The 57,671-nt window shown below is 41.4% G+C and carries 52 protein-coding genes, 4 tRNA genes and 1 pseudogene (2 of these 57 only partly in view); 34 read left to right on the forward strand and 23 right to left on the reverse strand.

Annotation, left to right across the window (positions count from 1 at the left end; genetic code table 11):
• From HUS62_RS22880 to speB, 5 genes and pseudogenes are all read left to right on the forward strand, one after another.
• Positions 1-181: pseudogene (locus tag HUS62_RS22880) on the forward strand (transposase); the annotation flags it as partial.
• Positions 182-614: 433 nt separating this feature from the next.
• Positions 615-1,076, forward strand: a complete 462-nt coding sequence (locus tag HUS62_RS07290) for a GNAT family N-acetyltransferase (RefSeq protein ID WP_063527385.1) — start codon at positions 615-617, stop codon at positions 1,074-1,076.
• Positions 1,077-1,148: 72 nt separating this feature from the next.
• Positions 1,149-1,583 carry a hypothetical protein gene (locus HUS62_RS07295; RefSeq protein ID WP_175079021.1) on the forward strand — a complete coding sequence of 145 codons (435 nt, stop codon included), beginning with the start codon at positions 1,149-1,151 and terminating at the stop codon, positions 1,581-1,583.
• A gap of 291 nt (positions 1,584-1,874) precedes the next feature.
• Positions 1,875-3,788 carry a biosynthetic arginine decarboxylase gene (gene speA / locus HUS62_RS07300; protein WP_175079022.1) on the forward strand — a complete coding sequence of 638 codons (1,914 nt, stop codon included), beginning with the start codon at positions 1,875-1,877 and terminating at the stop codon, positions 3,786-3,788.
• A 3-nt stretch (positions 3,789-3,791) separates the two neighbouring features.
• Positions 3,792-4,715: an agmatinase gene (gene speB / locus HUS62_RS07305; RefSeq protein WP_175079023.1), complete on the forward strand. Its 924-nt coding sequence runs from the start codon at positions 3,792-3,794 to the stop codon at positions 4,713-4,715.
• A 56-nt stretch (positions 4,716-4,771) separates the two neighbouring features.
• On the opposite strand, the gene HUS62_RS07310 is transcribed toward speB, so the two are convergent.
• Positions 4,772-6,358 carry a LysM peptidoglycan-binding domain-containing protein gene (locus HUS62_RS07310; RefSeq protein ID WP_054561800.1) on the reverse strand — a complete coding sequence of 529 codons (1,587 nt, stop codon included), beginning with the start codon at positions 6,356-6,358 and terminating at the stop codon, positions 4,772-4,774.
• A 147-nt stretch (positions 6,359-6,505) separates the two neighbouring features.
• Positions 6,506-7,279 carry a hydroxyacylglutathione hydrolase gene (gene gloB, locus HUS62_RS07315; protein WP_175079024.1) on the reverse strand — a complete coding sequence of 258 codons (774 nt, stop codon included), beginning with the start codon at positions 7,277-7,279 and terminating at the stop codon, positions 6,506-6,508.
• 53 nt (positions 7,280-7,332) lie between these two features.
• Between gloB and HUS62_RS07320 the strand changes: the two genes are divergently transcribed.
• Complete coding sequence (locus HUS62_RS07320; protein WP_054551627.1) at positions 7,333-8,091, forward strand: class I SAM-dependent methyltransferase; 759 nt, start codon at positions 7,333-7,335, stop codon at positions 8,089-8,091.
• On the opposite strand, the gene HUS62_RS07325 is transcribed toward HUS62_RS07320, so the two are convergent.
• Complete coding sequence (locus HUS62_RS07325) at positions 8,062-8,925, reverse strand: MBL fold metallo-hydrolase (protein WP_175079025.1); 864 nt, start codon at positions 8,923-8,925, stop codon at positions 8,062-8,064. The genes HUS62_RS07320 and HUS62_RS07325 overlap by 30 nt on opposite strands.
• A 90-nt stretch (positions 8,926-9,015) precedes the next feature.
• Positions 9,016-9,483, reverse strand: coding sequence for a ribonuclease HI (gene rnhA / locus HUS62_RS07330; RefSeq protein ID WP_175079026.1), 468 nt, complete (start codon positions 9,481-9,483; stop codon positions 9,016-9,018).
• Positions 9,484-9,551: 68 nt separating this feature from the next.
• Here rnhA and dnaQ point away from each other — a divergent pair, with 68 nt between their 5' ends.
• The 7 genes from dnaQ (at position 9,552) to HUS62_RS07365 (ending at position 13,136) form a co-directional block, all read left to right on the forward strand.
• Positions 9,552-10,262, forward strand: a complete 711-nt coding sequence (gene dnaQ, locus HUS62_RS07335; RefSeq protein ID WP_054561795.1) for a DNA polymerase III subunit epsilon — start codon at positions 9,552-9,554, stop codon at positions 10,260-10,262.
• A gap of 9 nt (positions 10,263-10,271) precedes the next feature.
• Positions 10,272-11,645: a TIGR03503 family protein gene (locus HUS62_RS07340; RefSeq protein WP_175079027.1), complete on the forward strand. Its 1,374-nt coding sequence runs from the start codon at positions 10,272-10,274 to the stop codon at positions 11,643-11,645.
• A 98-nt stretch (positions 11,646-11,743) separates the two neighbouring features.
• Positions 11,744-11,820: transfer RNA gene (locus HUS62_RS07345), tRNA-Asp, on the forward strand.
• A 27-nt stretch (positions 11,821-11,847) separates the two neighbouring features.
• Positions 11,848-11,924 (forward strand) — tRNA-Asp (locus HUS62_RS07350).
• Between the two features lie 27 nt (positions 11,925-11,951).
• Positions 11,952-12,028 (forward strand) — tRNA-Asp (locus HUS62_RS07355).
• Positions 12,029-12,078: 50 nt separating this feature from the next.
• A tRNA-Asp gene (locus HUS62_RS07360) sits at positions 12,079-12,155 on the forward strand.
• A 258-nt stretch (positions 12,156-12,413) separates the two neighbouring features.
• Positions 12,414-13,136, forward strand: coding sequence for a helix-turn-helix domain-containing protein (locus HUS62_RS07365; protein WP_175079028.1), 723 nt, complete (start codon positions 12,414-12,416; stop codon positions 13,134-13,136).
• Positions 13,137-13,159: 23 nt separating this feature from the next.
• Here the strand turns inward: HUS62_RS07365 and HUS62_RS07370 are convergent, their stop codons facing one another.
• Entirely contained in the window at positions 13,160-13,624 is a 465-nt protein-coding gene (locus HUS62_RS07370; protein ID WP_175079029.1) for a sel1 repeat family protein, read from the reverse strand.
• Between the two features lie 121 nt (positions 13,625-13,745).
• On the opposite strand from HUS62_RS07370, the gene HUS62_RS07375 reads away from it, so the two are divergent.
• Positions 13,746-15,038 (forward strand): NCS2 family permease, encoded by a 1,293-nt coding sequence (locus tag HUS62_RS07375; RefSeq protein WP_175079030.1) that lies wholly within the window; start codon positions 13,746-13,748, stop codon positions 15,036-15,038.
• A 26-nt stretch (positions 15,039-15,064) separates the two neighbouring features.
• Here HUS62_RS07375 and HUS62_RS07380 read toward each other — a convergent pair whose 3' ends face one another.
• The gene (locus tag HUS62_RS07380; RefSeq protein ID WP_130167058.1) at positions 15,065-15,823 is read right to left on the reverse strand and encodes a hypothetical protein; all 759 of its coding nucleotides are present in this window, start codon (positions 15,821-15,823) and stop codon (positions 15,065-15,067) included.
• Between the two features lie 297 nt (positions 15,824-16,120).
• Here HUS62_RS07380 and cysB point away from each other — a divergent pair, with 297 nt between their 5' ends.
• The gene (cysB, locus tag HUS62_RS07385; RefSeq protein WP_054551618.1) at positions 16,121-17,098 is read left to right on the forward strand and encodes an HTH-type transcriptional regulator CysB; all 978 of its coding nucleotides are present in this window, start codon (positions 16,121-16,123) and stop codon (positions 17,096-17,098) included.
• Positions 17,099-17,153: 55 nt separating this feature from the next.
• Here the strand turns inward: cysB and HUS62_RS07390 are convergent, their stop codons facing one another.
• The 3 genes from HUS62_RS07390 to pabB all read right to left on the reverse strand — a co-directional run bounded on the left by HUS62_RS07390 (position 17,154) and on the right by pabB (position 20,571).
• Complete coding sequence (locus HUS62_RS07390; RefSeq protein WP_062566218.1) at positions 17,154-18,530, reverse strand: L-serine ammonia-lyase; 1,377 nt, start codon at positions 18,528-18,530, stop codon at positions 17,154-17,156.
• A gap of 101 nt (positions 18,531-18,631) precedes the next feature.
• On the reverse strand, positions 18,632-19,210 hold the full coding sequence (locus tag HUS62_RS07395) for a CoA pyrophosphatase (RefSeq protein WP_175079031.1): 579 nt from the start codon (positions 19,208-19,210) through the stop codon (positions 18,632-18,634).
• A gap of 17 nt (positions 19,211-19,227) precedes the next feature.
• Complete coding sequence (pabB, locus tag HUS62_RS07400) at positions 19,228-20,571, reverse strand: aminodeoxychorismate synthase component I (protein WP_175079032.1); 1,344 nt, start codon at positions 20,569-20,571, stop codon at positions 19,228-19,230.
• Positions 20,572-20,752: 181 nt separating this feature from the next.
• Between pabB and HUS62_RS07405 the strand changes: the two genes are divergently transcribed.
• The 6 genes from HUS62_RS07405 to HUS62_RS07430 all read left to right on the forward strand — a co-directional run bounded on the left by HUS62_RS07405 (position 20,753) and on the right by HUS62_RS07430 (position 31,754).
• The gene (locus HUS62_RS07405) at positions 20,753-22,279 is read left to right on the forward strand and encodes a fumarate hydratase (protein WP_054551614.1); all 1,527 of its coding nucleotides are present in this window, start codon (positions 20,753-20,755) and stop codon (positions 22,277-22,279) included.
• A gap of 399 nt (positions 22,280-22,678) precedes the next feature.
• Positions 22,679-23,719, forward strand: a complete 1,041-nt coding sequence (locus tag HUS62_RS07410) for a Glu/Leu/Phe/Val dehydrogenase (RefSeq protein ID WP_055021514.1) — start codon at positions 22,679-22,681, stop codon at positions 23,717-23,719.
• A gap of 133 nt (positions 23,720-23,852) precedes the next feature.
• Entirely contained in the window at positions 23,853-24,509 is a 657-nt protein-coding gene (locus tag HUS62_RS07415) for a CatA-like O-acetyltransferase (protein WP_220094985.1), read from the forward strand.
• Positions 24,510-24,640: 131 nt separating this feature from the next.
• On the forward strand, positions 24,641-27,547 hold the full coding sequence (locus HUS62_RS07420; RefSeq protein WP_175079033.1) for a ligand-binding sensor domain-containing diguanylate cyclase: 2,907 nt from the start codon (positions 24,641-24,643) through the stop codon (positions 27,545-27,547).
• A gap of 90 nt (positions 27,548-27,637) precedes the next feature.
• Positions 27,638-28,462, forward strand: coding sequence for a M90 family metallopeptidase (locus tag HUS62_RS07425; protein WP_175079034.1), 825 nt, complete (start codon positions 27,638-27,640; stop codon positions 28,460-28,462).
• Between the two features lie 106 nt (positions 28,463-28,568).
• Entirely contained in the window at positions 28,569-31,754 is a 3,186-nt protein-coding gene (locus HUS62_RS07430; protein ID WP_175079035.1) for an amidohydrolase family protein, read from the forward strand.
• A gap of 347 nt (positions 31,755-32,101) precedes the next feature.
• Here HUS62_RS07430 and HUS62_RS07435 read toward each other — a convergent pair whose 3' ends face one another.
• Entirely contained in the window at positions 32,102-32,479 is a 378-nt protein-coding gene (locus tag HUS62_RS07435; protein WP_054561783.1) for a hypothetical protein, read from the reverse strand.
• Between the two features lie 150 nt (positions 32,480-32,629).
• On the opposite strand from HUS62_RS07435, the gene HUS62_RS07440 reads away from it, so the two are divergent.
• Entirely contained in the window at positions 32,630-33,382 is a 753-nt protein-coding gene (locus HUS62_RS07440) for a Nif3-like dinuclear metal center hexameric protein (protein WP_058585284.1), read from the forward strand.
• A gap of 4 nt (positions 33,383-33,386) precedes the next feature.
• Here HUS62_RS07440 and HUS62_RS07445 read toward each other — a convergent pair whose 3' ends face one another.
• Together HUS62_RS07445 and HUS62_RS07450 are read right to left on the reverse strand one after the other, a co-directional pair.
• A complete protein-coding gene (locus HUS62_RS07445) occupies positions 33,387-34,151 on the reverse strand; it encodes a YdcF family protein (RefSeq protein WP_175079036.1) in 765 nt (254 codons plus the stop codon).
• 317 nt (positions 34,152-34,468) lie between these two features.
• Positions 34,469-35,356 carry a LysR substrate-binding domain-containing protein gene (locus HUS62_RS07450; RefSeq protein WP_054551603.1) on the reverse strand — a complete coding sequence of 296 codons (888 nt, stop codon included), beginning with the start codon at positions 35,354-35,356 and terminating at the stop codon, positions 34,469-34,471.
• 357 nt (positions 35,357-35,713) lie between these two features.
• Between HUS62_RS07450 and HUS62_RS07455 the strand changes: the two genes are divergently transcribed.
• From HUS62_RS07455 to HUS62_RS07460, 3 genes are read left to right on the forward strand one after another with little or no spacing between them, the layout of a single operon-like run.
• Positions 35,714-36,067, forward strand: a complete 354-nt coding sequence (locus tag HUS62_RS07455; protein WP_175079037.1) for a hypothetical protein — start codon at positions 35,714-35,716, stop codon at positions 36,065-36,067.
• Positions 36,068-36,069: 2 nt separating this feature from the next.
• Positions 36,070-36,291, forward strand: coding sequence for a hypothetical protein (locus HUS62_RS22885; protein ID WP_220094986.1), 222 nt, complete (start codon positions 36,070-36,072; stop codon positions 36,289-36,291).
• A complete protein-coding gene (locus HUS62_RS07460; RefSeq protein ID WP_220094987.1) occupies positions 36,288-36,866 on the forward strand; it encodes an alpha/beta hydrolase in 579 nt (192 codons plus the stop codon). The genes HUS62_RS22885 and HUS62_RS07460 overlap by 4 nt, the downstream gene beginning before the upstream one ends.
• Here the strand turns inward: HUS62_RS07460 and HUS62_RS07465 are convergent.
• The 3 genes from HUS62_RS07465 to HUS62_RS07475 form a co-directional block, all read right to left on the reverse strand.
• Positions 36,863-37,342: a YchJ family protein gene (locus HUS62_RS07465; RefSeq protein ID WP_175079038.1), complete on the reverse strand. Its 480-nt coding sequence runs from the start codon at positions 37,340-37,342 to the stop codon at positions 36,863-36,865. The two genes, HUS62_RS07460 and HUS62_RS07465, sit on opposite strands and share 4 nt — an antisense overlap.
• A gap of 40 nt (positions 37,343-37,382) precedes the next feature.
• Complete coding sequence (locus HUS62_RS07470) at positions 37,383-37,820, reverse strand: SulA-like leucine-rich domain-containing protein (protein WP_054551944.1); 438 nt, start codon at positions 37,818-37,820, stop codon at positions 37,383-37,385.
• Between the two features lie 302 nt (positions 37,821-38,122).
• Positions 38,123-40,048 carry a S9 family peptidase gene (locus HUS62_RS07475; protein WP_175079039.1) on the reverse strand — a complete coding sequence of 642 codons (1,926 nt, stop codon included), beginning with the start codon at positions 40,046-40,048 and terminating at the stop codon, positions 38,123-38,125.
• 149 nt (positions 40,049-40,197) lie between these two features.
• Between HUS62_RS07475 and HUS62_RS07480 the strand changes: the two genes are divergently transcribed.
• Positions 40,198-40,788 carry an ATP-binding cassette domain-containing protein gene (locus tag HUS62_RS07480; protein ID WP_175079040.1) on the forward strand — a complete coding sequence of 197 codons (591 nt, stop codon included), beginning with the start codon at positions 40,198-40,200 and terminating at the stop codon, positions 40,786-40,788.
• The gene (locus HUS62_RS07485) at positions 40,785-41,879 is read left to right on the forward strand and encodes a DUF6136 family protein (protein WP_220094988.1); all 1,095 of its coding nucleotides are present in this window, start codon (positions 40,785-40,787) and stop codon (positions 41,877-41,879) included. Before HUS62_RS07480 ends, HUS62_RS07485 begins: the two co-directional genes overlap by 4 nt.
• Here the strand turns inward: HUS62_RS07485 and fadE are convergent.
• Positions 41,876-44,332: an acyl-CoA dehydrogenase FadE gene (gene fadE, locus HUS62_RS07490; protein ID WP_175079042.1), complete on the reverse strand. Its 2,457-nt coding sequence runs from the start codon at positions 44,330-44,332 to the stop codon at positions 41,876-41,878. The two genes, HUS62_RS07485 and fadE, sit on opposite strands and share 4 nt — an antisense overlap.
• A 336-nt stretch (positions 44,333-44,668) precedes the next feature.
• On the opposite strand from fadE, the gene HUS62_RS07495 reads away from it, so the two are divergent.
• Entirely contained in the window at positions 44,669-45,433 is a 765-nt protein-coding gene (locus HUS62_RS07495; RefSeq protein WP_054561775.1) for a class II glutamine amidotransferase, read from the forward strand.
• Positions 45,434-45,448: 15 nt separating this feature from the next.
• Here the strand turns inward: HUS62_RS07495 and HUS62_RS07500 are convergent, their stop codons facing one another.
• The 5 genes from HUS62_RS07500 to cmoA form a co-directional block, all read right to left on the reverse strand.
• Entirely contained in the window at positions 45,449-46,255 is an 807-nt protein-coding gene (locus HUS62_RS07500) for a DUF3108 domain-containing protein (protein ID WP_175079043.1), read from the reverse strand.
• Entirely contained in the window at positions 46,200-46,847 is a 648-nt protein-coding gene (gene purN / locus HUS62_RS07505) for a phosphoribosylglycinamide formyltransferase (RefSeq protein ID WP_175079044.1), read from the reverse strand. The genes HUS62_RS07500 and purN overlap by 56 nt, the downstream gene beginning before the upstream one ends.
• Positions 46,847-47,899, reverse strand: a complete 1,053-nt coding sequence (purM, locus tag HUS62_RS07510; protein WP_175079045.1) for a phosphoribosylformylglycinamidine cyclo-ligase — start codon at positions 47,897-47,899, stop codon at positions 46,847-46,849. The genes purN and purM overlap by 1 nt, the downstream gene beginning before the upstream one ends.
• A 200-nt stretch (positions 47,900-48,099) precedes the next feature.
• Positions 48,100-49,068 carry a tRNA 5-methoxyuridine(34)/uridine 5-oxyacetic acid(34) synthase CmoB gene (cmoB, locus tag HUS62_RS07515; RefSeq protein ID WP_054551592.1) on the reverse strand — a complete coding sequence of 323 codons (969 nt, stop codon included), beginning with the start codon at positions 49,066-49,068 and terminating at the stop codon, positions 48,100-48,102.
• 27 nt (positions 49,069-49,095) lie between these two features.
• Entirely contained in the window at positions 49,096-49,821 is a 726-nt protein-coding gene (gene cmoA / locus HUS62_RS07520; protein ID WP_058585302.1) for a carboxy-S-adenosyl-L-methionine synthase CmoA, read from the reverse strand.
• A gap of 118 nt (positions 49,822-49,939) precedes the next feature.
• Between cmoA and HUS62_RS07525 the strand changes: the two genes are divergently transcribed.
• The 3 genes from HUS62_RS07525 to HUS62_RS07535 all read left to right on the forward strand — a co-directional run bounded on the left by HUS62_RS07525 (position 49,940) and on the right by HUS62_RS07535 (position 53,882).
• Positions 49,940-50,620 (forward strand): DUF3334 family protein, encoded by a 681-nt coding sequence (locus HUS62_RS07525; RefSeq protein WP_054561772.1) that lies wholly within the window; start codon positions 49,940-49,942, stop codon positions 50,618-50,620.
• A 252-nt stretch (positions 50,621-50,872) separates the two neighbouring features.
• Positions 50,873-52,759, forward strand: a complete 1,887-nt coding sequence (locus HUS62_RS07530) for a GGDEF domain-containing protein (RefSeq protein ID WP_175079046.1) — start codon at positions 50,873-50,875, stop codon at positions 52,757-52,759.
• A gap of 106 nt (positions 52,760-52,865) precedes the next feature.
• A complete protein-coding gene (locus HUS62_RS07535) occupies positions 52,866-53,882 on the forward strand; it encodes a DUF5924 family protein (RefSeq protein ID WP_175079047.1) in 1,017 nt (338 codons plus the stop codon).
• Positions 53,883-53,994: 112 nt separating this feature from the next.
• On the opposite strand, the gene HUS62_RS07540 is transcribed toward HUS62_RS07535, so the two are convergent.
• Entirely contained in the window at positions 53,995-54,489 is a 495-nt protein-coding gene (locus tag HUS62_RS07540) for a M48 family metallopeptidase (protein WP_175079048.1), read from the reverse strand.
• Between the two features lie 22 nt (positions 54,490-54,511).
• On the reverse strand, positions 54,512-55,360 hold the full coding sequence (locus HUS62_RS07545) for a DUF72 domain-containing protein (protein ID WP_175079049.1): 849 nt from the start codon (positions 55,358-55,360) through the stop codon (positions 54,512-54,514).
• A 227-nt stretch (positions 55,361-55,587) separates the two neighbouring features.
• Here HUS62_RS07545 and aspS point away from each other — a divergent pair, with 227 nt between their 5' ends.
• Positions 55,588-57,357, forward strand: a complete 1,770-nt coding sequence (gene aspS / locus HUS62_RS07550; protein ID WP_175079050.1) for an aspartate--tRNA ligase — start codon at positions 55,588-55,590, stop codon at positions 57,355-57,357.
• Between the two features lie 109 nt (positions 57,358-57,466).
• On the forward strand, positions 57,467-57,671 hold the 5' portion of the coding sequence (locus tag HUS62_RS07555; protein WP_058585269.1) for a hypothetical protein. The gene runs 2 nt beyond the window's last position; the window shows 205 of its 207 coding nt (coding positions 1-205); it begins with the start codon at positions 57,467-57,469; only part of the stop codon is in view: it crosses the right edge, with 1 base visible at position 57,671.
• Positions 57,670-57,671, forward strand: partial view of a pentapeptide repeat-containing protein gene (locus tag HUS62_RS07560; RefSeq protein WP_282658457.1) — a 2-nt sliver only. 589 nt of this gene lie beyond the right edge of the window; a 2-nt sliver of its 591-nt coding sequence is all that appears in the window; only part of the start codon is in view: it crosses the right edge, with 2 bases visible at positions 57,670-57,671; the stop codon falls past the right edge of the window. Before HUS62_RS07555 ends, HUS62_RS07560 begins: the two co-directional genes overlap by 4 nt.

A 57,671-nucleotide genomic window follows, 5' to 3' on the forward strand; every position in this document is an offset into this window, starting at 1 on the left:
ACCTCCTATTCTTGAAAGGCTGAATTTCGAACCGGAAAAATGGTTAACACTAACAACTCAATTTGAAAACTTATTTCATGGAGCTGTAGGTCGAGTAGATGCAATTGAAAATTATTGTAGTAAAACTGCTCGCAGGCGACGAAGTAACTGTACTAATAGTCGATTATTGTTTGCTAGCTAATTTCTATGTGATTTTTGTAAGGTGGATTTAAGTTCACCGCTTTAGTATGCCTAGAGTTTCTCATACATATTGAAATAGGTCCTAAAATTTAAGAATAAATCAGTACTTTCTAAATAAGTGGTTCTGCAAAGTTATTTTCAACTGAAACTAAGATGAATTTCATTTCAACTCTAAGGCTTTTATTTTTAAGTGACTGTCTTGTTAAAATTTGTCAGCAGAAAGCATTAATCCTAAATAGGGTGGTGTAGGTTGGACTTTAATTTTTATCAACTGGGCGTTTTTTCAGTTACAAACCGTTGAACTAAGCGATAGTATGGCGGTCTGAACAGTACCTATAAAAATGAATATTGAAAACAACAGTAGAGGATCAGACTAATATCCGATATTATTGTTAACATCATTAACAAAACCGACATATAAAAATGGGAGTTTTATGCAGTTAGTCGATTTAAATCCACATGATCCTGAAGTAGTAAACGTGTTTTCTGATATAGACCGACTCATAAACTCATTATACCCTGTTGCTACCGCCCAATCTTTAAGTGTTGAAGAGTTAGCTGAGCCTAATGTATATGCTATAGGCTTAAGAAATGAAGATGGTATCGTTGCATGTGGCGCAATTGTGATGCAAGAAGGCAACCCTCCATACGGTGAAATCCGCCGTTTATATGTAAAACCAAGTTACCGTGGTAAAGGTTTGTCACGTCGAATTATGCAAATATTATTGCATCACGCCGGTGAGCAGCAAATTCCACTAATTCGATTAGAAACAGGTCCTAAGCAAACAGAATCTATTAGCCTATACGAAAACTTAGGTTTCAATCGTTGTGGTCCGTTTGGTAACTACAGTGAAAATCCACAAAGTTTATTTATGGAGTTAGGGCTTAACCAGTAATTTAAGTGTTAGCCATGTTTTAGTGAGGTCACCTTAATTTATAAATACTCCTTAGAAATCATGTGCTTTACTATGGTTTCACTGGTGGCTGCTTGCGGTGAAAAACCGAAGCTATCTAATTTTACTCAAAATAAGCTACCAGACCTTACTATTGGTGCCCACAGGTTCTACTTAAACTCATGTCATTCCCTCACAGGTGTCTTCAATCATGATGGCACCATAAAAACAAAAGTAATTCTCACATTTCCCACTCGTCCTCTAAGTGTTTGCACTGATAAACAATCACAACTGAATTTTGATGGTACTTATCTGACTGTAAAAATTTGCCGCACTGCTTTTGGCGCTGGTGGCTGTGGGGTTGAAAAGTATCGCACTAAAGATTTCGAGAATTGGCAAGAGTATATTGGTATTACGTGGAATGATGAAGAGCAATATGAAGCGTGGAGGCGCTTAGGGTCAAACTCTTCTAAAGCTGATGAAATCACAAAAGTAGTGCCTGTCCACTGAAATGAAGATTGCTTTTACTAACATATATTTTTCTAACGCATACTTTTAAAGTGGCTGTCCATTATAAAATTACTCATTTGCCATTTCGAGTGCCTGTCCATTTAAAAGAGTTTATAGGTTCACAGCTATTTCAAATCCTATTTCAATGGGTGTCTATAAATCTGTTTTTCACATCAAAAATCACTCGTTACGAGTAAAAATTCTTGTTGGACTTGAATCACTATTTTTCTTTTAATGCGCGGCAACAACCCTTGCCGATTTCGGCACTACTAAAATAAAAGAGAAAGATAGATGAAAGAAACAACATCACTAGAACAAGCTCGCACGAGTTACAATGTTCGTCATTGGAGCCAAGGTTTCTTTGGTATTAATGATCAAGGTGATGTGTATGTTGCGCCAAAGGCCCATGCCCCAGAGCAAACCATTGCACTAATCGATATCGCACAGCAATTACAAGATAAAGGCTTAAGCTTGCCTGCGTTGGTTCGTTTTCCACAAATTTTACATCATCGTGTACATAGCTTGTGTCAGGCATTTAACACGGCGATTGAAAATTATGGTTACCCAAAAGACTATTTACTTGTTTACCCAATTAAAGTAAACCAACAGCGCGAAGTTGTTGAAGAAATCGTTGCAAGCCAAGCTGATATTGAAAAGAAGCAATTGGGCCTAGAAGCGGGCAGTAAACCTGAGCTATTAACTGTATTAGCGATGGCTGAAAAAACCAGTGCTGTCATTGTGTGTAATGGCTACAAAGACCAAGAATACATTCGTTTAGCACTGATTGGTGAAAAGCTAGGTCACAAGGTTTACATTGTTCTTGAAAAACTGTCTGAGCTAGACATGGTGCTTAGCCAAGCTAAAGAGTTAAACGTAAAGCCGCGTATTGGTATTCGCGTACGTTTAGCGTCGCAAGGTAAGGGCAAGTGGCAAGCAAGTGGTGGCGAAAAATCAAAATTTGGTTTGTCGGCATCGCAAGTACTCAGTGTGGTTAATCGCTTAAAAGCGTCTGATCAACCTGATCTGATCCAACTTGTACACTTTCACTTAGGCTCGCAAATGGCAAACATCCGCGATGTTCGCTTAGGTGTGAGTGAAGCTGCGCGTTTTTACTGTGAGTTACGCAAGTTAGGTGCACAAATTGATTGCTTAGATGTGGGTGGCGGTTTAGCGGTAGATTATGACGGTACTCGTAGCCAGTCACATAACTCAATGAACTACAGCCTAAGTGAATACGCTAATAACATCGTATATACCATTGGTGATACCTGTAAGTTATATGAGCAGCCAATGCCACGCATTATTTCTGAGTCAGGTCGTGCGTTAACAGCGCACCATGCTGTATTGATCTCGAATGTTATCGGCACCGAAAGCTATGTACCAGAAGACATTCAAGCGCCAGCCGCTGATGCACCACTTTTATTAAAAAACATGTGGACATCATGGCAACAGTTAAGTGATGACAATGACGACCGTGCATTAATCGAAATCTATCACGATAGCCAAGGCGATTTAGCCGAAGCACATAATCAATTTGCACTTGGTTTGTTAGATTTAACAGAGCGAGCATGGGCGGAGCAAGTTAACTTACGTGTATGTTATGAACTTAACAAACATATGGATAACAAAAATCGTTTTCATCGCCCGATTATTGATGAATTAAATGCGCGTTTAGCAGATAAGTTTTTTGTGAACTTTTCATTATTCCAGTCATTACCGGATGCATGGGGTATTGACCAAGTGTTTCCTGTTCTACCATTAAGTGGTTTAACAGAAGCACCACAAAAACGCGCCGTGTTACTTGATATTACGTGCGATTCAGATGGTGCTATGGAGCATTATGTAGACGGTCAAGGTATTGAAAGCACATTACCTGTGCCAGCATTTAGCGAAGAAAAACCTTACTTAATGGGCTTTTTCTTAGTGGGTGCTTATCAGGAGATTTTAGGTGATATGCACAACTTATTTGGCGACACACACAGTGCAATTATAAAAATGGATGAGCAAGGTCAGGCGCAAATCACTGAAGTTAACGAAGGTGATACCGTTGCAGACATGATGCGTTACGTACATTTAGATGTAGAAAGCTTCCAGCAATCTTACGCCCAGCTGGTGGCTGCTAAATTGCCAGAAACTGAGCAGCAAAGCGTTTTAGATGAGCTGCAAACTGGCTTAAATGGTTACACTTATTTAGAAGAGTTATAAGCAATGTCGACATTGTTTGACCACACAGATCATTCATTGTACTCAAACGGCATGACGTTTTTACGTCAGCCGATGGTGCAAAACATCACTGCAATCGATGCCGATGTAGTGGTGTTAGGTTTACCCTTTGATTTGGCGACCTCAGGTCGCCCAGGTGCACGTTTAGGCCCTGACGCAATTCGTCGTGCCTCAGTGCACCTGGCATGGGAAGAAACCAAGTACCCGTGGACTTTTCCGTTGTTTGAGCGTTTAAAATTAGCTGATGCGGGTGATTTTACTTACCCAGTAGGCGACCCAGAATATTTTACCGCGCAGTTAGAGTTAGCGGCTGAGCAAATTCTTCGCCAAGGTAAAACATTATTGGGTTTAGGTGGCGACCACTTTGTGACTTTGCCATTACTACGTGCTCACGCTAAGCAGCACGGTAAAATGGCATTAGTGCATTTTGATGCCCACACAGATACTTACAGCAATGGTTCGCGCTATGATCACGGCACCATGTTTTATCATGCGCCGATGGAAGGGCTTATTGATGTTGATCACAGTATTCAAATTGGTATTCGTACTGACTTTGATCAGAGCAAGCATGAGTTTGCGGTGATTGATGCAATGGCAGCCAATGATTTGCCAGCGCAAGATATCGCAGAGCAAATCAAAGCACGTGTTGGTGACTTACCTGTGTATCTAACCTTTGATATTGATTGCCTTGATCCAGCATTTGCTCCAGGGACAGGCACTCCAGTGTGTGGTGGCTTTACCAGCGATAAAGTACTCAAAGTACTTCGTGCATTGAAAGGCATTAATATGGTCGGTATGGATGTGGTTGAAGTGTCGCCATCTTATGACCAAAGTGAATTAACGGCGATTGCCGCAGCGACCATTGCCAATGAGTTATTACACTTATGGGCTTTGAGGCATAAATACTAAATGAGAGAGACAAAGAGCGCCATTAGGCGCTCTTTTTTTGATATTAGATGAAGCAATTAAGCGCTTCTAACATCAACCTTTAATTTAAGCTTTTGCCCAGGTTGAATGTATTTTTGCCCAGCTAATGAGTTCCATTTAATAATATCTTCTACAGACACATTAAACTTAGCAGCAATGCGCGCTAACGAGTCACCACGACGAACTTTATAGGTAATGGTGCGCTCTTTGATTTGTGTAGCAGCAAGTTGTGACTTTTCCTGTTTATACACAGTTAGCTTTTGACCAACACGCAGTACCGCGTCTTTTTTCAGCTTATTCCATGTTGCAAGTTCAGCTATGGTGACATCGTACTCACGGCTGATATCCCATAGTGTATCGCCACTGGCCACTTTATGACTAAGTTTTTTACGTGTTGCTTTATTCGCTGCCATACGCACTGATTTTGGTAAATGCTGGCTATTAATCTCCCCATCGCTCAGTGGCACAAGTAATTGCTGACCAACACGAATAGTATTCGATGAAAGCTTATTCAGGGTTTTAATCGCGTTTGTGCTTGTTGAAAACTTCTTCGCAATCACAGATAAACTGTCACCGCGTGCTACCACATATTGCTGCCAGCGTAGGCGGTCTTTTTGCTCTGTTTTAGCTAGCTTGTCAGTAAACGCTTCAACTTTATCAGACGGTAATAATAAAAAGTGTGGGCCGTTTGGATCCGTCGCCCAGCGATTGAAGCCAGGGTTCAAACGATAAAGCTCTGTTAAGCTAATACCTGCCATGTCAGCGGCAAGTGCTAAGTCAATTTGACTTCCTACATTAACTGCTTCAACGACTTGAGCATTAATTATTGGCTGCCACTTAACACCAAATTCGTCACTACGCTTTACTAGATCAGACAGCGCTAACAGCTTAGGTACGTAGGCAGTGGTCTCTCTTGGTAAATCAAGTGACCAAAAATCCGTTGGTAAATGCTTTTTACGGTTCTTTTTAATGGCACGCAGTAAACGACCTTCACCTGAGTTATAGGCTGCAATGGCATTTAGCCAATCGCCTTCTAAGGTTTTGTGTAAATATGATAAGTAATCTAGCGCTGCACGGGTCGATTGCACAATGTCACGGCGACCGTCATACCACCAGTTCTGTTTTAAATCGAAACGCTCACCAGTTTGTGGCATAAATTGCCAGATGCCAGAAGCACTGCGATGTGAATAACCAAATGGGTCAAACGCACTTTCTACAATAGGTAAAAGCGCAATTTCGATTGGCATTTGACGCTTTTCGACTTCTTCTACAATAAAGTATAGGTAAGGCTCAGCGCGTTTAGAGATACGATCTAAATAGGCCTGATGACGTGCATAATAGTTACGTTCAGCAACAACTGGGCGGTTTTGTGGCACATCAATCGAAAGCTGATAGCGAATACGCTCCCATACATCATCAAATACAGGAGGCGGCTCATCAATATCGGTTAATTGTTGATATTGAGCGTTAATCATCAATGCATCATTGATATCGCTCGGACTTGCGCCGTCTAATTGTTGCTCAACATTATTGCTTGCAACATCTGTACTTGCTGAATCAGAAGCTGTTAATTGACAGCCACTTAAAATCAGCGCAAGTGATAAAACTAAAGGAGACTTATACATATATACCCATACATCAGGTAAAAAAACTCGGCGAATATTACCTGCTCTGAGAACATATTGCCACTTTATGACCAGTTTATGTCAGCTTATTATTGCAAGATGCTGATCTAAATATACAAAATTGTAACTACCGGCGTTTACGTTTTTTTAAAAGTTATCTTTCCAGGCTCTGAGACCTGCAAAGCGTTGCCAAGGTTCATTCAGATCCAAATTAATTTTTAGCTCATCAGGCAGCTCATCAGTGATTGTTGCTATATTGCTACGTAAAAATGGATTTATTTGTTTTTCCACGCCTAATTGAGTTGGTAAACTTATTTCGTCTTTGGCGCGCAGAGTATCAACTTCATCACTGTAGCTGAGTAAGTACTCATTGTTTGGTTCAACGGCTTTTGCGAAGGCTAAGTTGGCTTGCGTGTATTCATGGGTGCAGTAGATTTTACACTCATCTGGCAGGGCTCTTAGTTTACATAACGAGTGCCACATTTGTTCTGCGCTGCCTTCGAATAATCGTCCGCAGCCAGCACTGAATAAGGTGTCGCCAGTAAAACTTAATTCGTCGTTAATGTAACAAATATGGTCTAGGGTATGACCAGGTGTCGCAAGCACGGTAAAGGTGTAATCATACACAGTGACTTTATCCGCTTCTGATACGCCATGAGTAATACCTTTAAAAGGGCTATGTCTTGGCCCATAAACAGGAATATCACGAAATTCCTTAACCAGTGCACCAACGCCATCGGTATGATCATAATGGTGGTGAGTAATCAAAATACCGCTAAGTGTTAAGTTATGTTCGCTCAGATAGTTTAAAACTGGCTCTGCTTGACCGGGGTCGACGACCCAGGCTGTTTGCTCAGCTTCACTGCTGATGCACCAAATGTAATTATCAGAAAAGGCTTTAATTGCTTTAACTTGCACCATGTTTAATTGCTCTATAAAGTGACAGTTAACACACAGTATAACGAGCTCAGAAAATGAAACCAGCCCTTAGTTTTCAAGAAGGTCCTAAGCCATACACTTGGCAGCAGTTCCCTCATGGTGACTATTTACGTGCTGAAATTGAACGTAAGCTAACGCCATGGCTGCCACGCATGTTTGGCTATCACATGCTCAAACTTGGGAATTTAAGTGGCGAGCTGGCAACCAGTGAAAGTCCTATTAAGCACCAAGTTTGTGTCGCAGAGCAGGGGCTTTTTACTGGTGTTATTGCTGATGTCGATGAGCTGCCTTTTTATGAGCACAGTGTTGATGCCTGCATATTATCGCATTGCTTAGAATATCATTCTGATCCACACCACATCTTACGTGAAGCACATCGTACTTTAATTCCCGGTGGCTATCTGGTGATCACGGGCTTTAACCCGTTTAGCTTGTGTGGCTTGGCGCAGCTTTTACCTTTTAGTCGCCAAAAGTTACCTTGGACAGGGCGCTTTTTTACGCCATCACGAGTAAAAGACTGGTTGAATCTATTAGGCTTTGAGATTATTTCGGACGAGCGATTTATTCATTCATCGCTTGCAAGAGGCAACCGTTTGTCGCGTTTTGCAGCATGGCGGAGTTTTGGTCAACAATATTTAAAGCCAATGGGTAGTGTGTATATGCTGGTGGCTCGAAAACGTGTGGCCCCGCTGACACCAATTAAACCTAAATGGCATGCAAGGCCGCAATTTTCGCCGGTAAAAGGAGCAGGGCTCAGGCAAACATCAAAGCAGCACTGTGAGCGGGATAGCTAAATAGTGTTGTTGCGTGTCTGTTTTACTTGGATACTGACCTGCACGAATATTTAATTGAATAGAAGGGTGCAACAGCTTTGGTACTGCCAAGGTTGCATCGCGGCCTTCCCGAGTCGCAATAAAGCTTTGTTTATCCCCTTTTAAATGAATGTTTTGCTCACGCTGCTCTTTCACTGTGGTTTTGTTCGCAAGAGGGCGGCCATCTGGTTGATAGTCATGACACATCCAAAGTACGGTATCGTCAGGAAAAGCTAAAATTCGCTGTAGTGAGTCATATAACTCACCGGCACTGCCTCCTGGGAAATCACAGCGGGCTGTGCCACTGTCTGGCATAAAGAAGGTGTCACCAACAAATACATTGCCATCAATGTGAAAACACACGCTGTCAGGGGTATGGCCCGGTGTGGCAATCACATCTACTGTGTAATCACCTAACGGAAATTGTGCTTTATCAGCAAATAAAGCATCAAAAGGTTCACCATTACATGGCATATCAAGATTATAAAGTTGGCTAAAGTGTTGTTGCACTTGTGTGATCCCTTCACCCGTGCCGAGTTTACAAGGGTGTGTGTCTTGTAATTGCTGCTTTATGTAACTTGCTGCAGTGATATGGTCAGCATGGGCATGAGTTTCAAGGAGCCATTGTAGTGTCAGCTGCTCAGTCTTTATATAGTTGATGATCTCATTGGCGGTGGTAAAACTTAACTCACCACTTGGCATATCAAAATCAGCTGGCGCATCAATCAGCAAGCACTGTTTAGTGTTTTCGCAACTGACTAAGTAACAGAGGGTGGCACTTTGTTGATGAAAAAAAGAGTGAATGCGCAGAGCCATAATGAATCCTTTATATTTCTTTATAGCCAAATCTTATAACATATAACAAAAATATAAAACGGCCTGCGCCAAGTTTATTTCAAGGGGCTTTTAATTATCGTCGTAACCTGTGTCTTCAAGTAATTGATCGCTGCCAGCTGCTTCGCGGGCAAGATCGTCAACAATCTCATTGTATTTATTGCCGCTATGGCCTTTTACCCAACGCCACTCTACCTCGTGTTGTTGGCAGGCAGCATCGAGTCGTTTCCATAAATCGACATTCTTAACTGGTTTTTTAGCAGCGGTTTTCCAGCCGCGCTTTTTCCAATTTTCAACCCATGACTCAATGCCTTGTTTCACATATTGGCTATCGGTCGTCAGAATGACGTGACAAGAGCGGGTGAGGGTTTCTAGTGCAACGATAGCTGCGAGCATTTCCATCCGATTATTTGTTGTTAGGGTGTAGCCTTGACTTAACTGCTTTTCGTGGCCGTTGTATCGCATCACGATGCCATACCCTCCAGGCCCTGGATTTCCTAAACATGATCCATCGGTGTAAATCTCTACGGTTTTCTGCACTGTTTTACCTTGATATTGTGTACAATAAAGTGAATATAGAAAGATACCAGAGTCAGGCTTAAGACGATATGGCACATAGACAAATAGTTTTAGATACAGAAACCACGGGTATTGACCCAAAGCAAGGCCACCGCATTATTGAAATCGGTTGTGTTGAACTTGTAAATCGCCGTCTTACTGGCAACAACTTTCATGTGTATATCAATCCACAACGTGAAATAGAAGAAGAAGCAATAGACGTTCACGGTATCACCAATGAATTTTTGCGTGATAAACCCCTGTACCATCAAATTGCCCATGAGTTTTTAGAGTATATTCGTGGCGCTGAGCTTGTTATTCATAACGCAGCGTTCGATATCGGCCACATGGATAATGAGTTTGCATTGTTAAATCAAGGTTTTCCGAATACTGCCGATGTATGTACTGTACTTGATACTTTAAAAATGGCGCGTGACTTGCACCCAGGTCAAAAGAATAACCTTGATGCACTTTGCCGTCGTTACGATATTGATAACTCAAAGCGTACGTTACACGGCGCTTTACTGGATTCTGAGATCTTAGCCGATGTTTACCTGTCGATGACGGGTGGGCAAGTAAAGCTGAATCTTAATCAAAATAAAGATGAAGGCTCAACTCAACAAGCTGGTGGTATTCGCCGACTAAGTGCTGATAGAGCACCGCTTGTGGTATTAAGAGCAACAGAACAAGAGCACGCCGCTCACGAAGAGCGTTTAGACTTGGTTGCAAAGGGTGGCCAATGCCTGTGGCGTGCAGAATAAGGTAATAAAATGAGAAAACAACTACTAGCAGGATTAGTGTGTTTAATTCCCTTAGCGGGATTTGCCAACGAGCAAGATAAAATAACCCCATTAGAACGTGATGGGGTGCAAAATGAAATTCCCCTGCTAGAGAACCGTTTTCGTATTGACCATAAAGTCGATAAAGTAACCTTACTTTTCTTTCGTAAACGCGGTGCTCCTGCCGTTGTTTTAGTACGCCCTGACGGCACTAAGTATTACGCTACTGACTCAGTAAACAATGATGACCTCGACTGGCATGATGAACTGAGCTATGACCTGATCACCATTAGCAACCCTATGCCTGGCCCTTGGCAAGTGGTCGGCAGTATCTTGCCAGATAGCCGTATTATGGTGCTAGGTGAAATAGAGCTTAATGTTGATCCACTCCCGCCTATGCTGTTTCGTGGTGAAACAGTAAAGCTGACTGGCCGTGTATTAAATGATGGTGAACCAATAGAAGTTGGTCAGTTTCGCGATGTGATAAGTTTGCACGTTGATTTTGTCAGCACTAATAATAGTGATTACGCAAACTTTGGTGCGGGCACGCAAAGTGTTACTGACTTTAGAGATGATGGCCGCGGCTTTGATGAGCGTCCGCTTGATGGTGTGTTTACCGGTGAGTTTAAGCTGATATTCCCGGCAGGAGAGTGGCAACCAGAGCTATATATAGAAACGCCTATATTAAAGCGTACCGTGGTGCAAAAACCGATAGTCGTGCATGAGCCGCCTTTTGATTATGAAGTAGCGCTTGCTGAGCAAGATGAAGATGACCACATTTTAACGATCACCTTAAATCCTGAAATCGTCAAACCTGAAACCGTGCTCATTCAGGGGAAAATCTATTATCCGAATAATGAAGAGCAAATGTTCTCAATTGATGCGGATAAATCACAAATGCGCGAACTTGCAATTAAAAATTATGACTGGGGTAGATACAGTGTTGAGCTCTCTGTATTTGGTAGCAACATAAATGACCGTGAATTTATGGCGACGTTACCGACTTATAAATTTGAAATTGAGCGACCAATTGAAGCTGTACCAGAAATTGTTCGCCCAGAAATTGATTTAGAAGCGCAAGCAGAGCAACAACGAATTCTTGAAGAAGAACAAAAAGCGTCCACCATGCTCATGGTGACCTTAATTGTTGTTGGAAATTTAACCGTCCTTTTATTAGGTTGGCTGGCAATTAGAATTTTTGTTCAGAAGAAACCGCTGAAATTTAAAATTTCTTTACCGTTTTTAAAGAAAAAAAATCAAACCGAAAATGATGAGCAAGCAACGAATGAAAATGAAGTTGGCAAAAATGGCTCAAAAAATGACAAATCAGGTGAAATTTTAAACCTTTCGATGTCAGATGACTAAAAAACCTGTAAAAATACAAAAAACCCCTTGACGAACCAGAGGGTGATTCGTATTATTCACGCCGCTGTCAGGGGAGACTCAGTCAGCAACGAAAATGTGGAGTGGTAGTTCAGTTGGTTAGAATACCGGCCTGTCACGCCGGGGGTCGCGGGTTCGAGTCCCGTCCACTCCGCCAATTTTCGACAATTTGTAAGTGTGCGCTGGAGTGGTAGTTCAGTTGGTTAGAATACCGGCCTGTCACGCCGGGGGTCGCGGGTTCGAGTCCCGTCCACTCCGCCACTTAAGTAATAACAATGATATCTTTGCGGAGTGGTAGTTCAGTTGGTTAGAATACCGGCCTGTCACGCCGGGGGTCGCGGGTTCGAGTCCCGTCCACTCCGCCATTTGATATCATAAACAAATTAAGTGCATTACCCCATGCACATACCACTGCGGAGTGGTAGTTCAGTTGGTTAGAATACCGGCCTGTCACGCCGGGGGTCGCGGGTTCGAGTCCCGTCCACTCCGCCATTTGTTTTCCTCAAACAAATGATTAAATAAGTCTTTACATTACACCTTATTTTTTACTTATACTGACAACGTATCTCGTATCTCGTATCTCGTATCTCGTATCTCGTATCTCGTATCTCGTATCTCGTATCTCGTATCTCGTATCTCGTATCTTTCATCCTACCTTGCTAATATTCTTCATTATTCCTATTTATTCAGCTTCTTATATCTGCATGAATAGCAAAGAATGGCGGCTCCACAACAAAAAGGAAATGCGTTATGAGTACATTCGGAACACAACTAAGACACTATCGCAGTGAGCTAAAACTGAGCCAACCAGAATTTGCAGAGCAAGTTGGAATAGAACAAAGTTACCTTTCAAAACTTGAGAACGATAAATCAGTGCCTTCAAATGACACATTTCGTTCAATATTAACGGCGCTCAATCTAACAATTTGCGACTTTATGGAGCCATTAAAATATTCTGTAGATAAAGCTCGGTTGATTAATGTGCCTGACATTGAAGCTTGGTATAAGCAACAAAGTAATAAGCAATTCATTAAACAGCGTTCACTCGTCTATATTGCCATACTGTTAAGTGCGCTAGGCTGTGCCATGTTTTATTTAGGGCACCAAGAAAAGCTATTCAATACAAAGTTCTATGAGTACAAATCATATGGTGTAGTGAAAGATAATGAACCAGATGGCATTTTTCATGATTGGCGTACGCTACTCGTAGAACAAAGCCGCGAGAAAATAGATGCTAAACGTCGAGAAATGATCAGAAGGCATGATTTTAAATTTATTATTTCAGCGGACTATAAAGGTATTTCGTTTGTAGAACCTGGCGAGCAAGGCAGGCGTTTATATAGCCTTACTTCAAAAACACCTATTATCAAGCCCCATAAAGGCCATGTGTGGCTTGAGTTTATAGGTATCTTATTGTTTGTAGTTGGTGCAGGTCTCATCACATTTGAGAGTAAACTGACAAGACAGCATTAATGAGTTGTAGAACCTGACGCGTGTTAGCTGGCGTCAGGATCACGAGGAATTAAATGTGCAAATTGCTGCTGGTGGATTTGTTCATATAGGGTAGCTGCATAGCTTTGCGCATCATGTAATCTGCGCGTACTGATGTGTTTTCTAAGATCATCAAGTGCAGCCGTTGCAGGTTCATAACCTTGGCTACTTGCCAGACTTAACCATACCGCGCCATGAAAAACACTGTGCGGTACACCTTGCCCTTTGATGAAAAACAGCCCCATATAAAATTGCGCCCTATGGTTACCTGCCATAGCTGCTAAGCGCATCCATTTTGCAGCAAGGGGAGGCTGTTCATTTTTTAAATAATACAAAGCTTTGTTTAGTACGTTTTCAACAGATTGACTACTTTTATCTGGCGCCGACCCTTTATCGGGTTGGGTAATAAAGGCAAGTACATTATCAAGCTGTTGCTCTAAATCTAAGCCTACTGGCGAATTATCAGACATAGTTTAGTTATTTTCTTGAAATAAAAGACCTTATTAGTTTAGAACATTGCAAGGTAAAATGTCCTCTTATTGAGATAAAATATGATAAAATTAGCCAATTAATCTCAACTTAAAGTTCAACATGTTCGAAAGACTTTTCAAAATCACTGAAAACAACACCTCTGTGCGCCGCGAGACTATTGCTGGCATCACAACATTCATTACCATGGTTTACATTGTATTTGTTAACCCTGCCATGCTAGCAGAAGCGGGAATGGATCAAGGTGCGGCATTCGTAGCAACCTGTATTGCTGCTGCAATTGGCTGTTTTATTATGGGTTTATGGGCAAACTACCCATTAGCACTGGCTCCGGGTATGGGCTTAAACGCCTTCTTCACTTATGGTGTTGTTTTGGGCATGGGCTACACTTGGCAAGCTGCATTAGGTGCAGTTTTTATGTCTGGCTGTATCTTCTTATTCTTAAGCCTATTTAAGGTGAGAGAGTGGATCATTGATGCTATTCCTCTGGTGTTAAAACGTGCCATTGCCACAGGTATCGGTGCTTTCTTAGCCCTTATTGCACTGAAAAACGCCGGTATTATCGTAGCAAGCCCTGCAACCTTAGTGCAGTTAGGCGATATCACAGCCCCAGGCCCACTACTTGCGATTTTTAGCTTCTTTGTTATTGCAGCACTGTTATACCGCGATATGAAAAGCGGCGTACTTATCAGTATTTTATTAGTAACCGCAATTGCCCTTGGTTTAGACCTTGTGGAGTATCAAGGAATTATTTCAATGCCGCCTTCAATTGCACCAACCTTTATGCAATTGGATTTTGCAGCAGCATTCGAAATCTCAATGCTAACAGTGGTTTTTGCGTTCTTATTTGTTGATTTGTTTGATACTTCAGGCACTTTAGTTGCTGTAACGCAAAAAGCAGGTATTGCTGATGAACAAGGTAAAATGCCTCGTTTAGGTCGCGCACTAAGTGCCGACAGTACAGCTACTATTGCAGGCTCAATGCTTGGTACGTCAACAACAACGTCTTATATTGAATCAGTTGCAGGTGTGTCTGTGGGCGGCCGTACAGGTCTTACCGCTGTGGTTGTAGGTATTTGTTTCTTGTTAATGATGTTCTTTGCACCACTTGCTAGCATGATCCCAGCTTATGCAACGGCAGGTGCAATTTTATATGTTGCTGTGTTAATGATGCAAAATTTAAAGCTTGTAAATTGGGATGATATGACAGATGCCATTCCAGTGAGCGTTGTATTATTGATGACGCCGTTAACTTTCTCGATTGCGCACGGTATCGCCCTTGGTTTTATCTCGTATACTGCCGTGAAGTTGGTATGTGGTAAAAAAGATGAAATCAGTATTAGTGTGTGGGTATTAACAGCGCTGTTTATTGTTAAGTTTGCGTTTTTATCTTAATTTGCACAAAGCAAAGAAAAAGTGGTTTACCACTTTTTCTTTGGTGCGAATAATACGTCTAAATCGTCCTGCTCTTGTTCTGCTTTCTTCTTTAGTGACGTTGCATTTGATGCTTTCAACTCAGAGCTAATCGTTTCTAAATAGCCTTCAACTTCTTGTCTTTTCGAGTTTACATATTCATCGCTATAGCTAACTGAGGTCAGTGTTGCTAGAGCTTTTTCAAAATACTGTCTGGCAGAGCCCACCATATTTGCTGAGCGAGCTGAAATCCCGCGCTTAATTTGGCTTTCTACATTGATTCTTAACTGCAATTTTTCAAGGCGTTTATCTTCAGCAACAAATACTTGGCTATCTACTTTGCCTTTACCATGCTCTGAGCGAAGTACTGCTCGTAATTTCTTTATACCTTGAATTAGAGCTATTAATTGTTTGTCGTTATCTGGTAGTGCTAATGCATCGCTATTATTTGCTTCGATAGGAGAGGCTAAACGCTCTTTAGATTCTTTTAGTCTGTTTTTTAATTCTTTTGAACTTGGAGAAAGCTCAACCATTGAAACAAGTGCATCATAAATACGGCGCTGAATAATACGCAGAATATTTTCAGACATGGGGATATTGGCACTGTTAAGCAGTACATCTTCTGCTTCTTCAATGATTTTTTTCTGTTTTGTAAGCTCTTTACGGCGCTCTGCTTCTTGTTTTTCTTTATGTTGTTGCACAGCACTGACCCATAATGCGATCACGATTAATGCAACAATGAGCATGATGATGATAGAAACAATCATTACTAAATCTCAGTTTTAACTATCTAATTTTTTTATCTTACCTTAAAAAGATTAGATCTGAACAGTTTTGCGGTAGTTATCTCGAATAAACTTATTACGATTACTACTTTATAATGAGTATAGCGCTAAACTAGCACCTTTATTGAATATTTTGCGAGTAAACACGGCTACCGAGCAGTAATTTAATGTGTTAGCCTTAGAAACAATCGATATAAATGTATAGCGCGATGAAATATCGCTTGGCATTGCGCTTTTCAGCCTTTATAAATAAACAATAACAACGTTTACAATGCAGCCATGAAACTACAACAACTCAGATATATAGTCGAAGTCCAAAATCATAAACTGAATGTCTCTGCGACAGCCGAAAGTTTATTTACCTCGCAACCGGGGATCTCAAAACAAGTTCGTATGCTTGAAGACGAACTGGGTGTACAGATCTTTGGCCGTAGTGGCAAACACCTTACCCATGTAACCAGTGCCGGTAACGAAATTATTAATATTTCACGAGAAATACTGTCGAAAGTTGAAGGTATTAAAGCGGTTGCCAATGAGCATACCTTGCCTGATCAAGGTAAACTTAACATTGCGACCACTCATACTCAGGCTCGTTACGCATTACCGAATGTTATTCAAGGCTTTATGAAAAAGTACCCAGCAGTGTCTTTACACATGCATCAGGGTACGCCACAGCAAATTTCCGATGCGGCAGCACGCGGTGATGCTGATTTTGCCATTGCGACTGAGGCGCTGCATTTATATTCTGATTTAGTTATGTTGCCGTGCTATCACTGGAATCGTAGTATTGTTGTGGCAAAAACACACCCGCTTGCGCAAAAGGCCGATAATTTAACGGTTGCCGATGTGGCTAAATACCCACTTATTACTTATGTGTTTGGTTTTACTGGTCGTTCTGAGTTAGATAAAGCTTTCAATGCACATGGACTTGAGCCGCATATTGTTTTTACTGCAACAGATGCTGATGTAATCAAAACTTATGTTCGTTTAGGTCTAGGTGTAGGTGTTGTTGCGTCAATGGCGATTGATCAAATAACCGATACTGATTTAGTCTGTATTGATGCAAGCCACTTATTTGAAGCGAGCACCACTAAAATTGGTTTTAGAAAGGGCAGCTTTTTACGCAGCTACATGTATGATTTTATTGAGCGTTTTGCACCGCACTTAACGAAAGAACTGGTTGAGCGAGCAAGCTTATTACGTAACCAAGAAGATGTTGATAAGCTCTTCGAAAACATTGAGCTACCAGTAAAATAGAGATAATAAAGCCGCTTTAAAGCGGCTTTTTATTATGCAGAAAACGTGCTGTAAATTAACACTCGATGATATTAACCGCTAAGCCACCGCGAGCGGTTTCTTTGTATTTTGTTTTCATATCATTACCTGTGTCGAGCATGGTTTTAATAACCTTATCAAGGGTCACTTTTTGCTCGCCAGAACCACGCATTGCAAGGCGTGACGCATTAATTGCTTTAATTGAGCCCATCGCATTACGTTCAATACACGGTACTTGCACAAGGCCGCCAACCGGGTCACAGGTTAAGCCTAGGTTGTGCTCCATGCCGATTTCAGCAGCGTTTTCAACCTGTACTACATTACCACCCATGATTTCAGTTAGTGCACCCGCTGCCATTGAGCAAGCAACGCCCACTTCACCTTGGCAACCTACTTCAGCACCCGAAATAGACGCGTTCTTTTTATATAAAATACCAATTGCTGCCGCCGTTAATAAGTATCGTGTTGCGATATCACGGTCTACTTCTTTAATGAAAGTGTGATAATACATTAATACCGCTGGCAAAATTCCTGCAGCACCATTGGTTGGTGCGGTAACAACACGGCCGCCGGCAGCGTTCTCTTCGTTTACTGCAAGGGCAAATAAATCAACCCAATCCATAGCACGTAATGGGTCGTTGTTTACCTCAATATTTAATTTAAGGTGTAAACTAGGGGCGCGACGCTTTACTTTTAATCCGCCTGGTAAGATACCTTCTGTCCGCATACCACGTTCAATACAGGCCTTCATTACTTGCCAAATATTAAACAGCTCATCTTTGATGTCTTTTTCGCTGCGCAGAGTTTTTTCGTTGTGCATCATAAGCGTTGATACACTGAACCCTGATTCACGGCATAGCTCTAACAACTCTTTTGCCGTGTTAAACGGATAAGGTGCTGGGTTTTCTTCGCGGATTTCGAGTGCTTTTTGTTTTTCGTTCTCGAACTCATCATCACTGACGATAAAGCCGCCACCGATTGAGTAATACACTTTACTGAATAACTTTTCGCCATTTTGGCTGGCAATGATTTCCATTGCATTTGAATGTTTTGGTAATGTTTTACGACGATGAAATACAATCGCACCTTGCTTCGGAAAGTTGGCTTTATGGCTTTGGTTTAAATAAATAACCTGTTCTTTTTCGATTTTTGCGAGGATATCGTCGACTAAATCAGCATCAATGGTTTCTGGATCATAACCGGCAAGGCCTAAGATCACAGCTTTACCAGAGCCATGGCCAATACCTGTTTGACCGAGTGAGCCAAATAGCTCAACTTTAATATCGGTGACGTTTGCAAGTAAGTTTTTTTCTTCTAATTCGTTTACAAATAAACGCGAAGCGCGCATTGGGCCAACAGTGTGAGATGACGATGGGCCAATACCAATACTAAACATATCGAATGCACTGATCATAATTTGCTACTCATTTTTCTATTAACGGCATACTACCTGCCTTTGAACGGTGCCACATGATAACGTTTAAACGTGCCTGTGTAACCCTAAAAGCAGGATAATTAAACTGGTAGGGCGAGCTGTTTTATAAAGTTATTAATTATGCTCGCTGTTGCTCCCCAAAGCAGTCCGTGGGGGGTCATCAAACCTTGCAAAGTAATGGTTTTGCCATTTCTCTGAAAGGGGAGGGGTTGCCAATTTTGTTGATTACTTAAATAAGATAAGGGCAGTAAAAAGCTGGCAGCAACTTCGTTGGGATCTGCTTGCCACGTTGTGCCTTCACTAAGCACACACACAAAAGGCTCAATAGTGAAACCGGTTAGGGTCGCGTACTGATGTAATTTACCGTGGACAGTCACTTGGTGTGTCGCAATGTTAAGCTCTTCATTAAGCTCTCGAAGAGCGGTGTGCAGCAAAGTATCATCTTGTTCTTCATGCTTGCCACCCGGTAAGCAAATCTCCCCCGGGTGATGAAGTAAATAACTAGGTCGCTTGCACAGCAACAAATGCGCTTTGTCGTTAACATCAAGCAGAGGTAACATTACAGCACTGGCTCGCTTTTCGGCATTAAAGCGAATGGTAGCTGGGCGCTCTGTGGTTTGACTTAAACTAAAACGGGCAATTATTTGCTGACTATTCAAGGTAGTTACTTCAACGTTTACTTTAATAAAGGCAGTATTTTATTTACTTTATCGTAAGTTTCTTGGTACTCCAAGTCGACCTTTGAATCAGCCACAATACCACCGCCAGCCCAGCAATAGATTGCACCTTTGTGGCACACTAAAGTACGAATTGTGATACTGGTATCCATGTTGCCACAGGCACTCAAATAGCCAATTGAGCCGCAGTACACACTACGGCGATGTGGTTCGAGTTCTTCAATAATTTCCATAGCGCGAATTTTCGGTGCTCCGGTAATTGAACCACCCGGGAAAGCGGCATGAATTTGGTCAACGGCATCTTTGCCATCCGCTAATTCTGCGCGCACAGTACTTACTAAATGATGTACAGCCGGAAAGCTTTCAATGGCAAATAACGAGGGGACGGTGACACTACCTGGACGAGCCACTTTGCCTAAATCGTTGCGCAGCAGATCAACAATCATGACATTTTCTGCGCGGTCTTTTTCTGATTGCTGTAAACGAGTTGCTTGCGCTTGGTCTTGTTCAGAGTCAGCCAAACGAGGGAGCGTTCCTTTAATTGGCTTGGTTTCTATTTGGCCCTGATTAATCGAAATAAAACGCTCTGGTGAAATAGATAAAATAGCGCCATCAGGGTGATTTATATAGCTTGAAAATGGTGCTTTATTAGCTTCTCGAAGTTGTTTATATGCTTGCCATGTTGAACCTGAAAATTCAGCTTTAAAACGCTGTGCAAGGTTGATCTGGTAGCAGTCACCACTTTTTAAATAAGCTTGAATTTTCTCGAACTTTTCGCTGTAGCTGGCTTGACTCATGTTTGATTGCCAGTCGCTTTGTAGCGCGAACTCTGCACTTGTTGGTGTTTCGTTTAGCTGCTGCTGATATAGCGCTAAGCGATTATGATTTGGCTGACAGACGTAAAACCAGCTTTGCTGTTGCTTATCATAAATAAGCGCATCTGGATAAAGGCCTACAGCCATTTGCGGCATGTTAATGTCGTTTTCGGCAGTACTTGGCATGCTTTCAATCACACGACCTAAGTCATAACCAAAATAGCCAAGCCAACCACCTGTAAAAGGGAGGTTATTAGGGTTAGCTGTGTGATTAAATTCCTGAAGGCCTTTTTTCATCAAGCTAAAACAATCACTTGATTGCGTCTTGCCGTCGACAAAGCATGTATTTTCACGCACTTCTAATTGCATTAATGGTGCAATAGCAATGATATCGAAGCGGCTATTCACATGCTCGCTATTGGCTGAATCGAGCAACACAGCATGGGGCAAATGAGCAAAATGACTAAATAGCGCGATGCAATCACCACTTAAATCTAATTTAATGCACAAATTTTCATCGTTTATCATCTACATTGCCCTGAATAACTAGCCCGAAACGGGCGAGGAGGGTATCATAAGTTAAATTTGATTGGCAGCGTTATGATTTCCTTTATAGTGATGCCATGACTAACCCGTAGAGTAAATCTTCGTCACCGGTTTACTCAGGATCACGTACAGCGCTACGCGATAAAAACTTAAGGAACCCGTAATGAGTACAATTCGTCAGCAAGACTTCATTGATAGCATTGAAGATGCATTGCAATACATTTCTTTTTATCACCCTCTCGATTTCGTACAAGCCTTAGAAAAAGCTTACAACAAAGAGCAAAGCAAAGCGGCAAAAGATGCCATTGCGCAAATTTTAATTAACTCTCGTATGTCTGCTGAAGGTAAACGTCCACTGTGCCAAGATACAGGTATCATTACTTGTTTCGTAAAAGTAGGTATGGATGTTAAGTGGGATAAAACAGACATGACTGTTCAGCAAATGGTTGATGAAGGTACACGTCGCGCATACTTAAACCCAGATAACCCATTACGTGCATCAATAGTTGCAGACCCTGCTGGTACGCGTAAAAACACCAAAGACAATACTCCATCAGTTGTTCATATCGACTTAGTGCCAGGCGCTGAAGTAGAAGTAATGGTGGCAGCGAAGGGCGGCGGCTCAGAAAATAAAACGAAAATGGTTATGCTTAACCCATCTGATGATGTGGCTGCATGGGTTGAAAAAACATTACCAACAATGGGTGCGGGCTGGTGTCCACCTGGCATGCTAGGTATAGGTATTGGTGGTACTGCAGAAAAAGCTGCGGTACTTGCTAAAGAATCATTAATGGATCCGGTTGATATTCACGAGCTGATTGAGCGCGGCGCAGAAACAACTGAAGAAAAAATGCGTATCGATATCTTCGAACGTGCTAATAAATTAGGTATTGGTGCACAAGGCCTAGGTGGTTTAACAACCGTGGTTGATGTGAAAGTTAAAACGGCACCGACTCACGCAGCATCAAAACCAGTGGTTATGATCCCGAACTGTGCGGCAACTCGTCACGTTCACTTCACATTAGATGGTTCAGGCCCAGCTGATCTTAAAGCGCCTAAACTTGAAGATTGGCCAGAAGTTACGTTTGAAGTAGGCGAAGGTACACGTCGTGTTGATTTAAACACACTGACAAAAGAAGACACGCAAGAATGGAAGATGGGCGAAACGGTTCTTCTATCTGGTACTATCTTAACGGGCCGTGATGCCGCACATAAACGTTTACAAGATATGATCCAATCAGGTGAAGGTTTACCTGAAGGCGTTGATTTTGATAACAAGTTTATCTACTACGTTGGCCCTGTAGATGCAGTGGGTGATGAAGCGGTAGGTCCTGCTGGCCCTACAACTGCAACGCGTATGGATAAATTCACTGATATGATGTTAGAAAAAACGGGCATCATCGGTATGATTGGTAAAGCAGAGCGTGGTCCTGCTACAGTTGAATCAATCAAAAACAATAAATCTATCTACTTAATGGCAGTAGGTGGTGCAGCATACCTTGTATCTAAAGCAATCAAGAAAGCACGTGTTGTTGCGTTCGAAGATTTAGGTATGGAAGCAATCTACGAGTTTGAAGTAGAAGATATGCCAGTAACGGTTGCTGTTGATAGTGAAGGCGCCAATGCGCATACGCAAGGCCCTGCTATTTGGAAAGCAAAAATCGAAGAACTTGATGGCAAATTAAAGTAACCATCTTGCAACTCTCTTGAAAAACGGCGCACCTGCGCCGTTTTTTTTCAGCTCTGACCAGTCTCAGCTATTTCTCTAACATCTCTTTAAAAGCCGATTTTACTTGGCTTTATCGGCACATTTTTCTTGTCACTTTTTCTTTACGCTATACTTTACCTTTACGTTCACGTAATAAAGTTAGTAATGTTAATATTTTGTTTTGAATTAACAATGCTTAATGCGTACATTGATTGGTATATTTTTTCCATAAAGCGTTAGTTTTTGAGTTGTTATTTCGGCCTGAGAACTTTGCTTAGTTTTATCATCTCATTTAGTGGCAAGGGAGCAAACGAAGTGATAAAGTCTCGGCACTTTCAGCGCTCACACCCCTTAGGGTAAAAAATTTCGGAGTATTTAACTGTGGCTGTATTTAATAAAGTCGACTTTGATAACCACGAGCAAGTGGTGTTTTGTTCAGATAAAGAATCAGGCCTAAAAGCTATTATCGCGGTACACAATACCAAGTTAGGTCCAGCGGTTGGTGGTTGCAGAATGTGGGACTACACAACTGATGAAGATGCTGTTACTGATGCACTTCGTTTATCAAAAGGTATGACCTACAAAAATGCTGTGGCACGTTTACCATTTGGTGGCGGTAAGTCAGTGATCATCGGTAATGCTAAAGAAATTAAATCAGAGCAACTTTTCCGTGCATTTGGTCGTCAGTTAGAGCGTTTAAGCGGTAGCTACTATTCAGCTGAAGATGTAAACATCACATGTGATGATGTGGCTATCATGAATAAAGAAACTAACTATGTATTAGGCCTTGAAGGTAAAAGTGGTAACCCTTCACCGTTCACAGCATATGGTACATTCTTAGGTATTAAAGCGGCTTTACAACATCAACGAGGTCATCAAGATCTTGCTGGTATCAAAGTAGCCGTGCAAGGTTTAGGTGCAGTAGCATATGGCCTTTGTAAACACCTACATGAAGCGGGCGCAACATTATTTGTAACAGATATCAACGAACAAGCTGTTGAGCGTGTTGTAAATGACTTCAATGCAACGGCTGTGGGTATTGATGAAATCTACGACTTAGATGTTGATGTGTATGCACCATGTGCACTTGGCGCAACGGTAAATGACACGACTATCCCGCGTTTAAAAGCAACAATTATTGCAGGTTGTGCGAATAACCAATTAGCAGAGTCTCGTCACGGTGAGATCATCCGCGAAAAAGGTATCTTATACGCACCAGATTACGTAATTAACGCAGGTGGTATTATCAACGTTTATTACGAAACTGCACCAGAAGGTTATAGTGCAGAAGCATCAACGAAGCACGTTGAAGGCATTTTTGATACGCTAACAGAAATCTTTGCTCGCTCTGAAAAAGAGCAGAAGTCGACGCATTTAATTGCCGATGAACTAGCATTAGAAATCATCGAAAACGGCTTATAATTTAGTAAATCGATAAATTTACAGGTAAAAAGGTGCGCAAGTCGCACCTTTTTTGTCTCTGTTATTTATCGCATCAAGGTGACGAAGTCACGCAGGCTAGGTAAACTCGGTTTTTAAATCTCGAGGGCACCTAATGAAAACTCCATCTTGTGAAATCACACCTATCGATCTAGCTACTTGGCCTCGTAAGCAGCATTTCGCTTTTTTCAAAGAATTTTCTCTGCCATATTTTAATGTGTGTGTTTCGCTCGACATGGCAGCTCTTTACAACAAGTGCAAATCAGAACCGTATTCGTTCTTTCACAGCTATGTTTACCTAACACTTGAAGCATGTCATGACTATGCACCAATGCGCCAACGTATTATTGATTCGTTACCGGTACAACTGTCATCGGTAAGAGGCAGTGTGGTCGAGCTTGCAGAAGATGAAACATTTCGCTTTAGTTATTTTGAAAAACAAGCGTCGATGGCAGACTTTTCAAAACACGCGATTGCTGTGGGTAAAACAAGTAAAGCAAAACCGTTTTTCTCTGATGCATTTGCTGCAACAGAAGGGCAGCCTGATCTTATTCATATCTCAGTACTTCCATGGTTAAACTTTACCGGCTTCTCGCATGCTGTAAGTGAGGGGCATGGCCTTGGTATTCCTAAGTTTGTGTTTGGTCAGTATGACTCACAAACTGGCAAGATGCCGCTTTCAATTGATGTGCATCATGCTTTGATGGATGGCTTGCATGTGGCGCGATTTGTGAAAATACTGCAAGAAAAAATCACGAATTTTTGTAATTGATTGTTGCTAAATGTCATTAAAGTGAGTAAAAATTGCAACTAATGTAGTATTATCTGAAGTTAGGGATGACTTTGGCTTCACAGAGCTACATCACTGAATAGAACGATAATAAATATCAGGGTTTTAGTTTTATGGTGCGGGTAGTTAGTTGTATTTTTCTTTTATTGAGTTTCAGCGCTTTAGCTGATTCTGCACGCCTCTCTTTAAGTGATTACTTTACAGAGACTTGGAGCACTCGCGCCGGCCTTCCTCACAATAGCATTAATGGCGTAACGCAAACCAAAGATGGTTACATTTGGATAGCGACTTGGGAAGGGCTTGCTCGCTTTAATGGTCGCGAGTTTAAACTCTTTACTCGAACAGAAATTCCTGGCTTACCTGACTCAGGCCTACGCAGCCTGATTCCGATGGATAATGGTGATTTATATATCGTGGGTGCCCGTGGCGGTATTGCGCTTCGCTCACAAGGGGGATGGCGAGCATTACCAAGTTCATCAGCCATGGTTAACCATGCACTTGTTACTGAACAAGGTGAGCTATGGCTGGCACTTGAAGGGCAAGGCATTGTTTACCGCGCTTCTGAAACTGCTACTGAGCAAAAACTGCTTGATAAGCTAAGCGCATACCGTCTTTTACAAGACAAAACAGGCGTGATTTGGGCTGCGACTAGTGATGGCCTTTATCAAATAAAGAATAAGCAAGTCAGTAAGGTCAGTGAAAACTCTGGGCTCCCTAATGCCTCTGTGTTTACCTTATTACTAACGGAGTCAGGCACATTAATTGTCGGCACCGAAAAGGGCGCATGGCAAAAGAAAAACGATAAGTTTGTTGCTATTAATCCTGTCCTTAACAACGAATCAATTGCCAGCTTACTCGAAGATGCGCAGGGCGATTTGTGGTTTGGCACCATCAATAAAGGGGTGTTCAGACTCAGCAGTTTAGGCCTTGAAAACTTAGCCGCAGATGATGGCTTACCCAACAACCGTATTTTATCTTTACTGCAAGACCGCGAAAAAAGTATTTGGGTTGGCACGAATGCCGGATTATTTCGCTTGCGTGAAGCGCCATTTACAAACTGGAGTCAAAGCCGTGGGCTTGCATCTGACTATGTGCGTACCGTGTTATCGCATTCTGATGGCAGCTTATGGGTGGGCAGTAGTAATGGCTTAAATCGTATTGAAAATGGCAAGCTCACCACCCTTATTCAAGCTTATGAAAAAGATCCGCTATCCGTATTAAGTTTAACTGAAGATAAGCAGGGCGGAGTATGGGTTGGTACTTACACTGCCGGTTTAATGAAAGTGGTCAATGGGCAAATTTATCCCGTAAAAAACCGCAGTAATGGCCTGATCAGCAACGAAGTTCGCGCTGTGTTTTTTGATAAAGCGGATAACTTATGGATTGGCACCGCCGGTGGTTTAACCAAAATAGACCCTGCTGGGCAAACTGAATTATTCACCACCGAAGATGGCTTAATTGGTGATTTTATTATGGCCCTTGTTGAGGATGACCATGGCAGGTTATGGGTCGGCACGGGAGTGGGTGTGTCCATTTATGACCCAGCTACTAAGCAATTTAAAACTCTCGAGTTTCCAAAGCAGTTCAGTACTGAGTATGCATTCGGCTTTTACTTAGATGGCGATAAAATGTGGCTTGCAACCGATAGAGGCTTAGTTCGTTACAATCTCAGTACAGATAAAATGAGCTTGTTTGGTCGAGACCAAGGTTTACCGGTCGATAAGTTGTTCCAAGTGATTGAGCAAGGTGACTCATTATGGTTGACCAGTAACCGCGGTGTTATTCAGGTGAACAAAGCTCAGTTAGTTGCACTTTTAGATAACCCTGAAAAAGTTCAACCAATGAGTGTTTCGATGCAGCTTTATGATGAAGGCGATGGTATGCTAAGCGCGCAAGCAAATGGCGGTTCAAACCCTGCTGCTGTGCTTCATTCAGATGGTCAAGTATGGGTTGCAACAGCCAAAGGCGTCGCTATTGCGACACCAGAACGCTTAAAAGAAGCCAGTAAACGCCGTTTATCGACCGTTATTGAAAGCTTTGAAGTCGATGGCAAACCCATGACTTTACCTGTTGGTAATGAGGTTTTGAGTTTACCTGCTGGTGTTTCTCGTGTTTCGTTTAATTACGCTGGGCTAAGTTTTATCATGCCTGGGCGGTTAAATTACCAAACTCAACTAAGTGGTTACAATCAACAATGGGTAGACAGGGGGCGCTTGGTCATTACCGAGTACACCAATTTACCACCAGGTAAATATACCTTTAAAGTGCGTGCAGGTTACCCAAATAGTGACTGGCAAAATAATGAGCAAGTTCTGCGTTTTAAAATTGCCCCTTATTTTTGGCAAAAAACCAGCTTTAAGTTATTTGTCTTAGTTGCTGTGCTTTTTGCTGCTTATGCTATTTATAAATACCGCTTATATCACTATAAGCGCATCGAAATTGAGTTAACTGAAAAAGTTGAACAGCAAATGCATGATTTACAAACGCAAGCTGATGCTTTTGCTCATTTAGCGAATCATGACCAATTAACGCAGTTACCGAATAGACGCGCTTTCGATATGTGGCTGTCTGAAAACTTTAATCAGTTTCAGCGTGACAATAAAACGCTTAGTATTGCCATTATGGATATTGATCACTTCAAACTAATTAATGACAATTTCTCGCACTTAATTGGTGATAAAGTGATTTGTGAAATCGCACGCTTACTGCGTATGAATTTCCCTGATGAAGGTTATGCGGCGCGTTGGGGCGGTGAAGAATTTACCTTGTTGTTCCCATACAAAAATGCTGAAGAAGCCGCAAGATTGTGTGAAATTATCCGTTTAGAGATAGCGGGTTATGATTTCTCAGAATTAGCAGATAGTCTTTCTGTAACGGTAAGTTTTGGTGTAGCAGATAACGCGCAGGTTACTGACTATGACCGCTTGTTAGCACATGCCGACAACGCTTTATACAATGCAAAGAATAACGGTCGAAACCAAATTTTTATTTATAATCAAGGCTGTATTACGCTCGATTAATCAGCTTTAAAAATAAAAATGTGTGTAAACAATTGATCTTTTTTTGTTTGCACACATTAAAGTATCAAGATTGTATTTTAGGCGATAGTAATGCTTAACCTGGTTTTGATACTTTTTTTAATAATTTTTGTTGTGTGTTACTGGCGCTGGGACGATATCCGTAATCACTTTTGGCAGAAAAAATACCTTAATAATTCCCTCAATGTTCAGCAAAAAAATCTGCTGTTAAAATATATGCCTATCTACCGAAAGATGACGGATGCCGATCGTGAAAAGCTGGAGCGTCACATCGTTTGGTTTTTAAATGAAAAACGCTTTATTGGTTGTGATGGTCTTAAGCTTAATGATGCAATGAAGCTGATTGTAGCGGCAGATGCCTGTATTTTAGTGCTTAATAAACCGTGGCCATTGTATCGCAATGTAAAAGAGATCCTTTTATACCCAAGCGCGTATTATGCCCCGCAAACTTCTCGTGATAATGCTGGGCTTGTCAGTTATCACAATACCGTGCGTCAAGGTGAATCATGGCCGGGTGGAACCTTGGTATTGAGTTGGCATGATGTCCTTGAGGGGAACCGCTTACCAAGTGATGGTCATAATTTAGTATTTCATGAATTTGCCCATCAGCTCGACCAAGAAACCGGTAAAACCACGGGTACACCACTGCTTTCGAGTAACGAAGATTACCAAAAGTGGGCAAAAGTATTTAGCCGCGCGTTTAATCAACTCAAAACCCATTTAGCTTATGGCATGCCGCATGTTATTCATAGCTATGGCGCGACCAATGAGGCAGAGTTTTTTGCTGTTATCACCGAAACCTTCTTAGAAAAACCCGCTGAACTCAGGCAATTTGACCCAGAAATTTATCATTTACTGGTTGGCTTTTATCAGTTTGATCCGATTGCGTGGCATTAGTCGACTATTTACGTCTGTTTAACACGAATCACTGGAATCTTGCTATGCTATTTGGTGCAATCTTAAAAGTGTGCATATAAGCAAAACAATAAAAAGTGAGATTTCAATGAAGAAAATGCTTCATACAGCGCTCGCTGTATCTATTTCACTTGCTCTAACTGGGCAAGTGGCGGCAGCTGAGCAATCAAATGACGACAAGTGGCAGGTGGACGCACCAAAAGGCCAATTCCTAGACGCTAAAATTAGTGTTGAGCAGGGCACGTGGATGAACGTAGATATTAGCCCTGATGGTAAAACAGTGGTGTTTGACCTACTCGGCGATATTTATACCATGCCAATGTCAGGTGGCACAGCAACGCAATTAACCAGTGATATTGCATGGCAAATGCAACCACGCTTTAGCCCTGATGGTAAGCACATTGCGTTTACTTCAGACCAAGGAGGTGGCGACAATATTTGGGTTATGGATTTAAATGGTGAAAACCAAAAAGCCGTAACGAACGAAACATTTCGTTTGTTAAACAGCCCAGCTTGGAGCCCTGATGGTGACTACTTAGTTGCGCGTAAGCACTTTACAGCAAGCCGCTCTCTAGGGGCTGGTGAAGTATGGCTTTACCATAAAGCGGGTGGTAAAGGTGTACAGCTAACAGCACGTGAAAACGACCAAAAAGACTTAGGCGAGCCAATGTTCTCACCGGATGGTCGTTATGTTTATTTTTCTCATGATGCAACGCCGGGTAAAACATTCCATTACTCTAAAGATTCTGTAGCGGGTATTTATAAAATTAAACGCTATGACCGTGAAACCGGCGAGATTGAAACAATTATAGATGGTATGGGTGGGGCTATTCGACCAACACCTTCACCAGATGGTAAAAAGCTTGCGTATATCAAGCGCGATGATTTCCAAACAAGCTTGTACTTATATGATCTTCACACCGGTGAGCATACCAAGCTGTATGGCGAGCTTGAGCGTGATATGCAAGAGACATGGGCTATTCATGGTGTATACCCAACAATTGCTTGGACACCAGATAACGAACAGCTGGTCTTTTGGGCGGGTGGTACCATTCATAAGCTAGACGTGGATGATAAGTCTGTCTCGACTATTCCATTTAAAGTTGAGACCAATAAGCAAATTCAAAAAGCGGTGCGTTTTACGCAAAACATCGATAGCGATAATTTTGATGTGAAAATGCTGCGTAATGTACAAATTTCACCGGATGGTGAAACGGCTATATTTGAAGCGCTAGGTCATATTTATAAACGTGATTTAGAGTCTGGCAAAGTAAAGCGCCTGACTAAGCAAGACGACCACTTTGAATTATTCCCGCAGTTCTCTCGTGATGGTAAGAAGATTGTTTACACCACATGGGATGATAACGAACAGGGCTCAGTACGTGTTGTATCTGCGCGCAGTGGCCGTGGCGATACCGTTACTAAAGAGCCGGGTAAATATGTAGAGCCAACTTTCAGCCCTGATGGCAAAACAGTTGTTTACCGTAAAGCGTCTGGCGGCAGTATCCTTAACCCAACATGGTCATTAGAGCCAGGCATTTACTCAGTAAGTGCTAAAGGCGGTAAAGCGACGCTAATCACTAAATCAGGATATCAGCCGCAATTTGGTGCAGCGAATGACCGTATTTATGTGATGAGCCCTTGGCCGAAACCAACATTAAGTGTTGTTGAGCTTGAATCAAAGCAAGTTCGTAAACTTTACGAATCAGAACATGCTACAGAGTTTAGAGTATCACCAGATGGCCAATACTTAGCGTTTGCAGAGCGTTTTAAAGTATTTGTAACGCCATTTGTTGAGCGTGGCAAAACCATTAATATTGGCCCGAAAGATAGCCAATTCCCAATTGAGCAGCTTTCTGTTCGCGCGGGTGAAAACATCAGCTGGAGTGGCACAAGCGATAAACTTTATTGGAGCTTAGGCCCAGAGTTATATCATGCAAGCCTAGCGGGTTTATTTGATATTAACCAAAATGCAGAGACTGACTTTAAAGTTAAAAGCGGCGACAACATCGGTTTTACAAAAACCATGGATGAGCCTAAATCAGTATTCGCGTTAACTGGTGCGCGTATTATCACCATGAACGGTGAGCAGGTCATTGAAAACGGCGTTATTGTTACTGATGGTAAGCATATTAAAGCGGTTGGCAGTAAAGACAGTGTTGCTATTCCTAAAGGTGCAGAAGTAATTGATGTAACTGGCAAGACGATTATGCCGGGTATTGTTGATGCGCATGCGCACGGCTCGCAAGGCAGCGATGAGATCATTCCACAGCAAAACTGGAAGAACTTAGCTGGCTTAGCGTTAGGTGTGACAACGATTCACGATCCATCAAACGACACCACAGAGATTTTTGCTGCAAGCGAAATGCAAAAAGCAGGCATGATTGTCGGCCCTCGTATTTTCTCAACGGGTACCATTTTATATGGTGCAAATATGCCAGGTTATACATCGCATATTGACTCGTTAGAAGATGCTAAATTCCATCTTGAGCGTTTAAAGAAAGTAGGTGCGTTTAGTGTTAAATCATATAACCAACCTCGTCGTGAACAGCGCCAGCAAGTTATTGAAGCAGGCCGTGAGCTTGAAATGATGGTTGTGCCAGAGGGCGGTTCATTACTGCAGCACAACTTAACTATGGTAGTTGATGGTCATACGGGTATTGAACACTCAATTCCTGTTGCTAATATTTACGATGATATTCGCCAGCTTTGGTCTCAAAGCGATGTGGGTTATACACCGACACTCGGTGTAGCTTACGGTGGTATTTGGGGTGAAAATTATTGGTACGACAAGACGGATGTGTGGAATCACCCACGCTTAAGTAAGTTTGTACCAAAGAATCAGCTTTTACCTCGCTCAATGCGTCGTGTTAAGGCGCCCGATCATCACTATAACCACTTTAACAATGCCCGTGTTGCTAAAGAGCTGCAAGACTTAGGTGTTTTAGTAAACCTTGGTGCTCACGGTCAACGTGAAGGTTTAGCGGCGCACTGGGAAATTTGGATGTTTGCGCAAGGTGGTATGACACCACTTGAAGCAATTCGTGCAGCAACCTTAGATCCTGCTAAATACATTGGCCTTGATAACAACATCGGTTCTCTTGAGCCAGGTAAACTTGCCGATTTAATTGTTATTGACGGTAACCCGCTAACTAACATTCGTGATACAGATAAAATCGATTACACCATGATCAATGGTCGTCTATTTGATGCTGCAACCATGAACGAAGTGGGTGAGAAAAAACGCGAAAAGTTATATTTTGAAAAAATCTAACATAGCAAAAATCTAAACTGAAAGCGGCCATAGTGCCGCTTTTTTATTGTTTATTTATTGTTTTAAATGAGGAAACAGTTTAATTCCTACTAGTTTTGCTTGGCAGATCATGCCCTCTACAAGCGTCATCAAATAGTGGCTGTGCGAGTCTAGCTGCGAGCTTTCCATGTTTTCACACGCTGATAGACGCAGTTTAATTAACTATTGTACTGCCATTTTATGCTCTTTGCAGGCTTGATTTATCGGGCTTGCAGGATCAGCAAACTCAGCAGCGGTGTTAATAAATAAACAGCCATAAAAAAACCGCTAACGAGTAGCGGTTTTTAAAATTGCTAAGTGTAATTTGATTACACAACACCACGCGGTAAACGACAATCGTGGTCTTTTTCAGCTAGGTTAACAATCCAAAGCTCTTCAGCTTTGTAACCATCATCGTTTGCTGTAACAACAGTGAACGATGCTTTCTTAGCTGTTTTAGCCGGTGCAGCGGTTTTAGTTTTGGTTTTTTTCGCTGGTGCTTTAGGTGCTTCTTCTGCTTTAGGCTCAGCTGTTTTACCAGAAGTGAGCTCTTCAGTCAGCGCTGCAACATCAGCAAGGCGCATATTTTTGCCACCGTCGATGCTATACCAACCAGGTTTTGTTGTGATTTCAGGTTTCTTACCATTCGCTGCTTCGTATGCTGCTTCGAAGGCATTTAACACTTCTGTTTTGTCTAGTTTGCTCATCAGAGACCCTATACGTTGTAAACACAGATTAAGAATATATATTTATACCTATTTTCAGCTTACTTTTCAATTTTTTGCGATTTTCCTTCCATTTTTCACTCATAAACGCCAAAATTTGCACAAAATAGAGGGTTGAAGGACGATTTTTATATGCAACGCAAACAATTTACTCAATTATTAAACGACATTCTTAAACCTGATTCTATCGCTGACTTTTGCCCAAATGGCTTACAAGTTGAAGGTGCGAGCGACGTAAAAAAGATAGTGACGGGTGTCACAGCTAGCCAAGCATTGATTGATGCCGCTATTGCAGAAAATGCAGATACTATTTTGGTACATCACGGCTATTTCTGGAAAGGGGAATCGCAGCCAATCACGGGAATGAAAAAGCGCCGTATTGCAGCGCTTTTAAATAATGATATTAACTTATATGGCTATCACTTACCGCTAGATATACACCCTGAAATTGGTAATAACGCGCAACTGGCTAAGTTACTCGATATTGAGTTCACAGGTGGGCTTGAATCTGGTCCAAATAGTGTCCCGGTAAAAGGGCGTTTAAAAACACCTTTAAGTGGTGAAGAATTTACCGCCAAAATAACCCAAGTACTTAATCGTGCGCCATTAACTAGTTTGGTAAGAAAAGAGAAAATCGAAACCATCGCTTGGTGCACAGGTGGCGGACAAGGGTATATTGATTTAGCGGCTGCTCAAGGTATTGATGCTTATCTTACAGGTGAAGCCTCTGAGCAAACGATTCATAGTTCACGCGAGCAAGGTATAGACTTTTTTGCAGCTGGTCACCATGCTACTGAGCGTTATGGCATTAAAGCCTTAGGCGAGCTTTTAGCTGAGCAGCACGGTTTTGATGTAACGTTTATCGATATCGACAATCCAGTCTGATGTTCTACAGCGCCTCTGGATCAATCCAGCGGCGCACACTCACCCATGCACTGCCAATTTTCTCATGCGCTACTCTGGTAACTGCAACAAGTACATCGTCATCAGGTATGAACTGTTTGTACGTTGGATACTGACTAAAATCTTGAAAGTCGGTTGCCGCTGGGATCACATCAACACCTTGTGCATTAAATAAGTCTTTCGCTCGCGGCATGTGGCTTGCTGAGGTGACTAGGGCAGTTTTTTTATCGACTAAATAAATGGCAAGTCGTTTCGCTTCTTCTGCGGTATCCATAGCGAGGGAGTTTTGTTTAATTCTCGTTGCAGAAATACCTAACGCTTTTGCTGTTTCAAACATGAGCTGGCTATTGGTAGTATTGGCAAAACCGCCTCCTGATACATAGAGGGTGGCATTTGGGTAGTGGTGGGCAAGCTTAACACCTTCAAGTAATCGAGCAAGCGCGCAATCGCCTAACTGGTGGTTTGCTTGAAGGCGCGAGTTGGGCATTATAGAGCAGCCAAGTACCACAATATTATCGAGTTTAGGGTGTTTTGCTTGCTTAAATTGCCATGCAGGGTTATTGCTTGCAGCTATCAGTGACTGACCAATAAATGGCGTGCTTATCAGCATTAAAGTTAAAATACTAACAAAGCCAAAATAGAGTGCTTTGCGTTTATGTGCAATGGCTAAAAATACCATCACTAAAGTAAGCAGCCCCAGCAAAGGCAGGGGCATTAATAATGAGCCAATGATCTTTTTAATTTCAAACATGTATACCCAAGCCTCCTCAAGGTACAGAATTCAGCGTTTCACAGGTGCCTTAATATCAAGGCGTTACTTTGCAAAAATGGCAGCCCCTTTTAAGAAGTAACAACGATGAGAGTAAGCACCTGTGAAGCGCCCAAAGGGTTGGTTTAAAAGCGAATTATACTGCGTTATTGATTTTAACCATAGAACCACTATTGTTTGCAATCAATGCCTTGCCTAAATCGCTTTTAATTCCAACTGAAACTCGCACCTTGAGGTGGTTTGGGTATTAACACTATTGTCTGTAACAGATGCAGTTATGTTAGTTATTTTGCCTTGTTTTAGCGACCGTTATTTTGCTTACACGTATTTAAAAAGTGGCGATAAACTGGGTTATCTTTCATATTCTTTTTCATCGCTAAATACATAGGGCGAGTAAGGCCTAGTGCACCTAACGGAATAGACTTAATGAGCCCTTGGCTTTCATAAGGGGTGACTAGCCAGTCTGGTAATGCTGCAACGCCCATACCTGCACTCACTAATTGAAATATCAATAAGCCTTGGTCAACCGTTTTAAGCGTGCCATCAAAGCGTGCATTTTGAATAAAATGTTTAAAGATGTCTTGGCGCTCACGGGGAATAGGGTACGAAATAATTGTTTCGTTTTTTAAATCAAGGGCGGTGACATAGGCTTTTTTTGCCAACTCATGATCCGGTGCAACGATTAGTTTTAATTTAAAATCAAATAGGTGAGCATACTCAAGCTGATCGGGTTCACGAATATCAGAAGTCAGCACTAGATCTAATTCATCATTAATTAAATCTGGAATGGCGTCGTAACTAAAGCCGCGCTCGTAATCAATTTTAATATCAGGCCAAAAATTATTAAATTCTTTTATGGTTGGGAGCAACCAATGAAAGCAGGCATGACACTCAACGCTTAAACGTAAATTTGAGATTGGCTGGTTAAGGCTTTCTTTTAACCGACATTTTGTTGCCTCAACACGAGGTAATACTTCATTAGCAAGTTCAAGAAGTAGCATACCTTGCGGAGTAAAACGCACAGGCTGTGTTTTACGTTCGAACAGCTGGCAATCTAACTTATTCTCGAGATCTTTAATTTGATGCGATAAAGCCGATTGAGTTAAAAACAACTCACGGGCGGTATTGACCAAAGAGCCTGTTTCTTTAAGGGTCGCTATGGTTTTTAGGTGCTTTATATCAATCATCTTTAAAAAATCTCATGGAAAATGTGAGTCTAACTCAGATTACGAACATACTACGCCTTAGAATTTAATTTTTCAACGTCTAGACGTCTAAAACCTGAAGTTATTTTAACTGCTTTTTTACAATACGCCTTTTTATAAATAATTGACAGCGTTGTCATAGGGTTTTTTGTAGTTTAACTATGAAATTCCATGAATTTACCTCAAGTTGAAACTTGCAGTTTAAATCGTGATACAGCTTGCGATTAGTAATTTGATATTTAATTAAAATTACTGAGAGTAGGGTTTAGTTGTTTGCTAAGATATTATTTTTTAAGGTGTTATTATCTTCTATTAGGTGTAACGTGTTTTTTTAAAGGAATGCTTGTGATAAGTACCGTACTTTTACTCTGTGCATGCTGGGTTTTGCCTGTTTGCGCTGGCACTATTTACAGCCAGTTTCCAACAGAGATTGACCCGCATGGTCACTATGTTTTTTATTCACATGGTTTTATCGTCGAAGGGACAAACCCTAAGCCTGTTCACAAAACCTTTGGTGTTTATGACTTTATTGCAGTAAAAGAAGCACTGACAGATGAGAGCTATCATTTAATCGATAGAAGTGACGTAACTAAGTTTGAAGAAATAAGCATTAATACAGGGCTCTCCCATGGCGCATTTTATAAACCAAAAGATGAGTGGCTGTTACCAATTAAGAAGTGGCTAAAGGATTAACTATGCCTTATTTACTGTTAGTTATTGTGATCAGTGTTTTGGGCGTGAGCGATGTAAGCCATGCTGAGCCGTTTACTTTGCCACGTACTAATACTGTGTTACTTAAAGATAAACATACCAAAAACGAATACCCCATTACGATTAAGTTGCCACGCAGCTACCAAAAGCAAAACCAGAAGCGCTATACAGTTTGCCAATTACCTCTGCTGCTAGTCGCTTTATGATGAATTCGGGGACTATAGAAGAGGTAATTATCGTTGCAGTAGGATATCAAAAAGGTGTATCAGGGCTTAATAGCCGTATTTATGACTATACGCCATTTGAAGATAAAAATTGGCAGCGTAAAACTGGCGGAGCAAGTCAGTATCTAAACTACCTAAAACATACTGTATTGCCTTATATTGAGGCCGACTTCAGAATAACCCAAAAAAGTACGTTAGTCGGTAACTCACTTGGCGGTTTATTTGCGGCTCATACCTTATTCACTGAGCCTTCGCTTTTTTCAAATTATATTATCGGCAGTCCTTCAGTGTGGTTTAAAGAAAACTCAATATTAGCTATGGCTATAAAACCAGCTGCCAACACAACAAAAGTTTACATCGCAGTAGGAGAACTTGAAGAAAGCGAAGGCGAAAAAATGGTGTCGGGCGCAAGGCAATTAGCAGCTAAAATTACTAAACAAAGCGGCGCGCTGGTTACAACAAATTTATTTGTTATTCCTCAGGCACGCCATGCAACTGCATTCCCAACAACGATTACCCAAGCCTTAGACTGGATTTACCAGACTAATAGCAATTAAAGAGCGTGACACTTTTTATATTTTTTGCCGCTCCCACAAGGGCACTCGTCGTTACGGCCAATTTTAATATCTGCAACTGGCTTTATATCACCATCTAGGTAACGCCATAGGCCATCTTCTTTAATAAAACGCGACTTCTCGTGTAACTCACAATACAAGTTTTGATAAAAGTAATTAGCTTTAAATTCTACAAAACCTTCTTGCTCGTTATGTTCAGTATCTAAAACACTTAGCTTGGTAAAACGGCAGCTATTAGCAAAATCTTTAATTTCGCGAACAGGGTTCGCGGCTTGCTGGCTTTGTGCATAAGTACTAAATACATATTTTGCATCTTTTAGCGCGTATGCACTAAAACGAGAACGCATAAGTTGCTCTGGGGTATCAGCTTGGCTTGCACCTGTATGAAAAGGCTGGCAGCAAAGCTCGTAAGTCGATTCGCTGCCACAAGGACAAAGGGAGTGTGTGAGTGATGTCATAACAACTTACCTAAAACTATAAATTGTTATTTTAACAAGCCTATTGTGGCTGCGGTACTAAATTGTTTAATTGAGCGCTTTTTGTAAAACAATAAAATTTTGCAGATGCCTGCTCAAGGTTTAAGTTCATCGAATCAAGTTGATGATTGTTTACAATATCTGTCCATGTGATCACAGCAGCAAAATTACCGTTATGTAATGCTGAACTAAGAACGTATTCAAGATTAACTAAATGTTTTTGTCTGATCACAAGAAGTTTGCTGGTATCAATCGAACACGAATCTAGTAAAGCTTTACTAGGAACATGATCAGGAGCAATTAATAGTGTCCATGCATTTTGGCTATTGTAATGATGCAATACTTTTAATAGCTCAAAAGTTGCTGAAATTTCGTCTTCAATTTGAATTAGATTAACAGACGCTTTGTCGTTATCTTGTTGGTAGCTTTTAACTGTTCTTAAGGTAATTGGCTGTAACATAACTTTCACTCACTGGTTGTTTATACAGTATATGTATACAGTAGTTTATACAGTGTTTTAGCGCAAGTACTTTTTTGCTATTTTTTAACCAATGATTCAGTTTTATTTTAGTAAAAACAATTTAATTGTTATTAAACAGTGGTTTATGGTTTTATTTTGAAGGTTGGAAAAGGTGAAAAATTTACCATTAAATCCATACAGTGTTTTATACAGTACTGTAAAAACTGTTAAATTTTGATTCTATACAGGTGTTTTGCATAAAAAAGCCGGCATAATACCGGCTCTTTATCTTTGCAATTTTGCTACTTATCTAAGTAGGTATTTAAAAACTCAAGGTATGCATTTGAGGCTTTTATGCGGTTTTCTTTTTTAGTAAAACCATGGCCTTCATCATCGAATAATACATATTCAACGGGCACACCATTTGCCTTTACAGCGGCAACAAGTTCATCGCTTTCAACTTGTAAAACGCGTGGGTCGTTAGCACCTTGGATCACCATTAATGGCTTGGTGATGTTTTTAGCATGAAATAGTGGCGAAATGGCACGGTGACGTTCACCGTCTGTCGCTGGGTCGCCCATTTCATCATACAGTGCCTTTTTAAAGCTTTCCCACCATGGTGGAATCGAGTTTAAGGTTCTAACCCAGTTTGTTACACCAAATATATTAATTCCTACTTTGAACTCTTCAGGTTCAAAGGCAAGTGCTGCGGCGGTCATAAAGCCACCATAGCTGCCCCCCATGATGCCAATTTTATCAGCATCAACCCAATCTAGGCTTTGCAGGTGTTTTTTACCGTAAACAATATCTTGTAAATCGTCAGTGCCGTGTTTTTTATCATCTAAATGAAAGAAGGTTTTACCATAGCCTGAGCTGCCACGGTTATTAACTGCAAAAATGGCATAACCATGATTGACTAGATGCTGTTGCATTGCACTATATCCTGTGCGACTTTGGCCGCCAGGACCGCCGTGCACCCAAACTAAAGCTGGTACTTTGTTGTTGCTATTAGCTTGCTTAGGCTTATATAAAACCCCAGGGATCTCTAAACCATCAAAACTTTTAAAGCGCACAATTGTGCTTTCAACCAAGTCATTTTGATCAATTGCATCACTTAATGTGTTGGTTAATTGTTTAGCTTTTGATTCACCGAGTTGCCAAACAAATAGGTTACTTGGCGAGGTATCTGAATTTAAATAAAACGCCATGGTCTTTTCATCAGCTGAAAAGTTCACACCACGTAAATTACCAGCTGGCAGCGATGGCATGGCAATACCTTTACCGGTGGTAGTATCAATTATCGACACTTTAGTGCTTGCGTCAGCATTAACACCGCTTACTTGATAACGGCCAGATTTAGAGAAGTAAATAAAGCTCACATCCCACTCATCTTTGAGGGCAGGGCTGTGCTCGCCGGTCGTTAAGTCATAGCGCCACACTTCTGCAAATTCACCTTTGGCATCGGTTGAGTAATATAATGATTTACTGTCTCTTGAGAAGGTTTCGGGGCCATATTTAGCGTCATCGTCATGACGGGTAATGAGCTCTGGTTTCAGTGTTTTCTTACGCGTATCGAGAATAAATACATCGCTGTCTTTGTTCGAATTGTTTTTCGATAAAGCAATAAAGCGGCCGTCAGGGCTTATCGCACCGACATCTAGCCCCATAGTATTTTGATAAACAGGCGTTACTTCATAGCTGTTAGCATCAACACGATATAGGTCCATAAACTTAGCATCACGCTGATTGCTGGTTATAAAAAAGTGTTTACCGTCTTCTGTGAAGCCTGCAAACCCTGCACGGGTTTCTTCACCTGGCGTAAGATCTTTAACTGTGCCATCTGTTTCGCGAACGTAGATGTGATAACGCTCGTTACCGCCTGAGTCTTTAGTAAATAGTACGCGCTCATCTTTAGGGAAATAAGCCACAGCATAAGTACTGTCTTCAAAGTCTGTTAAGCGGGTTTTTTTGGCGGTTTTTATATCTACTTCATAAAGGCTATAAATGCCGCTTTCGTCACTGCTAACGAGTATTTTGTCGCCTTTCGGTGAAAAGCTGCTGCCCATAATTGAGGTTGTATCAAAAAAGGTTTCAGCATCATACTGTTTAACAGTTTGGCTTTGTTGCACGCTTTCGGTGCTACTTGTTGATGGGGTTGATTGAGAACATCCTGCAAGCGCAAGGCTAAGCGCGCATGCAACGGCAGCTAGTTGAAAACTCGGTTTCATTGTAATTATTCCTTGTTAATTTTTCGTTATCAAGTGTTGCCTGTTCATAATCTAAACGCAAGTTTTACCCGTTCGATATTTGTTACAAATCATGTAAATAAATAGGGACATGAGTGTGCTACTATTTTTTCATTATTAAAGGAATAAACATGATTGAAATTAACAACCTCAATAAGCGCTTTGCTTCAGCCCACGTTTTTGAAAACTACAGTAAGCTATTACAAAGTAAACGAGTTTGTTTACAGGCAGCGAATGGCAAAGGAAAAACAACATTACTGATGATGCTAGCTGGCCTTGAAAAGCCACAATCAGGGCAGGTTTTATATAATAATGAAGCATTAAAGTCGCCGCAAAACGATGTTTCAATTGCTAGCGACCGTATTGCTCTGCCGGATTTTTTAACCGCGCGACAAGTTATTGAACTTAGTTGCAAGGCGTTAAAGAAAGATATGCCTGAGCAACTCATTACTGGATTTAACTTTACAGAGCACCTTAATACTCGTTTTAGTGCTTTATCGAGTGGTAACCAAAAGAAATGCCAGCTTATCACTGCTTTTTTAAAGCAAGCTCCATTTTTGCTATTAGATGAACCGAGTGCAGCACTTGATCAAACAAGTATTCAATTTTTGCTGACCTTACTTGATGGCTACTTAAATGATAAACCTAATGGGCAAGTCATCATTACAAGCCACGAACCTGAGGTGTTTATACAGCATGGTTTTGAGTGTACAGCATTATGATTGAATCTCTTGCTAGCTACGTGTCATTCCTTTCTTATAGATACCTAGCATATACAACCACTCTCAAAAGCATGCTATCTCAGTTAAAGAGTTTTAGCTTGCTGTTCGCTCTGGTACTAGGCCCTGCATTTCTTGGTATGGTTTTGCTGTTGTTTTTAGGTCTTGGGAAAATAGTCGATAGCCATGCAGAACCCGCTTACGGTGCAAAAATAGCTGTGGTTTATCTTTTACTTGAATCGGTGATGTTATGGGCCATGGCATCAGCCATTAAAAATTCGCAAAATAGGACGTTTCAGCGAAGCCTTTATAAATCTTTTTGGCGAGTATCTGCTGACTGCAAGTTACTACTTTTAAGTAATGCTTGGCTCATTGCCAGTTTATTAATCGCAATAGATCTATCGTTAAAGCAGTGGCTACAAGTACCTCATTTTATGCTGTTTATGTTGTTGCAGTGGCTATGTGGAGTATTTGTTCTTTATAGACCGCGTACACTTTTTTATAGTTTATTGCTCAGTTCTGTCTTGGTATTACTGCCCGTTAGTTTATCACCGCTGCAATATTATCTAGGTTTTGTTGCTATTTTCGGCTGTTCGATTTTACTCCCACCTGTAAGAATAAGTCATAAATTAAAAGTACACTCGCTTGCTTTATTTTGGCTTAGTTACTTTATACAGCACAGCTGGAACTTAATATGGCGTGCGGCAATACTGGTTGCATGTTTGTTTGCTTTATTACAACTAATTGCAGTGCGTAATGACTTTAGTGACTTGTTACAGGCTGTGGCTTTTTCAGTATGCGTATTGCTAACGAGCTCGCTGCAGTTTGATTGCTTGGCTGTTTTTCAAAAATATCGGCTGTTCTTTCAAAGTAATAACCAAGACAAGCCGTTTTATAGGAGCCAGTTTTTACCGAGCTTTATATTTTTTGCTGTGGCTTTAATACTCGTTATAAGCATGCTTGGTACTAAAATGATTTACTTCTTCATTGGGGCAGTGTGGTGTGTATTGCAACAATATTTAGCGCAAAAAAAACCAGCGCAATTTGCGCTGGTTTGGTTTTTCATAACAATTGGAATTGTTTTGCTAGCTTAAGCAGCGTCGGCTTTTTTATCGCTCTCGCCGCGGGCAACATTACCTGCAACTAAGTCTGCTGGGTCAAAGTCGTCAACGTTAATAACGTCAAGACGGGCTTTTTCAACAGCAGCTAGTTTGTCGGCTTCAGCTTGGCTTAAAATGCCTGCTTTTAGGCCCATTTGCGCTACTTTATCAAGTTGGAAGAAAGGCAGTTTTACGCCTTTTTCACGGCATACCTTGTCAAACAGAGGCTCAACTTCAAGAATGTCTTTAAGCGTTTGCTCTTGACGACCAACAAGGTTAAGTGGCTCGTTTTTAAGGTAAATGTAGTTAGCTAAACGGTTACGAGTTTCGCTTGGTACTTGTAATAAGTGTGCAAGTTTGTGCTCAAGTTTATCAGTAGGCTTACGTACTGGACGACCGAATGGGAATAACATGATTTTTAGCATCGCACGTAGTGGTGCAGATGGCATGTTATTGATTAAGTCAGCGAGTGCACGTTGGCAGTGGTAAAGGTGATCTTGGCAGCTCCATTGAACAAGCGCAAAATCTTCTTTTTTACGTCCTTCGTCGTTGTAACGTTTAAGTGTTGCAGATACAAGGTATAAGTAGCTTAGTAAGTCACCTAAACGTGCAGAGATACGCTCTTTACGTTTTAATGAACCACCAAATACCGCCATGCTGATATCTGACATTAATGCTAATGATGCACTGAAACGTGACGCAACACGATAAAACTCAGCTGTTTCGTCTTTGTACGGTGTACTTGTGAAGCGAGCATTGGTTAATGCTAACCACTTAGTACGAACAAGGTTCGAAATAGTAAAGCCAACGTGACCCATTAATGCTTTATCGAATACTGCTAGCGCTTCTTCGCGGTCTTCAATAGCACAAGCACCTAGCTCAGTTAACACGAATGGATGACAACGAATTGCACCTTGACCATAAATGATCATGTTACGCGTTAAGATATTTGCACCTTCAACGGTAATTGCAATTGGCGCACCTTGGTAACCGCGACCTAAGTAGTTGTTTGGACCAAGCATGATGCCTTTACCACCATGAACATCCATGCCGTGAATAGTCGCTTCACGCATTTGCTCAGTTAAGTGGTATTTGATAATCGCAGAGACAACCGATGGTTTTTCACCAAGGTCAACAGCCCCTGTAGACATGCTAACAGCAGCATCAGAGCTATATGCGTAACCTGCAAGTTTTGCCATTGATTCTTCAACGCCTTCCATTTGACCAATAGGTAAACGGAATTGACGGCGAATACGGCTGTAAGAGCCTGTTGCAAGCGCAATTGTTTTAATGCCACCTGTTGAGTTAGACGGCAATGTGATTGCACGACCAACAGATAAACATTCAACAAGCATACGCCAGCCTTGGCCGGCCATTTTCGGGCCACCAATGATGTAATCAAGTGGTACGAAGATGTCTTTACCGCGAGTAGGACCATTTTGGAATGGAACGTTTAGCGGGAAGTGACGACGGCCAATTTCGACCCCTGGAGTATCTGTAGGGATCAGCGCACAGGTAATACCAGGCTCTTTGTCATCACCTAGTAAACCGTCAGGATCTTGTAGTTTAAATGCAAGACCAAGCACAGTCGCAACTGGAGCAAGAGTAATGTAACGTTTGTTCCACGTTAGGCTAATACCAACAACTTCTTCGCCGTTCCATTGACCTTTACAAACAACACCGTAATCAGGAATTGCACTTGCGTCAGAACCAGCTTCTGGTGATGTTAAAGCAAAACATGGGATCTCTTGACCACTTGCTAAGCGTGGTAAGTAATGATCTTTTTGTTCTTTAGTACCATAGTGCTGAAGCAATTCGCCCGGACCTAATGAGTTAGGTACACCTACGATAGAAGAAAGTAGCGTCGATTTACTGGTTAGCTTTTGCAGTACACATGATTGTGCATAAGCAGAAAACTCTAAACCGCCAAATTCTTTTTTGATGATCATGGCAAAGAATTTATTATCTTTTAGATATTGCCAAACATCTTGCGGTAAATCAGTTAGTTCGTGAGTTGCGTGCCAGTCATCTAGCATGCTACATACTTCTTCAACTGGACCATCAATAAACGCTTGCTCTTCGATAGTCAGTTTAGGTGCTGGGTATTGGTGTAATTTGTTCCAGTCAGGACGACCACAAAATAGATCCGCTTCCCACCACGTAGTACCGGCATCGATTGCTGATTTTTCAGTATCCGACATCGTCGGGGTTACTTTTTTGAAAGCAGCGAAGATAGGTTTGATGATGTATTGTTGACGAACGCCAGTCACAGAAAGTGGCACAGCGATAAGTAAGAATAGTAGCCAACTAATTGCGCCAAACGCGCCAGCAAATGTGCCAACAAGTAAAGTCGCAACGGCAATACCTAAGCAGGTATTCCAGCTTGCTCTGTGGTAACTCGCAATACTAAGCAGCACGAGTAAACCAAGTAAAAATATGAGAGTCATTGATTATTCCTTAATAGAGGTCAGACCACCTCTTTTAGAGTAGCGCTAGAAAAGCGAATTATCAAGAGGGGAACAAGGATTAAAACGGCTTGTTTGGTGAGTTTTATTATTTTAAAAATGGCTATCAGTGCAAAAACATTTACAGCAGATGAAGAATTGTTGAGTAATTACTTATAATCAGCACCGTGACGGCAGCGATTAGTTGTGAATTGCTCAGATAGTTCTGAAAATCTTAGCACAGCAGTTGCCATCCTTAGCGGTATGTTTAACAATGAGCGCAGGCAGGGATCAGCCCATCATGCCTTCCTTCGATTAGTTTTATAGGTTAAGAGTTCTATGTGTGAGTTGCTTGGCATGTCGGCCAACGTACCAACGGATATTTGTTTCAGTTTTTCAGGATTATTAGAACGCGGTGGTAATACTGGTCCGCATAAAGATGGCTGGGGCATCACTTTTTATGAAGGTAAAGGCTGTCGTACATTTAAAGATCCAGAGCCAAGTTGCCAATCAGAAATTGCCAAACTCGTAAAAGCTTACCCAATAAAAAGTATTTCGGTGATAAGCCATATTCGCCAAGGTAATCGTGGTCGAGTGTGCCTTGAAAATACCCACCCATTTACTCGCGAGTTATGGGGACGCGAAATTACGTATGCTCACAACGGGCAATTATCAAATTATCATGATTTAAAACCAGATTACTATCGACCTGTTGGCAATACCGACAGTGAGCTGGCGTTTTGCTGGCTGCTCGATAAAATTCGCGAAAAATACCCAAAGCGTCCATCAAATATGGCGTCTGTATTTCGCTATGCTGCTAAGCTTGCTCACACATTGCGTGAAAAAGGCGTATTTAATATGCTACTTACCGATGGTGTTTTCGTTTTAGCTTATTGCACCAATAATTTACATTGGATCACACGCCGTGCGCCGTTTGGCAAAGCGACATTAATTGATGCTGATATGGTGGTTGATTTTCAAAAAGAAACCACACCGAACGACGTGGTTACTGTGATTGCAACAAGGCCACTGACCAATGATGAACGTTGGCAGAAAATGGAGCCAGGTGAGTTTGCACTTTTTAAAATGGGCGAAAAGATTTAAATAAAAGATGAAGCGCTACTCAGGCGCTTCATTACTCACTTCATTATTTGTTACGGCGACTGGCGTGGTCACGGTAAATGAATTAAGTTGCACTTCAAATTGCTCTACGCCTTTTTCACCTTTCCACATACGAACTAGCATGTAGTCCATTTCTGGGGCAAACCAAGCGAGTGCTTGACGCTTGTCGTTATCGTATAAACGTTTTACTTTAATCGCTTCTACATTGCCGATGGGCAATGAAATCATTTCTGTGCCGACAACTTCAAAGTTGTAGTTACGTAAATTGCCTTTTTTATCAACCAGTGGGTAAGATAATTGCGTTTTACCTTGTTTTAGCTCTTCGCGAACTTGCACTTGATAAGACAGTGAATCTTGAAATTCATCTGACCAATCAATTTTAAGAGGATATTTACTTTGGCTGCTTTGAACTTGTTTTTGCGTCGCATCAAATTTCAAGCTGTATTCTTTATCAGGCCCTGTGCCTGAGCGCTCCATGGTGTAACTCATTGGAGAAATTTTCTGATCGTGATAAGTAAACATGGATGTTTCTTTTCGTGAGTCCGAAAAAATCATCCATTCGATTTCACTGTGATAGGTGATCACGTAGTTACCGTCAGCGGCTTTTTTCAGCTCGCGTACTGCTTTACCATGGGTTTCGCCCTTACGAAGTACATCGTATTTGGCTTGGTATTGAGTGAGGTCGCCAGCTAAAACACTGGTAGGAAGTAATAAAGTGCCCACACAAGCGAGTAGGGCACTTAGATTTTTATTCTGGGTAGTGCGCGCCGTGTGCAGGAAGTTTCTTTTCGTCAAAAACTGCATAATCTGCTTCCATCTTGAGTCGTTGTTCACTGAACCACTTGACCACCAATGGATAGATTATATGTTCTTGCTGATGAACACGTTGTGCGAGTGTCTCTGCGGTATCGTTTTCGAGTACCGGAACTTTGGCTTGAAGAACAACGGGGCCGCCGTCTAGCTCTTCTGTGACAAAGTGAACACTAACACCATGAACGTCATCTTTTGCATCTATCGCTCGTTGGTGGGTATTCAGCCCTTGGTACTTAGGCAACAAAGAAGGGTGAATGTTCAACATTTTTCCCTTAAATTTTTGCACTAAGCTAGGTGTAAGAATACGCATAAAACCAGCTAATACAACTAGATTTGGTTCAAAATTGTCAATAATGTCCATTAACTCAGCATCATAGGCCTCGCGCGAGTCAAAATCTTTATGGCTAAGTACACGTGTTTGTATACCTGCATTTTTTGCTCGTTCAAGGCCATAGGCGTCGGCTTTATTACTAATTACAGCGGCGATTTCGGCCTTAATCTCACCACGCGCACACGCTTCGATGATGGCTTGAAGGTTTGAACCGCTACCAGAAATTAATACAACAAGACGACAAGGGGTCATTAGTCACGACCACCTAAAATTTCTACTTGCTCTTCGCCTGCTTTCGCATCTTGGATCTCACCGATATGCCATGCATTTTCGCCAAGATCTTTAAGGATTGTTAAGCTTTGCTCAAGTTTGTCAGATGGAACAACTAAAACCATGCCTACACCACAGTTGAATGTACGGTACATTTCGTGTGTTGTGATATTGCCGTTTTCTTGTAACCAGTTGAAAACAACAGGCCATTCCCAGCTATCACCTTTGATTACTGCTTTTGCAGATTCAGGAAGTACGCGCGGGATGTTTTCCCAGAAACCACCACCCGTGATGTGAGATAACGCGTGAACGTCAACCTGCTTGAATAGCTCAAGTAGTTGTTTAACGTAGATACGAGTTGGCTCTAAAAGGTGATCGCCTAGTGTTTTGCCTTCAAGCTCTGCGCTTGTGTCTGCGCCAGATACTTCAAGAACTTTACGAATTAATGAGAAGCCGTTTGAGTGAGGACCACTTGATGCAAGGGCGATTAATTGGTCGCCTGCAGCAACTTTAGTACCGTCGATAATTTTTGATTTTTCTACAACACCAGTACAGAAACCAGCCATGTCGTAGTCTTCGCCGTCGTACATACCTGGCATTTCAGCAGTTTCACCACCGATTAAAGCGCAGCCAGAAAGCTCACAGCCTTTACCAATACCTGTTACAACATCAGCCGCAGTATCTACGTCTAATTTACCAGTTGCATAGTAATCAAGGAAAAATAGTGGCTCTGCACCTTGTACAATAAGGTCGTTTACACACATAGCAACCAGGTCGATACCCACTGTGTCGTGCTTTTTAAGATCGATTGCTAAACGTAGTTTTGTACCAACACCGTCTGTGCCAGCAACCAGTACAGGCTCTTTATAGCCAGTTGGTAGTTCGCAAAGTGCGCCAAAACCACCGATACCGCCCATTACTTCAGGACGTCTGGTTTTTTTAACTACGCCTTTAATACGCTCAACAAGTGCATTACCGGCATCGATATCTACGCCCGCGTCTTTATAGCTAAGAGACTGTTTTTGTTCGCTCACAGGTTTTCCTCAAAAAAGTTGCATGTGGGTTGCTTAGAAACGCGCGTATTTTACAACAATTGCACTGGCGCGGCTAGTTGAAAAATCACTTTAACCGACTTGACAAGGACAGTTGTCCGGTTTTTTGTTTTCAAGTTCCAAGGCAAAAGTATCAGGTAAATGAACTTTTAACCTTGAAACTCGAAACTTCTCACTATTTGTTAAGCTTTCGCGGTTAAAATAGCGCGAAGAGGGGCAGGGTAACCTTCAATGGTTTTGCTGGTGTCATTTGGGTCTAAAAAGTCGACTAATGATTCGTTTTCCATCCACTGGGTTTTACGTTGTTCTTCAAGCGTTGTGATTGCGCAGTCTTTAACTTGTACATCTTTAAAGCCAACGCGCTCCATCCATAGTTTTAATGCCGCGGTGCTTGGGATAAACCATACATTACGCATTTTCGCATAGCGGTCAGTTGGCACTAAAACTGTGTGCTCATCACCTTCAACAACCAGTGTTTCAAGGACTAACTCACCCCCTGGGCGAAGCTGTGCTTTTAATTGCGCTAAAAAGTCGATAGGCGAACGACGATGATATAAAACACCCATTGAAAATACCGTATCGAATGCTTTTAGCTCTGGCAGAGCTTCAACACCTAACGGCAATAAATGCACGTTTTCATCTTGGTGATAATGCTTTATCGCTTGGAATTGGCATAAGAACAAATCGGATGGATCAATGCCCACTACAAAATTAGCGCCTTCACCGCGCATGCGCCACAAGTGATAACCTGAGCCACAGCCAATATCAAGCACAGTGCGACCTTTTAACGGTTCGATATGAGGCAGTAAACGATCCCATTTCCAATCACTGCGCCACTCAGTATCAATTTCGATACCGTGTAAGCTAAATGGCCCTTTACGCCATGGCATCATGCGCTTTAATAAATGCGTTAACTGTTTTTGCTGACCTTCAGATAGCTCATCACCGGTGCCAATTTGTACTTTATCCTGAAGATTCACATGGTTTGTGCTTACCTCAGGTAAGTTTTTCAGCACTTTTTGCCATTTCGGTAAATCACCGTGGCTGGCTTCGAGTTCCCAGTGCTTTAATTGACCTGGCAAAGTTTCGAGCCAGTGGCTAAGCGGGCTTTGTGCAATCGCAGCGTAAAATTGGTTAAACCATTGAGACATGAAATACTCTTTATATCGTTGTGATGATTACTTGATTGCAATCATCGAGCAGAAGTTAAAACATTGATACCACACTTGCGTTTGGCTAAAACCAATTTCACTTAATCGGTTTAAGTGGGTAGATAAATGATCAGGGCGCATGACATTTTCGATAGCCGTACGCTTTTGGCTGATCTCAAGCTCTGAATAGCCGTTGTGACGTTTGAAATCATGGTGTAAATCAATGAGCAAATTATCGCATTGCTCATTTTCACCTCTAATTTTTTCGCTCAGCAGCAAAACACCGCCTGGTTTTAAATTTGCGTAAATCTTTTCAAGCACCGCTTGGCGCTTTTCAGGTGGAATAAACTGTAGTGTAAAGTTCATTGCGACCACAGAGGCATTCTCGATAGCTAAATCGTTGATATCACCTAGTGTAACTGTGACTGGTACTTCAGAGCGAAAACCTTGTAAATGTAATTTACAGCGCTCAACCATCGCTTCTGAATTATCAACAGCAATGATATTACAGTTATCAGTGCGAATATTGCGGCGCATACTTAACGTTACAGCACCAAGAGAACAGCCTAAGTCGTATAGGTTTGAATTGCTTTGCGCGTACTCACCAGCCAGCTTACCCATGGTGCTAACAATAGTTGCATAACCAGGCACCGAGCGCTGGATCATATCAGGGAAAACTTCTACTACATGTTGGTCAAAGCTAAAGTCTTTAACCGCTTGCTCAGTGGCATAAATACTGTCTTTTTGCGTCACGTGAACAGTCTCTTTAAAAAATAATACCGCTATTTTAGCATTTTTAACTGGATAGTCAGTGATAAATTCAGTAGCTTGGCTAGAATTATCAATAACAAGTACAAAAAAGAGAAGTTTAATGACAAAAAGCAAAGTGATCAGTACAGAAGATATCTTATCAACTCTGTGTCATTCAGTGACTGGAGTTCTGTCTTCAGCAAGCGGTAACAGTATTAGTTATTCTGCCATGGTTCAAAAAATCACCCGCACCTGTATGCGCCCAGATATTGGCTGTTTTGTATTGTTCGATGGTGGCTTTACCGGTCTTGTGGTAACAAACTTCACAGCGCAAGCAGCCATGGAAATTTACCATGACTACATGCGTAACATGGGTATGCCTGAGGACGAAATTGCACAAAGCCATTTATCAGATGATGTGGCAAACGTACTCGGCGAGCTGATGAACCAAATCGTTGGTGACTTTACGTCAAAAGTACGCGACCAGCTGCATACTTCTATCACGCAAAACCAACCTAAGATGATGGCGATTAACAAGCAGGTGCAAATCTCTGTTGATACCACCATGGATAGACCACAAGCGCGCCGTGTGACTTTCACTACAGCGAAGCAAAATATCTTCTACCTTGAACTGGCAATGGATAAAACTGAATTTATCAAACTACATGATTTTGATATTTCAGAAGCCGTTGACCCTGATGACATCATCGAAAACGAAGCTAAACAAAAAGCTGAAAAGCAAAAAGCATCATCACAAGCAGACGATGCAGATGATGATTTTATGGCAGAACTTGGTTTGTAACAGCTTACGTAGGTTGGGTAGAGCGTAGCGAAACCCAACGGCATGAGTTGTCAGCCATCAGCTTTCAGCTGTCAGATAAAATAGAGGCGCGGGTCAGACCGCGCTTTTTTAATGACATTTTGCAAAGATGAATTCTCATTTAACAGTACTATTTTTATTGTACTTCAATGTTTTAGTGCATTGTTACATTTCTGGTGATAGCATCAAATAGTTAAATTTTATGAACTTGCTTTACTGGAGTTAGGCAAAGGAATGGTACTTAAACTTATAAAAAATGGCATTTTAATTTATTTCTTGGTTTTTAGTTCAATTACAATTGCGAGCTCAGAGCATAATAGGTTTAACAATTTTATAGAATTAACAATGCAGTATTCGATTAACCAGCTAGATGAAGAAGGTTATTTAAAGTCTGCTAAGAATTTGAAAATTGCAAACATAGACTCTATCCAAGCAAAAGTATTTTATTTTATGGTGTTCAATCACCGTAGAGCGCTTGCTGAAAAGTTAGGCATTAAAGTCGCCGTACATTTAACCGACCAAGATTGGCAAGAGTTAAAAAAGGTTGATGCAGTAATGTATGGTGCTCAAAAGGCAACTTTTGTACAACTACATAACTCTGATGATTTATCGATAGTAGATGCTTTGAAAGACTTAAAAGCTGAATTAATCGCTTTAGACAACAAGCAAGCAATAGCTCAACTTGCAGCTGATCTAGCACAATACTATTCATTATATAAAGAAGATCATCTGTCTGGTTTGATTGAGTATTTATATGCTATTGATAGTTTACCAACCTACGAAAATTCCCTGGCTGGGTATTTATATTCGAAAGAGTTTGCCCTACAAAGAATTATTTCAAGTTTTTATACTATGGGGGCTTACGAAAGCGCCCTAGATTATGTATTGCAGCTTTACGCTTTATCTAATAAATATTTTGAAGTGTTAGACTATTCGACCCCATACTATGAAATGACATTTGTGTTAGCTCACGCAAAGCAATTCAGCAAAGCGTTAAATATCGCAGATTTCTACTTACAGAAAGTACAAAAAGAACGTTTAGAACAGTCATCTCAACTTTACGCAGTAATTGCCAAAAGTGCTGTTTTAATTAAAAGACAACAAGAGGGAGACCTTAAAACTGCTCAATCCTTACTTCTAAAGGCTGAAACGGATCTGAATTCAGATAATTATGCTGTAAAAGCACGCAGCTTAGTAGTTAAAATTTTACTCGATTCCATCAATGGAAAGCTTCCAGAAGCTGAGAAGTCTGTTGATATTCTTAAGGAGTTTATTCAATCTAACCGTTCTATTTTTAGTCAGTCTGATTTAAGAGATGTCAACGAATTACAAAAGCTGGTTTTTGAATTTCTGGGTAAACCTGAACTGGCGAACAAAGCTATGATGGATACATTTGAGTTTGAAAAAGATTTTATGCTTTCTGCTTTTAATAACTCTTTGAATAACGTGGGGAATTACTTACAAAGAGACATAGAAATACTGGCTCTCAAGGGATATAAAGCAGAAACTGAAAAACAAGCTCTAAAAATTGAAACACAAAACCTGCGATTTCTTGTAATGGCTCTCATAATCACAATGTTAATCTTCTTAATTTCATGGTTAATTTGGCGACAGCTTTCTATTAAAAAGATCGCTGAAACAGATTCTCTGACTGGAGTTATGAATCGAAGAGCTATGTATTCTTGGTTAGAAAAAAGAAAGCCTCGAAACTCGTTAAAATGCATCTGCTTATTAGACTTAGATCACTTTAAACAAATTAACGACAACTACGGGCATTTAACTGGCGATGAAGTGCTTACATCTTTTAGTCATTTTGTACAAACTCGTATTCGTAAGACAGATAAATTAAGTCGTTTTGGCGGTGAGGAGTTTTTACTTGTTTTAGACTCAATAGATAAAGAACAAGCGCAAATTTTGATAGATAACATACGTGAGTCATTTCAAAACTATATAAATTGGCATACAACAACTTCTAACTTTTCTACTAGCTTCTCAGCAGGAATCATTGAGGTAAGTGGTGACTTTGAGTTGAAACAAGTGTTAGCTCAATGCGATGTGCTTTTATACAAGGCAAAAGAAAATGGCCGTGCTAGAAGTGAATCAGCTTGCTTCGAGGTTTAAATGGTCTAGCCCACAGCTTATAGCTTTGAACTTAAAGCTCGTTTAAAGCTTACATTCATCCAATTTATGCTTTACTCATAAAGCCTTAAATGGATTTGATGATTGCATGAATTACTTAAAAAACTTTATAACTAAATTTGTTTTCATGATGCAGAAGCGGCCGGGGTTGATGGCAGTGTTGGCTTTTTGTAGTGGTGTGGCAAGCTATGTCTTTGTTGAAAGAAAAGAATCGTTTTCGCAGCTTATCTCTATTTTGTTATTAGTCACTTGGTTGTGGTTGTTAATAGATAACTGGCTAAGAAATAAAGTAGAGGAGCGTTTTGGTGTGGCGGTGTCGCCCAACGTGATGCGCTTTGCGCTGCAAGTTGTGCAGCAAGAAAGTTTGTTTTTTGCTTTACCATTCTTCTTGGCGGTGACTACTTGGGACCATGGTCAGGCCGCGTTTACCGCTTTAATTATTCTTTGCGCGTTCGTTTCTGTTGTTGACCCCCTCTATTATAAAAAGCTTGCAAGGCACAGTGTCTGGTTTAGTGTGTTTCATAGCTTTTCTTTGTTTGTCGTGCTGTCGGTTACCTTGCCTATTTTATTAAAGTTAACGACCAGCCAAAGTTTTGAAATTGCACTGATAACAGCGGTTATTTTAACGGTCCCCAGTCTTGGCAATTTGATGCCCAATGCTAAATGGTGGCGTTTCCCGTTGTTGGTGTTATTGCTTTGTTCATTAGGTGCCGGGCTTTGGCAATTACGTAGTTTTGTGCCACCTGCAGCACTGCGTTTAACCGATATGAGTATGTCATATCAGTTAGATGCACAAGCTCGTAAACCGCTTTCGCCAATAACAGAACTCACTGAGCAGAGCTTACATGAAAACGGTCTATATAGTTTTAGTGCGGTAAAAGCCCCGCGAGGTTTAAATGAAAAAATCTTCCACGTTTGGGTGCATAATCGAAAAGAAGTTGACCGTATAGCCTTGGATATTTCTGGTGGTCGTAAAGAGGGTTATCGAGCGTGGAGCCATAAAACGAATTTCCCTGCAAATGCTGCAGGGAAATGGGTCGTTAAAGTGGTTACCGAGTCTGGGCAGCTAATAGGGCAAAGAAGGTTTGAGGTTTCAGAAGTTTAGCTGTCAGCCGTCAGTTTTTAGCTGACCGAAATGGGGGATAGTTATTAGTGTTCTGAACAACAAGAGCTTAACATTCATTCCTCAGGTTTTATGTTTTTGATAGCTGATAGATTTAATACGGATTCTTCCCTTCACCTACCAGCACACTGAATATTCTTAAATCCAGTTCTAGTTGATGATATTGCGGCTCCATGTGGCAGCAAAGTTGATAGAAGGCTTTGTTGTGGTCTTTTTCCTTAAAATGAGCTAGCTCGTGTACGACGAGTGCTTTGAGAAGTGGCTCAGGAGCGCGAAGCAGGTCGCTATTAATGGCAAGATCGTGTTTTCGGGTTTTACCTTGCATACGAAAAGTATGGGTGCCTAAGGCATTTGTGACCATATCGCCTTGTTTTTTGAATGCAGCACGGCCAAAAGGCAGGGCATTTTTAAGGTAGCGCTTTTTCAGCTCAGTGGCGTAATTGTATAAAGCTTTATCGCTGGTAATGCTATGGGCATCAGGGTATTTGCCCTTTAGGTAGTTAGCAGCTCTGTCGCCATTAAATAGCTGTAACACTTGCTCAATGATGTGAGGCGGGTAACCTTGAAAATAACGGCTGTAATCTTTCATGTTTTCTCTGATAAATCGGGCGCTAAAATAAACTGCTTTGGCTTGCTTCGCGTTCACCTATAAACGGCGCAAGCACGGGGTGATTGTAACCTAAATCTTGGCAGAACTGTCTTGCTAAAAGTGGCGACTGGCGATTATCTGCGGTATGAAAAAACAAATAGGGTGATTTTCCTTCATCAAGCCATTGCTTTACTTTTTTCAGCCATGGCTGGTAATACGACTTGTATTCATGTTCAAGACTGGCAATCACAAAGCGCAGCATAGGCTGATTTCCTGTTGCAATGGCATGCACAGGTAAATAAGGTTTTTTCTTTTGCGCATCAATGAGTGCATCGGTATCGGCGGGTACAGCAAATAAAGCGCGGGTATCCATACTGATGCGATCTATATTATTTTCAATTAACAGCTGATTTAAACGAATCTCAGCATCATCCTTATTAAAAAAGCCGGGGTGACGTACTTCTACACCGTAACTAAGTTGCTTGGGGAGTTGTGCAATAAAATTAGCAAGCAGGGGTAGAGCATCTGGGCCAAAGGCGCGGGGTAGCTGCAACATAATTTGCCCCGTTTTAGCAAAAATTGGCTCAAATAAGTTTAGCCATGCATTAAGCTCACTATTTATATTCGTCAGCTGTAATTCGTGACTAAAACGCCGATGAAACTTAAACGTAAATTTAAAGTCTTCGGGTACCGCATCATGCCAGCGTAATAATGACTCATGACTTGGATCAGCATAAAAACTGGTGTTGCCCTCGACTGAATTAAAGCATTGCGCATACTCACTGAGCATGTCGGCGCTTTTACAGTGACTAGAGAGCAAATTTCCTTTCCATGCGGTGCTAGACCACTGCGGACAACCTAAATACAGCATTAAATCAACCAATAAATTTAAACTTTAGCTAGTGTATCAAAAGAAATGTTTGCTCAGAAGTCGAGGTATATATTTAGCCCCCGACAGGCACTGCTGGCACTCGCATTTTGCGATGGTTTGGGTATAATGCTCTGCCTTAAATGATTACTTTGTATAGTGGCTTTTGCTCTCAAAATAGCGAACTCTTAAGAGCAGGCGGCTATAAGTCTTTAACTGACAGGAATACTATGCGCTCTATATATTGCGGACAGCTAAATAAATCTCACGTAGATCAAGAAGTTGAACTATGTGGTTGGATCAACAAACGCCGTGACCTTGGTGGCCTTATCTTCGTCGATTTACGTGACAGAGAAGGTTTAGTACAAGTTGTTTTTGATCCTGAAGTAGAAGGATTAATGGATACTGCGAATAAACTACGTCAAGAGTTTTGTGTGCAGTTAAAAGGTGTTGTTCGCGCACGCCCTGATAGCCAAGTAAATAAAGACATGGCAACAGGTGAAGTTGAAATTTTAGGCACAAGCTTAACTATCATCAACCGTTCAGAGCCATTACCACTTGACTTTAATCAGCAAAACTCTGAAGAGCGCCGCTTAAAATACCGTTACCTTGATTTACGTCGTCTTGAAATGAGCGACCGTATCAAACTTCGTGCAAAAGCGAGTAGCTTTGTGCGTCGTTTCTTAGATGACAATGGTTTCTTAGATATCGAAACACCGGTACTAACAAAAGCAACACCTGAAGGTGCGCGTGACTACTTAGTACCTAGCCGTGTTCACAAGGGTAGCTTCTACGCTTTACCTCAGTCACCACAGTTATTTAAACAATTATTAATGATGTCGGGCTTTGACCGTTACTATCAAATTGTTAAATGCTTCCGAGACGAAGATTTACGTGCTGACCGTCAGCCAGAATTCACACAAATCGATTTAGAGACGTCATTCATGAGCTCTGATGAAGTGCGTGCAATGACTGAGAAAATGATCCGTGAAATGTGGCAATCATTATTAGACGTTGACTTAGGCGACTTCCCAGTAATGCCATACAGCGAAGCAATGAGTTTATATGGTTCTGATAAACCAGACCTACGTAACCCAATGCAACTTGTAGACGTTGCTGATTTAGTGAAAGACGTTGAGTTTAAGGTATTCTCTGGTCCTGCTAATGACGAAAAAGGCCGTGTTGCTGTATTAACTGTACCAGGCGGTGCTGAGCTTTCTCGTAAACAAATCGACGATTACACTAAATTCATCGGTATCTATGGCGCGAAAGGTCTAGCATGGATGAAAGTGAACGACCGTGCAGCGGGCGTTGAAGGTGTTCAATCACCAATCGCTAAGTTCTTAAACGAAGAAGTGATCAACCAATTACTTGAGCGTACTAACGCACAATCTGGCGACATCATTTTATTTGGTGCTGACAAGCGCAACGTTGTAAACGAAGCAATGGGTGCGCTACGTCTTAAGATTGGTGTTGATTTAGGCATTACTGATCTTGATAGCTGGAAACCATTATGGGTTGTTGATTTCCCTATGTTCGAAGAAGACGACGAAGGTACATTGCATGCGGTTCACCACCCATTCACTGCACCGAAAGGTATTTCTCCTCAAGAGCTTGAAGCAAACCCAGCTGGTGCACTATCAGATGCATACGACATGGTATTAAACGGCTACGAAGTTGGTGGTGGTTCGGTACGTATTCACAATGCAGAAATGCAAGAAACAGCATTCAGAATCTTAGGTATCGAAGCGCAAGAGCAACAAGACAAGTTTGGTTTCTTACTTGACGCACTTAAATACGGTACGCCACCGCATGCAGGTCTTGCGTTTGGTCTTGACCGCTTAGTTATGTTGTTATGCGGTACTGATAACATTCGTGACGTTATTGCTTTCCCTAAAACAACTCAAGCATCATGTTTATTAACAGATGCACCAAGCAAAGCAAATGCAGATGCATTAACTGAGCTTGCAATTGATGTTATAGCGAAAGACGCTGAATAATTCATAATAACCTGAATTATAAGACTTAGTGAATAATAACCCTAAGGTGTATGCCTTAGGGTTTTTTTGTGTTTAAATAAATATTTAGTATGTTCTTCAAGGAAAGAGTATGAATATCAATGCAACTTTAATCGGCCAAATAATTGTTATTTTAATCCCTGTGTTTGCCGCTATCAGCTATTACTTAGGTAAGCGCAAAACCTCAACACCAATCGTGGTGGCCGTTATTGGAGGGTTACTAGCGCTAATTCCATTGTTTGGTCTTATTTTTATTGCAGTACTTGCGCTTAAACAAGATATTGAGACCACCGCGT

It is taken from the genome of Pseudoalteromonas sp. 0303 (assembly GCF_013349995.1).
In the GTDB taxonomy this organism is placed as follows: Bacteria; Pseudomonadota; Gammaproteobacteria; order Enterobacterales; family Alteromonadaceae; genus Pseudoalteromonas.

Coding starts and splice junctions, on each gene's coding strand:
- HUS62_RS07290 (WP_063527385.1), top strand. CDS start 615: ATGCAGTTAGTCGATTTAAATCCACATGATCCTGAAGTAGTAAACGTG.
- HUS62_RS07295 (WP_175079021.1), top strand. CDS start 1,149: ATGGTTTCACTGGTGGCTGCTTGCGGTGAAAAACCGAAGCTATCTAAT.
- speA (WP_175079022.1), top strand. CDS start 1,875: ATGAAAGAAACAACATCACTAGAACAAGCTCGCACGAGTTACAATGTT.
- speB (WP_175079023.1), top strand. CDS start 3,792: ATGTCGACATTGTTTGACCACACAGATCATTCATTGTACTCAAACGGC.
- HUS62_RS07310 (WP_054561800.1), bottom strand. CDS start 6,358: ATGTATAAGTCTCCTTTAGTTTTATCACTTGCGCTGATTTTAAGTGGC.
- gloB (WP_175079024.1), bottom strand. CDS start 7,279: ATGGTGCAAGTTAAAGCAATTAAAGCCTTTTCTGATAATTACATTTGG.
- HUS62_RS07320 (WP_054551627.1), top strand. CDS start 7,333: ATGAAACCAGCCCTTAGTTTTCAAGAAGGTCCTAAGCCATACACTTGG.
- HUS62_RS07325 (WP_175079025.1), bottom strand. CDS start 8,925: ATGGCTCTGCGCATTCACTCTTTTTTTCATCAACAAAGTGCCACCCTC.
- dnaQ (WP_054561795.1), top strand. CDS start 9,552: ATGGCACATAGACAAATAGTTTTAGATACAGAAACCACGGGTATTGAC.
- HUS62_RS07340 (WP_175079027.1), top strand. CDS start 10,272: ATGAGAAAACAACTACTAGCAGGATTAGTGTGTTTAATTCCCTTAGCG.
- HUS62_RS07365 (WP_175079028.1), top strand. CDS start 12,414: ATGAGTACATTCGGAACACAACTAAGACACTATCGCAGTGAGCTAAAA.
- HUS62_RS07370 (WP_175079029.1), bottom strand. CDS start 13,624: ATGTCTGATAATTCGCCAGTAGGCTTAGATTTAGAGCAACAGCTTGAT.
- HUS62_RS07375 (WP_175079030.1), top strand. CDS start 13,746: ATGTTCGAAAGACTTTTCAAAATCACTGAAAACAACACCTCTGTGCGC.
- HUS62_RS07380 (WP_130167058.1), bottom strand. CDS start 15,823: ATGATTGTTTCTATCATCATCATGCTCATTGTTGCATTAATCGTGATC.
- cysB (WP_054551618.1), top strand. CDS start 16,121: ATGAAACTACAACAACTCAGATATATAGTCGAAGTCCAAAATCATAAA.
- HUS62_RS07390 (WP_062566218.1), bottom strand. CDS start 18,530: ATGATCAGTGCATTCGATATGTTTAGTATTGGTATTGGCCCATCGTCA.
- pabB (WP_175079032.1), bottom strand. CDS start 20,571: ATGATAAACGATGAAAATTTGTGCATTAAATTAGATTTAAGTGGTGAT.
- HUS62_RS07405 (WP_054551614.1), top strand. CDS start 20,753: ATGAGTACAATTCGTCAGCAAGACTTCATTGATAGCATTGAAGATGCA.
- HUS62_RS07415 (WP_220094985.1), top strand. CDS start 23,853: ATGAAAACTCCATCTTGTGAAATCACACCTATCGATCTAGCTACTTGG.
- HUS62_RS07420 (WP_175079033.1), top strand. CDS start 24,641: ATGGTGCGGGTAGTTAGTTGTATTTTTCTTTTATTGAGTTTCAGCGCT.
- HUS62_RS07425 (WP_175079034.1), top strand. CDS start 27,638: ATGCTTAACCTGGTTTTGATACTTTTTTTAATAATTTTTGTTGTGTGT.
- HUS62_RS07430 (WP_175079035.1), top strand. CDS start 28,569: ATGAAGAAAATGCTTCATACAGCGCTCGCTGTATCTATTTCACTTGCT.
- HUS62_RS07435 (WP_054561783.1), bottom strand. CDS start 32,479: ATGAGCAAACTAGACAAAACAGAAGTGTTAAATGCCTTCGAAGCAGCA.
- HUS62_RS07440 (WP_058585284.1), top strand. CDS start 32,630: ATGCAACGCAAACAATTTACTCAATTATTAAACGACATTCTTAAACCT.
- HUS62_RS07445 (WP_175079036.1), bottom strand. CDS start 34,151: ATGTTTGAAATTAAAAAGATCATTGGCTCATTATTAATGCCCCTGCCT.
- HUS62_RS07450 (WP_054551603.1), bottom strand. CDS start 35,356: ATGATTGATATAAAGCACCTAAAAACCATAGCGACCCTTAAAGAAACA.
- HUS62_RS07455 (WP_175079037.1), top strand. CDS start 35,714: ATGCTTGTGATAAGTACCGTACTTTTACTCTGTGCATGCTGGGTTTTG.
- HUS62_RS22885 (WP_220094986.1), top strand. CDS start 36,070: ATGCCTTATTTACTGTTAGTTATTGTGATCAGTGTTTTGGGCGTGAGC.
- HUS62_RS07460 (WP_220094987.1), top strand. CDS start 36,288: ATGATGAATTCGGGGACTATAGAAGAGGTAATTATCGTTGCAGTAGGA.
- HUS62_RS07465 (WP_175079038.1), bottom strand. CDS start 37,342: ATGACATCACTCACACACTCCCTTTGTCCTTGTGGCAGCGAATCGACT.
- HUS62_RS07470 (WP_054551944.1), bottom strand. CDS start 37,820: ATGTTACAGCCAATTACCTTAAGAACAGTTAAAAGCTACCAACAAGAT.
- HUS62_RS07475 (WP_175079039.1), bottom strand. CDS start 40,048: ATGAAACCGAGTTTTCAACTAGCTGCCGTTGCATGCGCGCTTAGCCTT.
- HUS62_RS07480 (WP_175079040.1), top strand. CDS start 40,198: ATGATTGAAATTAACAACCTCAATAAGCGCTTTGCTTCAGCCCACGTT.
- HUS62_RS07485 (WP_220094988.1), top strand. CDS start 40,785: ATGATTGAATCTCTTGCTAGCTACGTGTCATTCCTTTCTTATAGATAC.
- fadE (WP_175079042.1), bottom strand. CDS start 44,332: ATGACTCTCATATTTTTACTTGGTTTACTCGTGCTGCTTAGTATTGCG.
- HUS62_RS07495 (WP_054561775.1), top strand. CDS start 44,669: ATGTGTGAGTTGCTTGGCATGTCGGCCAACGTACCAACGGATATTTGT.
- HUS62_RS07500 (WP_175079043.1), bottom strand. CDS start 46,255: ATGCAGTTTTTGACGAAAAGAAACTTCCTGCACACGGCGCGCACTACC.
- purN (WP_175079044.1), bottom strand. CDS start 46,847: ATGACCCCTTGTCGTCTTGTTGTATTAATTTCTGGTAGCGGTTCAAAC.
- cmoB (WP_054551592.1), bottom strand. CDS start 49,068: ATGTCTCAATGGTTTAACCAATTTTACGCTGCGATTGCACAAAGCCCG.
- HUS62_RS07525 (WP_054561772.1), top strand. CDS start 49,940: ATGACAAAAAGCAAAGTGATCAGTACAGAAGATATCTTATCAACTCTG.
- HUS62_RS07530 (WP_175079046.1), top strand. CDS start 50,873: ATGGTACTTAAACTTATAAAAAATGGCATTTTAATTTATTTCTTGGTT.
- HUS62_RS07535 (WP_175079047.1), top strand. CDS start 52,866: ATGAATTACTTAAAAAACTTTATAACTAAATTTGTTTTCATGATGCAG.
- HUS62_RS07540 (WP_175079048.1), bottom strand. CDS start 54,489: ATGAAAGATTACAGCCGTTATTTTCAAGGTTACCCGCCTCACATCATT.
- HUS62_RS07545 (WP_175079049.1), bottom strand. CDS start 55,360: ATGCTGTATTTAGGTTGTCCGCAGTGGTCTAGCACCGCATGGAAAGGA.
- aspS (WP_175079050.1), top strand. CDS start 55,588: ATGCGCTCTATATATTGCGGACAGCTAAATAAATCTCACGTAGATCAA.